The sequence below is a fragment of the Streptomyces sp. BF23-19 genome (genome assembly GCF_041106355.1).
Lineage (GTDB): Bacteria > Actinomycetota > Actinomycetes > Streptomycetales > Streptomycetaceae > Streptomyces > Streptomyces virginiae_A.
Genome location: NZ_JBGBPT010000005.1, coordinates 1 through 56,097 on the forward strand (window position 1 = coordinate 1; position 56,097 = coordinate 56,097).

The 56,097-nt window shown below is 73.0% G+C and carries 47 protein-coding genes and 1 pseudogene (1 of these 48 only partly in view); 18 read left to right on the forward strand and 30 right to left on the reverse strand.

The features are described from left to right. Positions 1-248: 248 nt before the first annotated feature. Positions 249-1,091 carry a MerR family transcriptional regulator gene (locus AB8A24_RS04315; RefSeq protein WP_369474903.1) on the forward strand — a complete coding sequence of 281 codons (843 nt, stop codon included), beginning with the start codon at positions 249-251 and terminating at the stop codon, positions 1,089-1,091. 10 nt (positions 1,092-1,101) lie between these two features. On the opposite strand, the gene AB8A24_RS04320 is transcribed toward AB8A24_RS04315, so the two are convergent. After that, positions 1,102-1,401 carry a hypothetical protein gene (locus AB8A24_RS04320; RefSeq protein ID WP_266387492.1) on the reverse strand — a complete coding sequence of 100 codons (300 nt, stop codon included), beginning with the start codon at positions 1,399-1,401 and terminating at the stop codon, positions 1,102-1,104. Positions 1,402-1,497: 96 nt separating this feature from the next. Here AB8A24_RS04320 and AB8A24_RS04325 point away from each other — a divergent pair, with 96 nt between their 5' ends. Further along, positions 1,498-1,974 carry a hypothetical protein gene (locus AB8A24_RS04325; protein WP_328964684.1) on the forward strand — a complete coding sequence of 159 codons (477 nt, stop codon included), beginning with the start codon at positions 1,498-1,500 and terminating at the stop codon, positions 1,972-1,974. A 34-nt stretch (positions 1,975-2,008) separates the two neighbouring features. Here AB8A24_RS04325 and AB8A24_RS04330 read toward each other — a convergent pair whose 3' ends face one another. Then, positions 2,009-3,010 (reverse strand): transcriptional regulator, encoded by a 1,002-nt coding sequence (locus AB8A24_RS04330; RefSeq protein ID WP_328964683.1) that lies wholly within the window; start codon positions 3,008-3,010, stop codon positions 2,009-2,011. A gap of 107 nt (positions 3,011-3,117) precedes the next feature. On the opposite strand from AB8A24_RS04330, the gene AB8A24_RS04335 reads away from it, so the two are divergent. The 6 genes from AB8A24_RS04335 (at position 3,118) to AB8A24_RS04360 (ending at position 11,304) form a co-directional block, all read left to right on the forward strand. After that, positions 3,118-3,543 carry a DUF3224 domain-containing protein gene (locus AB8A24_RS04335; protein WP_369474771.1) on the forward strand — a complete coding sequence of 142 codons (426 nt, stop codon included), beginning with the start codon at positions 3,118-3,120 and terminating at the stop codon, positions 3,541-3,543. A 316-nt stretch (positions 3,544-3,859) separates the two neighbouring features. Then, positions 3,860-5,143, forward strand: coding sequence for a phenylacetate--CoA ligase family protein (locus tag AB8A24_RS04340; protein WP_328964681.1), 1,284 nt, complete (start codon positions 3,860-3,862; stop codon positions 5,141-5,143). Beyond that, the gene (locus tag AB8A24_RS04345) at positions 5,140-6,504 is read left to right on the forward strand and encodes an MFS transporter (RefSeq protein WP_369474773.1); all 1,365 of its coding nucleotides are present in this window, start codon (positions 5,140-5,142) and stop codon (positions 6,502-6,504) included. The genes AB8A24_RS04340 and AB8A24_RS04345 overlap by 4 nt, the downstream gene beginning before the upstream one ends. After that, on the forward strand, positions 6,501-7,646 hold the full coding sequence (locus tag AB8A24_RS04350; RefSeq protein WP_328964679.1) for a GNAT family N-acetyltransferase: 1,146 nt from the start codon (positions 6,501-6,503) through the stop codon (positions 7,644-7,646). Before AB8A24_RS04345 ends, AB8A24_RS04350 begins: the two co-directional genes overlap by 4 nt. Next, on the forward strand, positions 7,643-8,791 hold the full coding sequence (locus tag AB8A24_RS04355) for an acyl-protein synthase (protein ID WP_369474775.1): 1,149 nt from the start codon (positions 7,643-7,645) through the stop codon (positions 8,789-8,791). Before AB8A24_RS04350 ends, AB8A24_RS04355 begins: the two co-directional genes overlap by 4 nt. Continuing rightward, positions 8,788-11,304: an acyl-CoA reductase gene (locus AB8A24_RS04360; protein ID WP_328964678.1), complete on the forward strand. Its 2,517-nt coding sequence runs from the start codon at positions 8,788-8,790 to the stop codon at positions 11,302-11,304. The genes AB8A24_RS04355 and AB8A24_RS04360 overlap by 4 nt, the downstream gene beginning before the upstream one ends. Positions 11,305-11,372: 68 nt before the next feature. On the opposite strand, the gene AB8A24_RS04365 is transcribed toward AB8A24_RS04360, so the two are convergent. Both AB8A24_RS04365 and AB8A24_RS04370 read right to left on the reverse strand, forming a co-directional pair. Continuing rightward, positions 11,373-14,102 (reverse strand): DNRLRE domain-containing protein, encoded by a 2,730-nt coding sequence (locus AB8A24_RS04365; protein ID WP_369474777.1) that lies wholly within the window; start codon positions 14,100-14,102, stop codon positions 11,373-11,375. 171 nt (positions 14,103-14,273) lie between these two features. Next, positions 14,274-14,861 (reverse strand): helix-turn-helix domain-containing protein, encoded by a 588-nt coding sequence (locus AB8A24_RS04370; protein ID WP_369474779.1) that lies wholly within the window; start codon positions 14,859-14,861, stop codon positions 14,274-14,276. Positions 14,862-14,938: 77 nt separating this feature from the next. On the opposite strand from AB8A24_RS04370, the gene AB8A24_RS04375 reads away from it, so the two are divergent. After that, positions 14,939-16,411, forward strand: a complete 1,473-nt coding sequence (locus AB8A24_RS04375; protein ID WP_369474781.1) for an MFS transporter — start codon at positions 14,939-14,941, stop codon at positions 16,409-16,411. Here the strand turns inward: AB8A24_RS04375 and AB8A24_RS04380 are convergent, their stop codons facing one another. After that, entirely contained in the window at positions 16,412-18,334 is a 1,923-nt protein-coding gene (locus AB8A24_RS04380; protein WP_328964674.1) for a cellulase family glycosylhydrolase, read from the reverse strand. A gap of 235 nt (positions 18,335-18,569) precedes the next feature. On the opposite strand from AB8A24_RS04380, the gene AB8A24_RS04385 reads away from it, so the two are divergent. The 3 genes from AB8A24_RS04385 (at position 18,570) to AB8A24_RS04395 (ending at position 20,504) form a co-directional block, all read left to right on the forward strand. After that, positions 18,570-18,878 carry a hypothetical protein gene (locus AB8A24_RS04385; protein ID WP_030722976.1) on the forward strand — a complete coding sequence of 103 codons (309 nt, stop codon included), beginning with the start codon at positions 18,570-18,572 and terminating at the stop codon, positions 18,876-18,878. A gap of 192 nt (positions 18,879-19,070) precedes the next feature. Beyond that, the gene (locus AB8A24_RS04390; protein ID WP_189742646.1) at positions 19,071-19,532 is read left to right on the forward strand and encodes a Crp/Fnr family transcriptional regulator; all 462 of its coding nucleotides are present in this window, start codon (positions 19,071-19,073) and stop codon (positions 19,530-19,532) included. A gap of 528 nt (positions 19,533-20,060) precedes the next feature. Next, on the forward strand, positions 20,061-20,504 hold the full coding sequence (locus tag AB8A24_RS04395) for an SSI family serine proteinase inhibitor (RefSeq protein WP_328964673.1): 444 nt from the start codon (positions 20,061-20,063) through the stop codon (positions 20,502-20,504). Between the two features lie 87 nt (positions 20,505-20,591). Here AB8A24_RS04395 and AB8A24_RS04400 read toward each other — a convergent pair whose 3' ends face one another. The 3 genes from AB8A24_RS04400 to AB8A24_RS04410 are packed head-to-tail and all read right to left on the reverse strand — an operon-like array spanning position 20,592 to position 22,885. Continuing rightward, complete coding sequence (locus tag AB8A24_RS04400) at positions 20,592-21,434, reverse strand: GNAT family N-acetyltransferase (protein ID WP_328964672.1); 843 nt, start codon at positions 21,432-21,434, stop codon at positions 20,592-20,594. Continuing rightward, complete coding sequence (locus AB8A24_RS04405; RefSeq protein ID WP_328964671.1) at positions 21,431-22,414, reverse strand: ATP-grasp domain-containing protein; 984 nt, start codon at positions 22,412-22,414, stop codon at positions 21,431-21,433. Before AB8A24_RS04405 ends, AB8A24_RS04400 begins: the two co-directional genes overlap by 4 nt. A 42-nt stretch (positions 22,415-22,456) precedes the next feature. Continuing rightward, on the reverse strand, positions 22,457-22,885 hold the full coding sequence (locus AB8A24_RS04410; RefSeq protein WP_328964670.1) for a hypothetical protein: 429 nt from the start codon (positions 22,883-22,885) through the stop codon (positions 22,457-22,459). A 152-nt stretch (positions 22,886-23,037) separates the two neighbouring features. On the opposite strand from AB8A24_RS04410, the gene AB8A24_RS04415 reads away from it, so the two are divergent. Beyond that, positions 23,038-23,766 carry a Sir2 family NAD-dependent protein deacetylase gene (locus AB8A24_RS04415; protein WP_328964669.1) on the forward strand — a complete coding sequence of 243 codons (729 nt, stop codon included), beginning with the start codon at positions 23,038-23,040 and terminating at the stop codon, positions 23,764-23,766. 73 nt (positions 23,767-23,839) lie between these two features. Here the strand turns inward: AB8A24_RS04415 and AB8A24_RS04420 are convergent, their stop codons facing one another. From AB8A24_RS04420 to AB8A24_RS04460, 9 genes and pseudogenes are all read right to left on the reverse strand, one after another. Next, complete coding sequence (locus AB8A24_RS04420) at positions 23,840-24,322, reverse strand: VOC family protein (RefSeq protein ID WP_328964668.1); 483 nt, start codon at positions 24,320-24,322, stop codon at positions 23,840-23,842. Positions 24,323-24,447: 125 nt separating this feature from the next. Beyond that, on the reverse strand, positions 24,448-28,026 hold the full coding sequence (locus AB8A24_RS04425; RefSeq protein WP_328964667.1) for a bifunctional glycosyltransferase family 2 protein/CDP-glycerol:glycerophosphate glycerophosphotransferase: 3,579 nt from the start codon (positions 28,024-28,026) through the stop codon (positions 24,448-24,450). A 194-nt stretch (positions 28,027-28,220) separates the two neighbouring features. Then, entirely contained in the window at positions 28,221-28,595 is a 375-nt protein-coding gene (locus tag AB8A24_RS04430) for a hypothetical protein (protein WP_266387645.1), read from the reverse strand. A 125-nt stretch (positions 28,596-28,720) separates the two neighbouring features. Next, positions 28,721-29,140, reverse strand: coding sequence for a roadblock/LC7 domain-containing protein (locus AB8A24_RS04435; protein ID WP_033213885.1), 420 nt, complete (start codon positions 29,138-29,140; stop codon positions 28,721-28,723). A 71-nt stretch (positions 29,141-29,211) separates the two neighbouring features. After that, a complete protein-coding gene (locus AB8A24_RS04440; protein WP_328964666.1) occupies positions 29,212-30,009 on the reverse strand; it encodes a transcriptional regulator in 798 nt (265 codons plus the stop codon). Further along, positions 30,006-30,446, reverse strand: coding sequence for a hypothetical protein (locus AB8A24_RS04445; protein ID WP_266387649.1), 441 nt, complete (start codon positions 30,444-30,446; stop codon positions 30,006-30,008). Before AB8A24_RS04445 ends, AB8A24_RS04440 begins: the two co-directional genes overlap by 4 nt. Positions 30,447-30,634: 188 nt before the next feature. Beyond that, positions 30,635-30,850 (reverse strand): annotated as a pseudogene (locus AB8A24_RS04450) (helix-turn-helix domain-containing protein); the annotation flags it as partial. 123 nt (positions 30,851-30,973) lie between these two features. Further along, positions 30,974-31,594, reverse strand: a complete 621-nt coding sequence (locus AB8A24_RS04455) for a DUF6461 domain-containing protein (RefSeq protein ID WP_328964665.1) — start codon at positions 31,592-31,594, stop codon at positions 30,974-30,976. A gap of 56 nt (positions 31,595-31,650) precedes the next feature. Continuing rightward, entirely contained in the window at positions 31,651-32,214 is a 564-nt protein-coding gene (locus AB8A24_RS04460) for a TetR family transcriptional regulator (protein ID WP_328964664.1), read from the reverse strand. Between the two features lie 129 nt (positions 32,215-32,343). Between AB8A24_RS04460 and AB8A24_RS04465 the strand changes: the two genes are divergently transcribed. Next, positions 32,344-33,633: a helix-turn-helix domain-containing protein gene (locus AB8A24_RS04465; protein ID WP_328964663.1), complete on the forward strand. Its 1,290-nt coding sequence runs from the start codon at positions 32,344-32,346 to the stop codon at positions 33,631-33,633. Here the strand turns inward: AB8A24_RS04465 and AB8A24_RS04470 are convergent. From AB8A24_RS04470 to AB8A24_RS04485, 4 genes are all read right to left on the reverse strand, one after another. Next, a complete protein-coding gene (locus AB8A24_RS04470) occupies positions 33,551-35,491 on the reverse strand; it encodes an APC family permease (RefSeq protein WP_328964662.1) in 1,941 nt (646 codons plus the stop codon). The genes AB8A24_RS04465 and AB8A24_RS04470 overlap by 83 nt on opposite strands. A gap of 51 nt (positions 35,492-35,542) precedes the next feature. Beyond that, on the reverse strand, positions 35,543-36,979 hold the full coding sequence (locus AB8A24_RS04475) for a helix-turn-helix domain-containing protein (protein ID WP_328964661.1): 1,437 nt from the start codon (positions 36,977-36,979) through the stop codon (positions 35,543-35,545). 177 nt (positions 36,980-37,156) lie between these two features. After that, positions 37,157-37,612 carry a (2Fe-2S)-binding protein gene (locus AB8A24_RS04480; protein WP_266387660.1) on the reverse strand — a complete coding sequence of 152 codons (456 nt, stop codon included), beginning with the start codon at positions 37,610-37,612 and terminating at the stop codon, positions 37,157-37,159. Positions 37,613-37,633: 21 nt separating this feature from the next. Continuing rightward, complete coding sequence (locus tag AB8A24_RS04485) at positions 37,634-39,862, reverse strand: molybdopterin cofactor-binding domain-containing protein (protein WP_328964660.1); 2,229 nt, start codon at positions 39,860-39,862, stop codon at positions 37,634-37,636. A gap of 488 nt (positions 39,863-40,350) precedes the next feature. Here AB8A24_RS04485 and AB8A24_RS04490 point away from each other — a divergent pair, with 488 nt between their 5' ends. After that, complete coding sequence (locus AB8A24_RS04490; RefSeq protein ID WP_328964659.1) at positions 40,351-41,772, forward strand: SpoIIE family protein phosphatase; 1,422 nt, start codon at positions 40,351-40,353, stop codon at positions 41,770-41,772. Between the two features lie 98 nt (positions 41,773-41,870). On the opposite strand, the gene AB8A24_RS04495 is transcribed toward AB8A24_RS04490, so the two are convergent. Then, entirely contained in the window at positions 41,871-43,358 is a 1,488-nt protein-coding gene (locus AB8A24_RS04495; RefSeq protein ID WP_328964658.1) for a hypothetical protein, read from the reverse strand. Positions 43,359-43,589: 231 nt separating this feature from the next. On the opposite strand from AB8A24_RS04495, the gene AB8A24_RS04500 reads away from it, so the two are divergent. Continuing rightward, positions 43,590-44,714, forward strand: coding sequence for an aminoglycoside phosphotransferase family protein (locus AB8A24_RS04500; protein ID WP_369474787.1), 1,125 nt, complete (start codon positions 43,590-43,592; stop codon positions 44,712-44,714). Positions 44,715-44,849: 135 nt separating this feature from the next. Here AB8A24_RS04500 and AB8A24_RS04505 read toward each other — a convergent pair whose 3' ends face one another. Continuing rightward, the gene (locus tag AB8A24_RS04505) at positions 44,850-46,070 is read right to left on the reverse strand and encodes a beta-ketoacyl-[acyl-carrier-protein] synthase family protein (protein ID WP_328964656.1); all 1,221 of its coding nucleotides are present in this window, start codon (positions 46,068-46,070) and stop codon (positions 44,850-44,852) included. 183 nt (positions 46,071-46,253) lie between these two features. Between AB8A24_RS04505 and AB8A24_RS04510 the strand changes: the two genes are divergently transcribed. Next, positions 46,254-46,898 carry an ATP-binding protein gene (locus AB8A24_RS04510; protein ID WP_328964655.1) on the forward strand — a complete coding sequence of 215 codons (645 nt, stop codon included), beginning with the start codon at positions 46,254-46,256 and terminating at the stop codon, positions 46,896-46,898. 167 nt (positions 46,899-47,065) lie between these two features. Further along, entirely contained in the window at positions 47,066-48,862 is a 1,797-nt protein-coding gene (gene kstD, locus AB8A24_RS04515) for a 3-oxosteroid 1-dehydrogenase (protein ID WP_369474790.1), read from the forward strand. A gap of 28 nt (positions 48,863-48,890) precedes the next feature. On the opposite strand, the gene AB8A24_RS04520 is transcribed toward kstD, so the two are convergent. From AB8A24_RS04520 to AB8A24_RS04550, 7 genes are all read right to left on the reverse strand, one after another. Continuing rightward, positions 48,891-49,391, reverse strand: coding sequence for a hypothetical protein (locus AB8A24_RS04520; protein WP_033213927.1), 501 nt, complete (start codon positions 49,389-49,391; stop codon positions 48,891-48,893). A gap of 88 nt (positions 49,392-49,479) precedes the next feature. After that, positions 49,480-50,241 carry a maleylpyruvate isomerase family mycothiol-dependent enzyme gene (locus AB8A24_RS04525; RefSeq protein ID WP_369474792.1) on the reverse strand — a complete coding sequence of 254 codons (762 nt, stop codon included), beginning with the start codon at positions 50,239-50,241 and terminating at the stop codon, positions 49,480-49,482. 34 nt (positions 50,242-50,275) lie between these two features. Beyond that, a complete protein-coding gene (locus tag AB8A24_RS04530; RefSeq protein ID WP_369474794.1) occupies positions 50,276-53,137 on the reverse strand; it encodes an AAA family ATPase in 2,862 nt (953 codons plus the stop codon). 103 nt (positions 53,138-53,240) lie between these two features. Continuing rightward, positions 53,241-53,648 carry an ACT domain-containing protein gene (locus AB8A24_RS04535; RefSeq protein WP_328964651.1) on the reverse strand — a complete coding sequence of 136 codons (408 nt, stop codon included), beginning with the start codon at positions 53,646-53,648 and terminating at the stop codon, positions 53,241-53,243. A 410-nt stretch (positions 53,649-54,058) separates the two neighbouring features. After that, positions 54,059-54,298: a DUF397 domain-containing protein gene (locus tag AB8A24_RS04540; protein ID WP_030723085.1), complete on the reverse strand. Its 240-nt coding sequence runs from the start codon at positions 54,296-54,298 to the stop codon at positions 54,059-54,061. 133 nt (positions 54,299-54,431) lie between these two features. After that, positions 54,432-55,598, reverse strand: a complete 1,167-nt coding sequence (locus AB8A24_RS04545) for a thiolase domain-containing protein (RefSeq protein ID WP_328964650.1) — start codon at positions 55,596-55,598, stop codon at positions 54,432-54,434. Continuing rightward, a protein-coding gene (locus AB8A24_RS04550; RefSeq protein WP_328964649.1) for a thiolase domain-containing protein crosses the window boundary here: on the reverse strand, positions 55,595-56,097 show its 3' portion. 556 nt of this gene lie beyond the right edge of the window; only the last 503 of its 1,059 coding nucleotides appear in the window; the start codon falls outside the window, past its right edge; its stop codon occupies positions 55,595-55,597. The genes AB8A24_RS04545 and AB8A24_RS04550 overlap by 4 nt, the downstream gene beginning before the upstream one ends.

The following is a 56,097-nucleotide window of genomic DNA, read 5'->3' on the forward strand; positions in this document are numbered from 1 at the left end:
CGCTGACGGAGGCGAACCGCGGGACCGCCGCCCCGGCGGGGGCGGGCACCCGGAGCGGCGACGACCCATCCGCGGCGGGGGCCGGCCCCGCCGCCGCGCCTGGACCAGCTGTGCGCGGCCGCGGACGGCACGGTGCCGCCGTCCATCGTCGACCTGTGTCTGCGGCAGTACGGCCGCTGACCACCGCGTCCTTCCCCGGTGCGACGCTTGACCCTCCCCCTGTGTCAGACCTTGTAGTGGAGAGCGTCATGTTCACCATCGGAGACTTCGCCAAGCACGGCCGGGTGTCGGTCCGCATGTTGCGTCACTACGACGCCCTCGGACTGCTGCGCCCGGCACGTGTCGACCCCTTCACCGGCTACCGCTTCTACGAGGCCGGGCAACTCGCCCGCCTCAACCGGGTCATCGCGCTCAAGGAACTCGGCTTCTCCCTGGACCAGGTGGGATCGATCCTCGCCGAGCGGGTGGGCGCGGAGGAGCTGCGCGGCATGCTGCGACTGCGGCAGGCCGAGCTGGAGAGCGCCATGGCCGCCGCGGCGGCCCGGCTGGTGCAGGTCGAGGCGAGGCTCCGGACCATCGAGGAAGAGGGAACCATGCCCGCCGACGACATCGTCGTGAAGAGCCTTCCGCCCGTCCGGCTCGCCGAGCTGACCGGCACGGCCGGGAGTTACGAACCGCAGGACATCGGCCCGGTCATCGGGCCGCTCTACGACGAGCTGTGCCGCCGGATCGAGGCGGCCGGGGTCGTCCCGACCGGCCCGGGGACCGCCTACTACGAGGACGTGCCCGGCACGGGAGCCGCGTCGGCCGTCCTCGTCCACGCCGGACTGCCGGTGGCGGCGTCGGTCCGCGCCGAGGACCTCGGGGGCGAGGTCCGGATCGTCACGCTGCCGGCGGTGGAGCGGGCCGCGACCGTGGTGCACCGCGGCTCGATGGACGGGGTCCTGCCGACGTCGCAGGCACTCGCCCGGTGGATCGACGCGCACGGGCACCGCTCGGCCGGGTACGCCCGCGAACTGACCCTGGCCTGCCCGGAGGATCCCGATCAGTGGGTCACCGAACTCCAGGAGCCGCTGGCCGCCACCTCCTGACCCCGGCCGCTCAGGGGCGGCGGCCGCAGGCGCGGGCACACCGCCGGGCCGTGTCGCGCCGGGCCGTGCGCAGCCTGCGCACGGTGGTGTGGCCGCGCCGCTTCCACTCGCCCCGGGGCAGTGCGGCCCGCTGGCCGCCGCCCGCGATCAGGGCGTTGACCGGGGTCATCGGATCGGTGGCCATCGCCTTGGCGAACAGGACGCCGACCACGAGCGGGACCAGGGCCACGGCCAGGGCCGAGCCGGCGGTGGTCACGTGCTGCATGCGCGGGCGGGCGGTCGTCGCGCCGCTCGGGGCCTGTGAAGTCATGTCCCCATTCCAGCAGCGGAGCGGCGCCCGGGAATCGGGGTGGATACTCAGGCCGTCGGGCGTGAGGTACTCAGACGGGCGGGACGGGGGTGGGTGATGGCGGTACCCGGGCAGGGGTTCGAGCCCGCGACGGGCGACGGTCCGGCGGCCGCGCCGGGCGGGCGTCAGGCGGAGCTGCGCACCGCGTACGAGGGGCTGCTGCAGATCCGCCGTCTGGTGAACGGCCCGGCGGGCGCGGCGGTTCCCGCGCCCTGGGAGGTACGCCAGCTGCCGCGCGCGGTGGCCCTCGCCCTGGAGGCGGCGGGCATCGCGGCCTCGGCGGTGGACGAGGAGGGGCGGCGTACGCGGACGGGCTACCGCGTGGCGGCCGGAGCGGAGGCCGGGCGGGTGGAGGTGACCTGGGTGGGCCCGGCGGGCGGCGGAGCGGCCGGTGAGGAGCAGGAGCGGCTGACGGCCTGCGCCGCCGTGCTGGAGGGGCTGGGCTGGGTGTGCCTGCTGTACCGGGGCCCGCGACGACGCCGCTTCCTGGAGGTGGAGCCCCCGGGCGGACCGGGCGGACCGGGCGGACCCTGAGTGCCCGGAGCGACCCGGCGGGTGCCCGACCGGCTCAAGGTGAGACGCGCGGGGCGGGCCCGGACACCTCGTCAGGTGCGTAGCGTCCGGCCAGCGCGGTCACCGTCTCGGCGAGGGCGCGGCGCAGTTCGGGCGGGCCGAGCACCTCCGCCTCCGTGCCCAGGCGCAGCAGGTCGCCGACGGCGACGGCCGGGGACTCCACGGCGATGCGCAGCCGGACCCAGCCGTCCGCGTCGGCCGGGTCGGCTTCGGCGAGTGCCCGGGTGCCCGCAGCCCCGAACTGCATCGGCAGCAGCAGCTGGCCGCGCGGGGACAGGCGGAGTTCGGCGGTCTGTTGGTGGAGTGCGGCGTCCAGGCGGCTGGTGGACTCCTGCCAGTACGCGGCCAGTTCGAATCCGGCGGGCCGTTCGAAGCGTTCCGGCGCGGTGTCCACGGTCAGGAACCGGGAGACGCGGTAGGTGCGTACGACGCCGTCGACATCGGCGACGAGGTACCAGATGCCGCCCTTGAGGACGAGACCGAGCGGACGCAGCTCGCGCCGCACCTCACCGCGCCACCGGCGGTAGTGGGTGCGCAGGACGTGCTGGTCCCAGACGGCCTGGGCGATCTGCGCGAGGTGCGGGACGGGGTCGGCCTCCCGGAACCAGGCGGGCGCGTCGAGGTGGAACCGGTCCTGGATCCGGCGGGCCCGTCCGGCGAGCGCGGCCGGCAGCGCCGCCTGGAGTTTGAGCTGGGCGGTGGCCAGATCGGCGCCGAGGCCGAGCTCCCGCGCGGGTCCGGGGGCGCCGGCCAGGAAGAGGGAGCCGGCCTGGGCGTCGGTGAGGCCGGTGAGGCGTGTGCGGTAGCCGTCGGCCAGCCGGTAGCCCCCGGCCGGGCCGCGGTCGGCGAGGACGGGTACGCCCGAGGCGCCGAGGGCCTCGATGTCGCGGTGGATGGTGCGCACCGACACCTCGAGCTCGGCGGCGAGTTCGGGCGCGGTCATCCGGCCGCGGTTCTGCAGCAGCAGGAGCAGGGAGAGAAGCCGGTCGGCGCGCATGGCGTCATTGTCTCCCGTACCTGACAGAAGGTGTCAGGTACGGCTGCCAGCCTGGAGCACACCGGGCGGAGAGGCCGTCCGGCAGGCCGAGAGGACCATCGCCCATCATGCCCACGCCCGTAGAGACCGGTGGCCGCTTCACCTTCGCCAACTGGCAGGAGAGCCCGGTCGGCGCCGCGGACGCCGTCCCGCGGCTCGCCCACGCCCATGTCAACAACGCCTTCCCGGGCGGGACCGCGCCCCCCGAGCCCGCCGGCGACTACACGATCGCCTACATCGGGGAGAACCTCGGTTCCTACAGCGGGATGGAGTTGGTATCCGGCGGTCTCGACGGCCGCAAGGGCAGCTTCGTACTGGAGGAGCGCGGCACCTTCGACGCCGGCGGCACGGTCTGCCGTTTCGAGGTGGTGCCCGGATCCGGCACCGGGGACCTCGTGGGACTGACGGGCTCCGGCGGTTTCACCTACCGCCACGGTGACACCTCCGTCGCGTACACCTTCGTCTACGACCTGGGCGAGGAACCGTCCCGTTGAGGGACGGAGACGAGCCGTCGACCGAGCGGCTGGTTCGGCGGGTTGCGGGACCCGCCGGAGGCCGTTACCGGAACCAGCCGTACCGAAAGAATTGTTGAATATGGTCCCACTGTCCGGAAATACTCGGCCAATTTGGCGATGAGCGGACTGATGTTTCATCATCATGACTGCACGTCAGCTTTCGGCGTGCGTCAGAGGGAGGCGGGGGCGCCGGGGGGTCCCCCGTTCACACCGGATCGATGCCGCGGGCGGGTCACAGCTCTCGCCGCGGCCGCCGTGGCTCCCGTCCCCGTTCCCGTCACCCAGGCAAAGGCTCATGTCCGCCCTGCAGCTCTCGGACCTCATACGTTTCGCCCGCCACAACTCGCCCTACTATCGGGACCTCTACGCGTCCCTGCCACCGCACGTCGACCGCCTCACGGACCTTCCGGTGGTCGACCAGCAGGACTTCTGGGCGGCCAACACCCTGCACGACAGCCGTGTGCTGACCGGCCCGCTCAGCGAGGCCACGGTCTACAAGACCGGCGGCACCACCGGGTCCCCCAAGTTCTCCGTCTACACCCGCGACGAGTGGCGCACGTTCGTCACCGCCTTCGGCCAGGGGCTCGTGGACACCGGTCTGCGCCCGGGGCACCGCGTCGCCGACCTCTTCTACGCCGGGGAGCTGTACGCCAGCTTCCTCTTCGTCCTCGACTCGCTCGCCCACGCGCCCGTGGACAACGTCCGCCTGCCCATCGGCGGCGGCGCGCCGCTGGAGTCGACGATCCCCACGCTGCGCGATCTCGCCGCCCAGGTGCTGACCGGCACGCCCACCACTCTGTGCCGGCTCGCCGAGCAGGTCGTCTCCTCCGGTGTCCGGCTCGACGCGGTGGAGTTGCTCCTCTTCGGCGGAGAGGCCCTCTTCGACGACCAACGACGTCTGCTGACCGCCGCGTTCCCCGGAGCCGAGGTCCGTTCCGTCGGCTACGCCAGCGTCGACGCGGGCCTGCTCGGCCGCCCGGTGTCCGGCCCCGACGCCCGGGTGCACCGGGCCTTCTCCCCGTACGCGGTCGTCGAGATCCTCGACGACTCCACCGACGAGCCCATCACGGAACCTGGGCGGCCCGGCCGCGTCGTCGTCACCAGCCTCTTCCGCCGCCTGATGCCGATCATCCGCTACCCCGCCGGCGACCGGGCCGAGTGGACCGGCACCGGGCCCGGCCACTTCAGGATCCTCGGGCGCGCCGAGGAGGGCGTGCGGGTGGGTCCCGTCTCCCTCTACACGCAGGACGCCCAGGACGCCGTGGCCGCGGCGGACACCGCGGGCCACGTGGTCGGCATGCAACTCGTCGTCCGCCGCTGGGACGGCCGTGACGGGCTCGTCCTGCGACTGGCGACGACCCCCGGTGACGAGGCCCGCGGCCCGGTCGCGGGCGACCGTGCGGCACTGGCCGAGGCCGTCGTCACGGAGCTGGAGACCGTACGGCCGCTCTATCCGGACAGCGTGCGTGCCGGGTTCGTGCACCCGCTGTCCGTGGAGTGGGCGCGCCACCGCGACCTCGCCGTCAACCCGCGCACGGGCAAGCTCGTCCGCGTCCTCGACGAGAGGCCGACCGCATGACCGCCGCACCCCTGGCCGACGAGGCCGACCGGGCCGACACCGTCGGCACCGCCGAGACGCAGGCGCGTCCGGAGCCGCGGACCGGGACCGAGCGCCGCCGCGCTCCGCTGGTGCTGCGCAACCGCGCCTTCGGCGCCGTATGGCTCGGCCAGGTCCTCACCCAGGCCGCCGTGCGCATGTTCCAGGTCGGCGTGTCCTGGTGGATCGTCGCCTACGCCGTGCCCGAAGCCCGTGGGCTGGCCTCGGGGCTGTTCATGGCCGTCTGCACGCTGCCCGCCGTGGCGCTGGCGCCCGTCGTGGCCGGGGCCGTCGCCCGGTGCGCGCACCGCTCGGTGCTGCGGACCCCCGCCGCCGTTGCCGGGGTCGCCTCGGCCGCCCTCGCGCTGTGGGCGTACGGCGGCGGCCTGCCGCTGACCACGGTGTACGCCGCCGGTCTCGCCCTGGCCACCTGCCAGGCGTTCTTCGATCCGTGTCTGACCACCTCGGTCCCCGAACTCGTCGACGACGCCGACATCGAGACGGCCACCGGCTTCGAGCTGTCCACCCAGTCCTTGGCGGGCCTCGTGGGCGCGCTGCTCGGCGCCCTGACCGTCGACCGGGCGGGCGTGGCCGGACTGTCCGCCGGTTGCGCGGCCGCCTACCTCGGCGCCGCCGTGCTCGTCGCGTGCGCCCGGTTCCGTACCGTCGCGCCGGACGGGGTGGACGGGACGGACGGCGCGGACGGCGCGGACGGTGCGGCGGCCCCGCCCCGGCGGCGCCCGCTCCGCCGCATCCTGGCCGAACTGCCCTCCGTACGGCGGATCCTGATCTGCTTCACCGCGGCCAACCTGTTCACCGCCGCCGTGTTCGTCGTCATCCCCCTCTACACCCGGTCGGTGCTCCTCGGCGGAGGCGGCACCGTGGCCCTGCTGGAGGCATCCCTGGGCACCGGCGCGCTCGTCGGCGCGTTCACCGGCACCCGCGTGCCGGGCCGGCCCACCGTCGCCGGCGCCTGGTGCCTGGGCCTGATGGCCCTCGCCCTGGCGCTGCCCGGGCTGTTCGCGCAGCGCCCGGTCGTCGCGGGCTGCCTGGCCGTGGCCGGCTGGTGTGCCGGGGCCGTCAGCGTCCGCTTCGTCGCCCTGTTCCAGCGGATGGTGCCGACGGCGGACAAGCCCGGCTTCTTCGCCGTGATGCAGGCCGTCCTGGGCGCCTCGCTGCCGGTGGCGTCCCTGGTGTTCGGCTCCGCCGGCGACCACCTCTCCCCGCAGACGCTCTGCCTCGCGCAGGGCATCGGACTGCTCCCCGCGGCCTGCGCGTTGGCCCTGCTCGGGGCCCGTACGCCCGAGGCGGCCGCGGCGCAATCCACGGGAGGCGAGCGATGAGCCTTGTGATCGCCCCGGCCGTCCGCGCGGACATCGCCGAACTGCGCCAGCTCTACTACGCCGTCTACGGGCCGCACTACCCGGTGGCACTGGGCACCGACCCGGCCGAGATGGCCCGGCTCATCGCGGACCCGCACTCCCTGTGGCTCGTCACCCGCTGCGCCGACACCGGGGCCCTGACCGCGTCCGCCGCCATCCACGGCGAGGCCGGCAGCCGCACCGGCCGGTTGGAGGGCATCGCCGTGCACCCCGAGCACCGCTCGGCGGGCCTGGCCGCCGCCCTGACCGAGGCCCTGTGCGCCGGAATGCTGGATACGGGCCGCCTGGACTCGGTGTACGCGACCGTGCGCACCGTCAGCGCCGGTCCGCAGCGCGTCGTCGCCCGCAACGGTTTCCGCCCGCTGGGCATCCTGCCCAACGCGGTCGACCTCAGCACCCGCGAAAGCCTCGCGCTCTACGCGCGTCACGCCGGCGGAGTGCTCGACCGTCGGATCCCCGTCGCCGAAGTACCGGCCCCGCTGCTGCCGTTGCTGCGCACCTCCGAGTCCGCGCTCGGCATCGAGTACCCCGGCGTCAGGGCCACCGCCCGCCCGCTCCCGGCGCCGGCGCCGCACACGGCCGTCGAACGGCTGGAAGTGATCGAGGCACCGGCCTTTGTCCGCCGCCGCTTCCGCGAGCGGTTCCCCCGCGCCGAGGGCTGGTTCTACCCGCTGCACACCCCGAACGTGCTGCTCACCCCCGAGGACGGCCGGTTCGAGGTCTACGCCTACCTCAACCGCGCCGGCGGCTACGGCTCCCTGCTGACCGCCCATCCCGATCCGGCCGCCGCCGCGGCCCACCTCGAACCCGTCACCCGAGCCCTGGCCCGCGCGGGCGCCAGCTACGTCGAAGCCCTGGTACCGCTGGCGCACCACGAGGCCCTCTCGGCCTTCCTCGCCCAGGGGTTCGTCGCCGGAGCCCTCTACCCGGCCATGCGCGCGGACGGGGACGGCTTCCACGACTACGTCGTCCTGTCGCGTTCCGGCGAGCGCATCGACTTCCGCGGCGTCGCCGTCGAACCGCCCCTCCAGCCGTACCTGGACTGCTACGTGTCGGCCTGGGCGTCGACCCACCTGCCCACATCATCCGAGGTTGCCTCATGAACCCCCATCTCGCGCCGGTCGCCGTACCCGACCCGGCCCTGCTGCCGCACGTACAAGAGCTGTGCGACCTGACCGACCCGTACGCCTTCGGCCCCGAGCAGGACGCACTGTTCGCCGCGGCCATGGCGGAGACCAACGCCTGGCACACCGAGCGCTCCGCGTTCTTCCGTTCCCTGTACGAGGCCACTCCCCCGGCCGAGCCGTACCGTACGCCGCTCGTCCACGCGAACTTCTTCAAGCGGCACGAGGTGCTCTCCATCCCCCGCGAGGATGTCGACCTGCACCTGACCTCCTCCGGCACCACCGGCCAGAAGTCGCAGATGTTCTTCGACCGGTGGACCATCCGCTCCGCCCAGCGCATGGTCGCCCGGATCTTCGACCGCAACGGGTGGATCACCCCCGACCAGGAGGTCAACTACCTCCTCTACAGCTACGAGCCGGCCCCCTCGCTGAACCTCGGGACCGCCTTCACCGACAACTACCTGTGCGATTTCGCCCCCGCGCGCAGCGTCGCGTACGCGCTGCGCAACACCGGCGGCGAGCACGAGTTCGACCCCTTCGGCTGCATCGCCGCACTGCGCCGCTTCGAGCGGGAGGACGCCCCGGTCCGCATCCTCGGCTTCCCGGCGTTCCTCTTCTTCACCCTGGAGCGGATGCGGGCCATGGGGCTGCCTCCGCTGCGCCTGCCCGAAGGGTCCCTCGTCGTCCTCGGCGGCGGCTGGAAGGGCCACTCCGACCGGCGCATCGGCAAGGAGGAGCTGTACTCCCGGGTCACCGAGCAGCTCGGCATTCCCGGTGAGCGGATCCGGGACACCTTCGGCTCGGTCGAGCACTGCATCCCGTACATCGAGTGCGACCACCACCGGCTGCACGCGCCCGTCTGGTCGCGGGTGACGATCCGCTCCACCCGCACGCTCGAACCCCTGCCGTACGGGGAGCGGGGCTACCTGCACCTCGTGTCGCCGTACATCACCTCGGAGCCGGCGCAGAGCGTGGTCATGGGCGACCTCGCCTCCCTCCAGCCGGGCGACGCCTGCGGGTGCGAGCTCCCGACCCCCTGGTTCACCGTCCACGGCCGTGCCGGGGTGAGCCGCAACCGCAGCTGCGCGGTGGCCGCAGCGGAACTGATGAAGGGAATGGCGTGACCTTGAACGTGCACCACCACTACTGGCAGGGCTCCTTCATCGACGACGAGGAGGCCGTCCGCCACCTCGCCGAGCTGCCGGTGGCCGTCGAAGCCGCACTGGCCGAGGGGCTGGAGACCGAGACCGTCCTGGCCGCGTGCGACGCCCTCGGCGCCGCCCTGGGCGACCCGGACCACCCGGTGCGTGCCCGGCTCGCCGCGCACCTGCCCGAGGGCGAGGACCCGGCCGTCCTGGCCGAGTTGGGCGCTCTCCTCGGCCGGCGGGAGCTGACGCGCAAGCTGCGCCGGGAACTCGGGAGCGCGACGCCCGGCCGGCTGAACCGGGCGGATCCGCGCGAGACGGTCTACGAAGCGTGGGCGCCCGTCGGGATGGTCGCCCACATCGCGCCGGGCAACGCCGCGACGGTCGCGCCCCTGAGCATCGTCGAGGGCCTGCTCGCCGGCAACGTCAACGTGCTCAAGACCAGCAGCGACGACACCCTGCTGACCCAGCACCTGATGGCCGAGCTCGCGGCCCTGGACCCCAGCGGCGCACTCGCCGCGCGGATCGTCGTCCTGCGCTTCCCCTCCTCCCGGCAGGAGTGGCTGCGTCTGATGTGCGCGCCGGCGGACGCCGTCGCCGTCTGGGGCGGGGAGGCCGCCGTCGAAGGGGTGGCCGCCCATGTGCCGGCCGGCTGTCGGCTGGTGGAGTGGGGGCACCGGATCTCCTTCGCCTACCTGACGGCCGACGCGTGGTCGGACGCCGGGACGCTCGACGCCCTGGCGGACGACGTCTGCCTGTACGAGCAGGAGGCGTGCTCCAGCCCCCAGGTGGTCTACCTCGACACCGAGGACGAGGACGAGGTCTTCGGTTTCGCCGAGCGGTTCGCCGCGGTCCTCGCCACCCGGCCGCCGGCCGCGACCGGTGCTCCGGCGGAAGAGTCGGACCCGGCGGAGGCGGCCGAGCTGACCACCACCGAGCTGATGGCCCGGCTGGAGGAGCACCTGGGCCTGACCCGGGTGTTCGCCGCTCCCGACGGCTCGTGGCGGGTCATGGCCGACACCCGGTCCCCGCTGACCGCCTCGCCGCTGCACCGCAGCGTGTGGGTCAAGCCGCTGCCCCGCAAGCGGTTGATCGCCACCCTGCGGCCGATGCGCCGCTACCTCCAGACGGCGGGCATCGCGGGCAGCGCCACGGACATCGCCGAGCTGTCCCGTACCGCCCTCGCCGCGGGCGTCACCCGGGTCACGCCGGTCGGCGCCATGCTGCGGAGCTACGCGGGTGAGCCGCACGACGGCGTCTACGCCCTGCAGCGCTACAGCCGCCGCGTCGCGGTCCAGGCCGATCCGGCCGGCTTCGCCACGACCGCTTGCCTGGACGACCTGGTCCGGCCCGTGCTGCTGCCGCGTCCCGCGGGCCCGCTGCTGGGCAAGGAGGACGTGCAGGAGCCGGCCCGCCGGCTGACGCGGGCCGATGCCGAGCTGTACTTCCGTAGCGGTGGCAGCACCGGCGCGCCGGCGCTGTCGGTCTTCAGCTACGACGACTACGACACGCAGATGCACGCCGCGGCCCGGGGCCTGGTGGCCGCCGGCTACGACCCGGCCGTGGACCGGACCGCCAACCTGTTCTACTGCGGCTCCATGTACGGCAGCTTCATCAGCTTCTTCTCCGTGCTGGAACGGCTCGGAGGGGTGCAGTTGCCGCTGTCGGCGGGACCCGACCACCGGGCCACGGCGCAGGCGCTGATCGACCACGGGGCCGACACCCTCTTCGGCATGCCCTCCTACCTGTGGCAGCTGCTGCACGCCGAGGAGGACGCGTTGCGCGCGTACGGCGGCCTGCGCAAGGTGTTCTACGGGGGCGAGCACTTCACCGAGGAGCAGCGGCGCACCTTGAAGGACACCTTCGGCATCGAGGTGGTCCACTCGATCACCTACGGCAGCACCGACCTCGGCCCGCTGGGCTACCAGTGCACCGAGAGCTCCGGCGGCGTCCACCACCTGCACGCCGACCTGCACACGATGGAGATCCTGGACCTGGCCGAGGACCGCCCGGTGGTCCCGGGTGAGACGGGCCGGCTGGTCTTCACCACGCATGCCCGGCGCGGCCAGCAGCTGGGCCGGTACGTGATCGGTGACCTGGGCCGGGAGGTCCCGGGCCGCTGCCCGTGCGGACGGCACGCTCCGCGCTTCGAGCTGCGGGGCCGCACCGGCGACGTGATGCGCGTGGCGACGTACTTCCTGAACCTCCGGCGCTTCCTGGTCCTGGCCGAGGAACAGGGCGGCCACCGGGGCGAGTTGCAGGTCCGGCTCGACTCCGCCGACGCGCGCGAGCGGCTGACCGTACGGGTGGAACGGACCGCGGCGACGGACCCGGAGCGGCTGCGGGACGTCTTCCTGGCCGGCTACCCGGAGCTGCGCTCGGCGGTCGCGGAGCGGCTGCTGGACCTGGTGGTCGAGGCGGTGGACGGCGCGTCGCTGGACCGCAGTGCGACCAGCGGCAAGCTCCTCGCCGTGGTGGACGCGCGCCGTTAGACGGCCGGGGGCGCGGGCCGGCCCTCAGGCCGACCCGCGCCCCCTCCTGTCCCCTGAGGGGTGTCAGGTCACGGTGCGCCGAAGGTGAGCGTCAGCTGCGGCGTCCCTTCGTTCGCCTGCGCCTCGGAGGACCACAGCCACAGGGCGTCCGTACCGGTGCTGGTGAGCGCCAGGCCGTAGCTGCCGCCGAGGGCCGTCGCGACGCTCGCGGTGGTCAGCCCGGTGGTGTGCACCGCCGAACCGTCCGCGATCCCGGCGAAGGTACCGAGCGCCGGACCACCCAGCGCGGGGCGGTTGTTGTACGTGGTGCCGCCCTCGCTCCACGAGCCGGTGACCGGGACCACCGAGACGGTGTCCGTGGTGCCGGCGCCGCTCTGCGTGCTCGTCTTCACGCTGAGCGCGGCCGCCTTCAGTACCGTGCCCGCGGGCGCGGCGGGCAGGTCGAAGCGCAGGTAGCTCCCGTAGAACGAGGTGCCCCGCACGGCGAGCGATCCCGAGGTGCCGTAGTTGGTGGCGGGCGCTCCCGCGTTGGCGTAGGTGTCCTCCGCGGCGGGGACCTGGACCACCGAGTCGGCCGGGGCGGTGGCGAGGGCGTAGTGGTTCTGCACCTGTGCCGCGCTGAGCACCGTCGGGTACACGGCGGTCTCGTCGAGCCGGCCCGCCCAGTAGTCGCTGGTCGGGCGGTTCGGCCAGCCGTTGAGGTTGTCGCCGCCGGTGCGCCAGTAGCCGGCGTAGTTCTCGTGCGTGGTGACGTTCAGGGTGCCCTTCGGCGCGCCGTCCACGTAGAGGGTCATCCCGCCCGGCCCCTGGGTGGCGACGACATGGTGCCACTGGTTGTCGTTGTAGGCGGCCGGGGTGGTGATCGTGCGGGTGGCTCCGGTGTAGACGCCGAAGACCAGCCGTCCGTCGTTGGTCATGTAGACGTGCTTGTCGTACTGGTTGCTTGCGCCGGTCTGGCGGCTCCCGAAGCCGACGAGCTTGCCGCCTCGGGTGGTGTCGGTCCGGAACCAGGTCTCGACGCTGTAGGTGCTGCCGATCGTCTGCCGCTCGTCCCCGTACACGTGGGTGTTCGAGCCGTTGAAGCCGATCGCCGTGCTCGCGCCGGAGACCGCGCCGGGCGTCTGCCGCAGGGCGGGGGCGTTGTTGTGGACGCCGCTCCGGTTGCCCGCCGAGGAGTCGGCGACGAAGGGCAGGGTCGATTCGTCGTAGCGCCAGTACAGCTCGGCGCCGTCGGTGCGGACCTTGTTCGGGTAGCCCTCCGCCGTGGTCGGGACGGTCACGCTCGCCGTCGCGGACAGGGCGCTGGTGTTGCCGGCCCCGTCGGTGGCCGTCACGCGGTAGGTGTACGACTGGCCCGCCGCCACGGTGGTGTCGGTCCAGGAGGCCTGCGGTCGCCGGAAGAACAGCGAGTCGGCGGTGACCGTGGCGATCGGCGCGGCCGCGCCGTTCCGGTAGATCCGGTAGGTCAGCGCGCTGTCGTCGAGGTCGAGGCTGGTACGCCAGCGCACCTGGGCCTCGTCCGGCTCGAAGCTGACCGCGCTCGCCACGGGCACGGTGGGCGCGCCGGTGTCCCCGGTGGAGGCGAAGCGCGTCAGGCTCTGCTGCGCGGCGCCGTTGACGGTGGTGAACTCCCCGCCGACCCACAGGTACTGGACGCCGGCCTTGGAGCCGACCGTCATCACGCGCGGTCCGATGCCCTCGCCGATGCCGTCGTTGGTGTCGGGGGCCCAGCCGAGCTTGCCGGTGCCGGTGGTGGGCTGGGCGAGCAGGTGGTGGCGCTGGCCGTCGGGGAACTCGCCGACGCTGGAGCAGTCGTGCGCGTGCGAGGCGCTGTAGAGCACGTTCTGGTAGGGCAGCACGGCCTGGGTGGCGCCGAGGCAGGTGTCGCGCCAGCGCTGGCCGAAGTCGCTGAGGTTCAGGGCGATCCGGCCGTCGAAGACCCCGCCGCCCGTACCCTCGTTGCCGGTGTAGAAGCCGGTGCCGTCGGTCGCGATGTCCTTGACGACGGAGTTGGTCTCGATGAAGCCGGCGTACGACTTGGTGAGCGCGCCGCTCGTCGCGTCGACGACGGCCAGGGCGTGCGTGTTCGTGCCGTTGACGGTGAAGAAGTCACCGCCGAGGATCACGTGGTCGCCGTCCGGGGTGACCTCGACGGCGCGCCCGGGTTCGTCGGCGTCGGCGGTGAAGGGCTTCAGGGCGCCGTCGGTCGCACCGACGGCGGCGAAGCGCCCACGCGGTTGGCCGGCGACGGTGAGGAAGTCGCCGCCCGCGTAGACGGTGTCGCCGGTGACGGCGAGGGCGCGCACGGTGGCCGCGAAGGCTGGGCGGAAGCCCTGCTTCACGGTGCAGCTCGCCACGTCGACGGCGGCGAGACTGGAGACGGCGGTGCCGTTGACGGCGCCGAAGTAGCCGCCGACGTACAGGGTCTCCTTGTCCGGTGAGAGGGCGAGCGCGCGGACCGTGGCGGTGCCGGAGCCCACGGTGAAGGACAGCTCGCAGGAGGTCGGGGCGCCGGTCGCGGCGTCGAGGGCCACGAAGTTCACGGCCGACCGCTCGCTTCCGGAGCCTCCGGCCGGCGGGCGCACCGTGGAGAAGGTGCCGCCGACGAAGACCTGGCCGCCCGCCTCGGCGAGGGCCCAGACGACGCCGTCGGGCTGCCAGGTGGACAGCTCGTCGGCGGTGAACGCGACGGGCGGGGTGAGCGCCGCCGCCTGCGGGACCAGGCCGAGGCCCACCCCCGCTCCGGTTCCGGCCAGGGACAGGGCGAGAGCGGCCACCAGCCCTCGGGATCTACGCATGAATCCCCCAGTTCGATGTGCGGTACGGCCGTGGGTGCGACCGTGCGGGAGATGGCCGAAAATCGCCGAACAGCAGTCCACAGCCATGCCCACGGGCGCACCCTAGAGCGATTCGAGGCCTGATTCATCCCACTTGACACATCGGATGCAAAATCGCGCCGGGCCCCGCGCTCACGCGCGGGGCTTCGCCCGGACGTGCATGCGCTCGCCCTGCCGCCCGAAGAGGCTGAGGATCTCCACCGGCCGCCCGTCCGCGCTGGTGAACCAGTGGGGCAGTCGGGTGTCGAACTCGGCCGCCTCGCCGGGGCCGAGGACCAGGTCGTGCTCGGCGAGGACCAGGCGCAGCCTGCCCTCCAGCACGTACAACCACTCGTAGCCCTCGTGCGTCCGCGGCTCCGGCTCGCCGCCCCGATCGGGGATGAGCATCTTGTACGCCTGCAGGGGGCCCGGGCCGCGGGTCACCGGCACGGCCGTGCCGCCGTTCGGGAGGGTGCGGGGGGTCAGCCGTACCCGGGGGTCCCCCACTTCGGGGGCGCCCACCAGGTCGTCCAGGGGTACCCGGTACGCGGACGCCAGCGGCAGCAGCAGTTCCAGGCTGGGGCGGCGCTGCCCGGACTCCAGCCGGGACAGGGTGCTCTTCGAGATGCCGGTCGTCTCGGAGAGCGCGGCCAGGGTGAGTCCGCGTCCGGCGCGCAGCCGTCTGAGCCGGGGCGCGACCTCGTCGAGGACCGCCTGGTGGGGGGATGGCTTGTCGTCCATACGGCCATTGCACCCGGCCGTCCCGGAATCGGCAACAAGGTTTGCCGTCGGCCACCGGGCGACCGCACCCTCCCGGCATGAGCCCACACAGTGATTCCGCGACCGGACACCCACGGCAGCGCACCGGCGGCGAGGACGGGACGGCGTCCGCCGGCGCGCACCGGCCCGCGGTCCGGTGGACGCTCGCCGGTCTGTCCCTCTCCGTTCTGCTCTCCTCGCTGGGCACCGGCATCGCCCACGTCGGCCTGCCGACCCTGGCGCAGGTGTTCTCGGCCTCCTTCCCGGAGGTCCAGTGGATCGTCCTCGCGTATCTCCTCGCCGTCACCACCCTGGTCGTGGGAGCCGGACGCCTCGGTGACCTCGTCGGCCGCCGACGGCTGCTCCTGGCGGGGATCTCCTTGTTCACCGCGGCCTCGGTGCTGTGCGCCGCCGCGCCCACGCTGTGGCTGCTGGTCGGCGCGCGGGCGGCCCAGGGGGTGGGCGCCGCGGTGATGATGGCCCTCACCCTGGCGTTCGTCGGTGAGACGGTCCCCAAGGAGCGGACGGGCAGCGCCATGGGGCTGCTCGGCACGATGTCCGCGGTGGGGACGGCTCTCGGTCCGTCGCTGGGCGGGGCCCTGCTCGCCGGGTTCGGCTGGCGGGCGCTCTTCCTCGTCAACGTACCGCTGGGGATCGCGGCGTTCCTGCTCTCGCACCGCCATCTGCCCGCCGACCGGCGCGAACCGGGGGTCGACCGGGCCCGCTTCGACCACCTGGGCACGCTGCTGCTCGCGCTGACGCTTGCGACGTACGCGCTCGCGATGACCCTCGGTGGCGGCCGCTTCGGGGCGCTCGACACGACGCTGCTCCTGGCCGCCGCCTGCGGGATCGCCCTCTTCGTGCGCGTCGAATCGAGGGCCGCCTCACCCTTGGTCGAAGGGGCGCTCGTCCGTGATCCGGTGATCGGTCCGGGCCTCGCCTCGAGCGCCCTCGTGTCGACGGTGATGATGGCGACGCTGGTGGTCGGGCCGTTCTACCTCTCCCGGACGCTCGGGCTCGGCGCGGCCCCGGTCGGACTCGTCCTGTCCGTCGGTCCGCTGGTCGCCGCGGTGACCGGGGTGCCCGCCGGCCGTCTCACGGACCGGTTCGGAGCGCGGCGCATGACCCTGCTCGGGCTGCTGACGATGACGGCCGGCGCCGTCGCCCTGTCCCTGATACCGGAGTCGCTCGGTGTCCTCGGTTACGTGGCCCCGCTCGCGCTGGTGACCGCCGGCTACGCGGTGTTCCAGACGGCCGACAACACCGCCGTCATGGCGGAGGTCGGCCCGGACCGGCGGGGCGTCGTCTCCGGCATGCTGGGTCTCTCGCGCAACCTCGGCCTGTTCACCGGCGCCTCCGTCATGGGCGCCGTGTTCACGCACGCCTCGGCGTCGGCCGACATCGCCTCGGCGCCCCCCGGGGCCGTGGCCACCGGGATGCGGTTCACCTTCCTGGTCGCGTCGGCCCTGATCCTCGTCGCCCTCGCCGCCGTCGCCGCGGTGGGCCGAGCGGCGCCCCGGTCCGACACCTGATCATGTGGCGGGCAGGGGGCGGCACAGCAGGGCGGCCGGGGACGGGCGGGTGGCGGCGCGGGTGGTGAAGGCGATGCCCGCCGCGTACTCGGTGGGCAGGCACTGGCCCTTGTGGTTCCCGTAGGCGAAGTCGCCGCCGGGCCCGCCCGCCGGACGGTTGTCGCCCCGGTCGAACCACACCGTCCGGCCGGCTCCGGGAAGCGCCGTACGGGCCGGGGCGCACAGCGCCGCCGAGACCCGCTCGCCGCGCAGGCTGTAGCCGATCAGGAACTGGCCGGCCGGGCACTGGAACTTGGTGTACCCGGTGGCCCAGTCTCCGCCCGGCGGGACGTACGTCTCGTCGCGGACCACGGTGTGCCCGCCCGTCGGGGTGCGCAGGTCGGAGCTGGTGCACAGGCCGCGGCCGCCGGTGTGGGCGAGCCCGGTGAGGCGGGCGCCGTCGGGGCAGACCGCCTTGCGGGCCCCGCTGTCCCAGTCCCCGGCGGCCCGGGTGCGCAGCGAGGCGTTGTGGTCGCGGTGGTCCGTGGTCAGTTGGTACCAGGCGGTGGTGGCGGGGACCGGTCCGGTACGGCCGGGGGTGGTGGTGAGCGGGGACCAGCGGGCGGTGCGCCAGTCGCCCGCGTCCAGGACGCCGGAGCGGTGGCCGGTCGCGTCGTAGCGCAGCAGGGCCCAGCTGTCGCCGCCCGGGGCGCCCTGGGCGTCGGTGCTCCAGCCGACGAGGGGCCAGTACGCGAAGTCGGCGTCGGCGCGCGTCAGATAGGCGGTGATGCGGTCGAACCAGGTGCGCGGGGCGGCGCCGTTCTCGTCGGCCCCGATGCCGAACTCACTGATCCAGACGGGGGCGGTGAAGTGCGTACCGGTCTCCGCGGACACGAAGAAGGCCTGGTCGTACAGGGTCTGTTCGAGCTCCGCGGCGGTCATGTCCTGGTAGCGGAGGTCATGGGTCTCGCCCATACCGGTCGCGCCGCTGTGCCGGGGGCCGGTGTACCCGTAGAAGTGGGCCGAGTAGACCAACTTGTTCGAGGTGACCAGGGTGTGGGACAGGGTGCGTACCGGGGTGAGGGTGGGGCGGCCGTGCGGGAAGCCGTCCACGGGCAGGCCGAACCAGTTGATGCCCTCGACGACGATCAGCAGGTTCGGGTTGGCCTCGGTGAGGATGCGGTCGGCGGCCTCCTGGGCGGCCGCGTGCCAGTCGTGGTTGTCGCCGAGGCCCCAGTTGGGGTCGTCGAAGAAGTCGCGGCGGACCTCGTTGTAGAGATCGGCGCCGACCACCCGCGGGTTGTCGCGGTAGCGGCGGGCGAGGAAGACCCAGTCGTCGGCCCACCGGGTGGTGGAACGGCCGCTGTTCCAGCGTTCGTTGCCGTCCAGGCCGCAGCACCAACGGGTGGTGACGGTGTGGTTGTTCAGGATGACGGCGAAGCCGGCGTCGGTGAGGGCCGTGACCACGGCGTCGTAGACCTGGAGGGGCGTACGGCCGCGCAGGGCCGGATTGGCGGCGACGGCGGAGTCCGGGACGGGAGTGGTGTCGCGCAGCATCTCGTTGGAGAAGGGCAGCCGGATGCTGTTGAGCCCCAGGGACCGGAAGTCGGCGAGCAGGGCGGGCAGGGGCGCCCGGTCCAGGCCGATCGGGATGCCGTGGGCGTTCTGCCCGCTGTGGTGCGTGGCGGGATCGTCGCGGTCGCCCGAGCCGTTCCAGGAGCCCTGGGCTCCGTCCCAGTTCCCGGAGCGCAGGCGGAAGCGGTCGCCCCGCGCGTCGACGATGTACCGGCCGCGGGTGGACAGCGGCGGTGTCCAGGCCTCGGCGGTGCCCGGGGCGGCCGCGGGCGGTGGGGCGGCGGCGTGGGCGGGCTGCGCGGAGGGCGTCGCCAGGGCGCCGGCCACCAGCAGGAGGGCGCACAGGACCGCGCGTAAGAGGCTCTTCATCTCGCTCCTGCCGGAATCGGCCGTCCCGGCGGGCGGCTGCCGCGGGCAGGTTACCGGCGGGTCGCTTGCGGGGGAAGTCGAACGCGGGGACGGTTTCGGCCACGGGCGGCACCCACCGGATCCGGCCGGTCGAGGCCCGGTCACGCACCGTCACCCTGGAGAAACGGCCCCGCGCGGCGCCGCGCCCCTCTACCGTGCCCTGAGGTGAACGGCACGGCACCGGAGGGCGGGGCGGATGGACGACGAGGAAGACATGCGGCTGGCGGGTATGACGCCGGAGATCTCCCGCCGCACCCTCACCCTGCTACGCGGTCTGGCGGGCCTCGAACCGCCCGAGCAGGTCCCCGAGGAGGCCATGGTCGTCGCCGACGCGGTGCTCGCCGAGCACGGCACCGACGGGCTCAGGGTGCTGGTGATGACCCTGGCGGCCTGGGCGACGGCCCAGATCGAGAACGTCGCCGAGCTGAGCGGGCGCAGCCACGAGGCCGTCCTCGACGCGATGGAGCTGGCCTGCCTGGAGGCGAACGCCGAGGACACCCCCTAGGACGTGTCCTGTCGATCAGGCCGGTCTCGATCGGCACGACCCCCTGGAGGATCCCCAGGCGCACAAGGCCTCAGGAGCCCCGTTCCCGCACCGGGCGTGGAAGAAACCGGGTCCGGTCCGGCCGCGATATGGCGGCTGTCGGCGACACTGGGAGAGCAGGAGCGTCGTGGGGGGTCGTGATCGGAGGCCGTCGTGAGCACACCTTCCCCCATCCGGATCGCCGCCGTCCTGTCCACCGAGCACCGTGGACGGCTGATGTCCCAGGCCCGTGAGGTCAATTTCCCGGAGAGCGCGCGCATCTTCGACGAGGGCACCCGGGCGGATTCCTTCTGGATCGTGCGGTCCGGCACCGTGACCCTGGAGATCCCCGTCGCCGGCCGTCGGCCCGCGCCCGTGGAGAGCCTCGGCCCCGGCGAGCTGGTGGGCTGGTCCTGGCTGTTCCCGCCGTACGTGTGGCAGCTGGGCGCGGAGGCGATGACGCCGGTACGGGCGTACGAGTTCGATGCCGCGACCGTCCGGATGCTGATGGACGCCGATCCCACCTTCGGTTCCGCGATCGGGCACTGGGTCGGACGCGTCCTCGCGATGCGCCTGCAGCAGACGCGCACCCGCCTGCTGGAGCTGTACGCGCCCCGCCTCAGCAGCACCGCCTGACCACGCCCTCCCGCCCTCTCGGCCGCCCCGCGCCGCAGGCACGGCGCGGCCGGGACGACCGCGGCGGCCTGCATCACGGCCGCGGAGGCGCCGAACGTCGCCGCGAGGGCGTCCCACGGGATCACCGAGGGCGGAGACGGCCCGGTCGCCGGTGCCGAAGACCCGGGTGACGTCCTTGAGTTGGATCGCGTCGTTCTCCATGCCCCCGGCCAACCGTCGCGGACGGCGCGGCACAGGGGGCCCAGGCCGTGTCCCGGGGGTGGGGCCGGCCCTACCACCGGAGGGGGTCCGGACCCCGTCCCGGCAGATCACAGCCGTGGTGCGACAGGTTTCGGGGAGGTGTCCCGGTCGGTGTTCGGCCGATTCGGCGGCTCGCTCCCGTACAGGTCAGCCCGTTCGCATGGCTGCGGTCTGCAGTCATTCGTACACGATCGGTGACGAAAAATGGGGGTGCGAACGAGCGTTCACCGCTCGCGTCGGCAAGACTGCGTCCGCTATCCGAAACAGCAACCCAAGGGAGTGTTCGAAATGCGGTCCATCGCAAAGGGTCTCGGGCTCGGTTCCGCCGCCATGGCGCTCACCGCGCTCACCGCGCTGGCCTGGCCGGGTACGGCCGGAGCCGCACCGACCGGTACGGAGAGCCTGTACGCCCCGTCCGCGCTGGTGCTCAGTGTGACGGCCGGGCCCGATGCCGAAACGGGCACGGTCATGCGCGCCGTGACCCTCGTCTGTTCACCGACGCCCGGCGGGACGCACCCCAACCCGGTAGCGGCGTGCGCCGAGTTACGTGCGAACGGCTCTCAGCTCGACCCGCTCGCCGCGCCGGCTGCCGACGCCGTCTGTACCAGGGAGTGGAACCCGATGACGGTGGCGGCCGTCGGGGTGTGGCAGGGCCGCCGGCTCAGCTACACGTACACCTTCGCCAACCCGTGCGGCCTGCGGAACACCTCCGGCACGCTGTTCGGCTTCTGACCCCCCGTGGAGCGCTGGGCCGGGCGGCGCCGTGCGACCGCCGTCCGGCCCGGCCCGCGGCGGGTTGCCGCCGACACGGCCGCATCCTCAGCCCAGTTCGAGGCTGGTCACCCCGAACAGTTCCGTCAGGGCGAGGTCCGGTGTCGGGCCGGTGTACATCCGGGCGGTCTCGAAGGCGGGGGCCAGACCGAGGCGTTCGAAGAGCGCGCCAGCCGTCGGGTTCGCGTCCGGTACGTCCACGGACACCAGGCCGTCGGGGGCGTGCCGGGCCAGCCGCCGCAGCAGGGCCGCCGCCACCGCCGGGGTGGCCGCGTAGAGGGGGCCGATCCGGTGGGCGGCGCTGGAGGGGCGGATCACGCCGAGGCCCTCGATCCGGCCGTCCCGGACGGCGGCCAGGGCGGTGCGACCGGGCAGCCCGGTCCAGGCGGACAGGAAGGCGTCCCGCGCCGCGGGGAAGAACCGCCGGTCGTAGGCGGCGAGCCGGCCGAAGGGCAGGGTGGCCGCGTCCACGATCTCGACGGCGCGGTCGTCCTCCCCTTGCGGGACGCCTTCGTAGCGGAAGTTGTTCCAAGCCGAACGGAACCCGGATTTACGGTAGTTGTCCTGCTGGTCGACGACCCCGTCCAGGCCCACGAGCCGCCCGTCGAGCCGTTCCATCCCGGCGTGCCACAGCCGGATGCCGTACCCCTGGCCACGGACGGCGGGCCGGGCGATGTAGAAGCCGATGAAGCCGAAGCCTCCGCCGTACCGCACGGCGGAGATGCAGGCCACCGGCTCGCCGTCCAGCCGCCCGACGAGAAACCCCTCCGGGTCGGCGACCGCGAAGGCGAACCGGTCCGAGTCCCCCGGGTTCCAGCCCTCCTCGTCGGCCCAGTCGCGGATCAGCTTCATGTCGGCGGCGCTCGCGCCGGCGATCTCGAATCCCGTCATGCCGGTGTTGTACCAGATGGGGCCGGTGTGCGCAGGAGTGCCTGATCAGCCGTCAGGAGGCTGCTGAACGCGGCCTGATCGGCCTCCCGATGGAGGTCGCTGACCTGCCCGTCCCCTACTTCGACGACCCGCCAGACCCCGTCCGCGCGCAGGGCGAGGTCGGTGGTCACGAAGGGGCAGCCCAGCGCCTCGACGGCCGCCCGGACGGGTTCGAGGGCCGGGTCGAGTGCCGGCTCGGGGGCCGGCTCGGGGGCCGGCTCGAACGGGTGCGCGACCTCGGCGACCGGACTGTCGGGGTGGGCCGTGACCAGCCGCGGCACCCCGTCCCGCCACCACACCCGTACCTCGGCGGCCGCCCCCTCCGGCGTGACGAAGTGCTCGAAGGCCCTCAGCACCACCCCGCCCGTCAGGAACTCGCCCTGCAGTTCGACGAAGCGGGCGACGACACGGTGCAGGGCGGCCGCGTCGGCGAGGTCCGGCACGTAACATGCCTCGTCCCACTCGTGCTTGCGGGACTTCACATAGTCCTTGACGACGGCGGCTCCCGGCGGCAGGCCGGCCGCGAGGGCCCCGAGCCCCTCCGGGTCCGGGACCGCGCCCGGCCCCGCCGGCAACCAGCCGCTGACCGGTGTCAGTCCGGCGAAGGTCTCGTACCAGCCGGGTAGTTCGTGCGCGCGGCGGTACGCCTCCGGGGTGACGACGAGCTCGCCACCGCGCCTGCGCAGGGCCGCGTGCAGTGCGGCGTACCGGCCCACGGGGATCATCCAGCCCCGGTACCAGACCGATCCGGTCCCCTCCGGAACGCGCGCGACGGCCCGCTCCGCGTCCCCGGCGAGCAGCGCGTCGTGGTCGATGAGCCCGACGGTGCCCCCGGCGGCATGCAACTGCCGGGCCTCCGCCGCGAAGTGGGCGTCGACCCGGCGCTCGTTCAACGGGTCGCGGCAGTAGAGGACGGTGGTGGTCGCGGTTGTCGTAGCCATGCGCCCACCCTATGAACAGCCCCGTCGATCACCGTACGGATTTCAGCCCGCGCAGATCACGTCGTCGAGCCGGATGGGGTTGGAGTCGAGACGCACGTACGCGGTGAACGTGTCCGTGCCGCCGGAGGCCCAGTGGGTGGTCACGGTGGCCCAGCCCACCGAGGCGGTCTTGGCGACGGTGACCGGGCCGATGCTGATCTCCTGCGGCTCCTCGTGGGAGCAGAGCAGGACGTCGACCTCCTCATTGACCTGCTGTCTCTCCTTGAGGATCTGCGAGATCCGGGTCTCCCGGTCCTGCGCGGAGGGACCGTGGTCACCGTAGAAGCCGCTGAGGAAGTCGCTGATCTGGGCAGCGGTGTGCCCCTTCCCCGCGACGGCGGCGGGTGCGGCGAGGGCGGGAACGGACGGCATGACCGGCAGCACGAGCAGGGTCAGCAGCAGGGCACCGAGACGGTACGGCTTGAGCATCATGTCCGGTCTTGTACCCGCCGAGCCGGTGAATCGGGAGGGCTGGGCCCGGATCTCACTCCTGCGGGGGTCGGGATTCACCGCAGAAACGACCCTCCGGCCCGTGCGCGGAAATCGGCTCGCGGGCGGCCCGCACCCCTACGTAGGGTCGATGCATGGGGAAGCCACTTGTCGCAGTGTTCAGCGGGGCCGGAATGTCCACCGACTCCGGAATTCCGGATTACCGGGGCCCCCAGGGCCTGTGGCGGCGGGAACCCGACGCCGAGAAGCTCGTGACCTACGAGTACTACATGGCCGATCCGGAGATCCGGCGCCGCTCCTGGCTGATGCGCTCCGAGCTCGGCGCGCTCGGAGCACGCCCGAACGCCGCGCACCTGGCCGTGGCGGAGCTGGAGCGCGGTGGCACCCCGGTACGGGTGATCACCCAGAACGTGGACGGGCTGCACCAGCTCGCCGGGGTGCCCGACCGCAAGGTGTTCGAGCTGCACGGCAGCGCCCGGTCGGTGGTGTGCACGACCTGCCACGCCCGGTCGGGGATGGACGAGGCGCTGGCCAGGGTGGCCGCCGGAGAACCGGATCCCGCCTGCCTGGTGTGCGGCGGGATCCTCAAGTCGGCGACCGTGATGTTCGGCCAGCGGCTCGACCCCGAGGTGCTGGGGCAGGCCATCGCCGTGGCCAAGGGCTGCCAGGTCTTCATCGCCGTCGGGTCGACCCTGCAGGTGCAGCCCGCCGCGTCGCTCGCCGGGATGGCCGCGGAGGCCGGGGCCCGGCTGATCATCGTGAACGCGGAGGAGACCCCGTACGACCCGCTCGCCGACGAGATCGTCCGCGAGCCGATCGGCACCGCCCTGCCGGCTCTGCTGGCCCGGTTCGCCACGTCCTGACCCACGCCCCGACGCGCCCGACCGCGCCCGGGCCCGAGACCTGGCCCGCCCCGGCCCTGGCCCGGCCGGCGGTCTAGGCAGCGTCCGCCGCCCGGCGCATCTCCTCCACGTCCAACTTCTTCATCCGCATCATGGCGGCGGTGGCCCGGGCGGCGCGCCCGGGGTCCGGGTCGGCGATCAGGTCGATGGCGCCCGGCGGGATGACCTGCCAGGACACACCGAACCTGTCCTTGACCCAGCCGCAGACCCCCTCCTCGCCGCCGCCACCGGTCAGCGCGTCCCAGTAGTGGTCCGCCTCCGCCTCGTCGGCGCAGCGGATCTGGAAGGAGATCGCCTCGGTGAAGGGGAACTGAGGTCCGCCGTTGAGGCCGATGAACCGCTGGCCGTTGATCTCGAACTCGACGACCATCACCGAGTCGGCCTCGCCGGGGCCCGCCTCCGTGTACCGGCCGATCCGGCCGATCTTGCCGTCCTTGAAGACGGACAGGTAGTAGTCGGCGGCCGCTTCCGCGTTGCCGTCGAACCACAGACACGTGGTGAATCCGTTGCCGCTCATCTCTGCCTCCGGGCCGGTGACGGGACGGTGGACACCGTCCCTCACATACAGACCGGCCCCGGACCCGAAATTCATCGGTGGGTCCGGGGCCGGTCCGCATGCAGCCGGTAATTCGCCCGTTCGGCCTACTTGGCGGGCTCCGCGCCCTGGGCGAGCATCCGCTCGACGACGCGCTCGGCGGCGTCGCCCTTGTCCAGGTCGCAGAACTCGGCGCGGAACGCCGCCCGCGCCTCGGCGTACTCCGCCCCGACCGTGTCCGCGTTGCGCACGGCCTCGATCAGGCTCGCCGAGTCCGCCAGCAGCGGTCCCGGCGCCTTCGCCTCCAGGTCGAAGTTGAAGCCGCGCAGCGTGTCGCGGTAGTGCGCCAGGTCGTACGTGAAGAGCAGGATCGGCCGGTCGGTGTGTGCGAAGTCGAACATCGCGGAGGAGTAGTCCGAGATCAGCACGTCGGCGACCAGCAGCAGGTCGGTCGCGTCGGGCCAGCGCGACACGTCGACGACGAACCCGTCGCGGACGCCGTCACGGACCTGCTCCGTCACGTGGTGGTGGCCACGGATCAGCAGGACGTGGTCCTCGCCCAGCTCGCGACGGGCCTGCTCCAGGTCGATCCGCAGGTCGAGCTTGTAGCCGCCCGTGAAGGACTCGTTGTTCTCTCGCCACGTGGGCATGTAGAGGACGACCTTCTTGCCCTCGGGCAGGCCGAGACGGCGACGGACCTCGGCGATCCGCTGCGCGTCGGGCCGTACCAGGGCGTCCGTACGCGGGCTGCCGGCCTCGATGACCTCGCCGTCGTAGCCGAGGGCGCGCTTGAGGAGGGGCGTGGCGTAGGAGCTCGGGGAGGCGAGCAGGGTCCACTGGGCGCTGTCGTGCGCCAGCCCCTCCAGGATCTCCGGGCTCGTGTAGTAGTCGTGCACGAAGTCGTGGCCGATCTGCTTGATCGGCGTACCGTGCCAGGTCTGGACGACGACCTGGCCGGCGCGGCGGTGGAAGCGGTGCGGCACGTTGTCGTTGGTCACGAAGTAGCGGGCGCGGGCGAGCACCTCCCACGACTCCACGCTGCCGTACTGCACGGCGCGGGCGGTCGCGGGGATCTCCGCCTGGCCGTCGCGGACCAGCCAGACGTGGTCGAGCTTCTCGCCGCGGCGCACCAGTTCCTCGTGGATGGCGCGGGGGGAGTCGCCGGCCCGCTGCCCGTGGAAGGTTTCGTAGACGACCATGTCCTTGACCGGCAGGGCGCGCTGCGCCGGGTAGGTCTCGAAGCGGGCGACGCGCTGCGCGTAGTTGGAGCGGTCGTGCGGGCTGAGCAGCGGGTCGACGACCAGCGCCATGCGGTCGTAGAAGCGGGTCTCGACCCGCATCCGGCGGCCCTGCACGGTGATCGGGTGCGGCCCGGCGAACAGCAGGCCGGGGCTCATCTGGACGGGGGCGCCGCGGTCGACACCGAGCAGTCCGGCGGTGGTTCCGCCCTGCGCGGCCGGGCGCAGCGTCGGCCACCAACGGCCCTCGGGGATCGTGGTGCGGCCGGCGTACGCCTCGGGGAGCACGGGCTCGAAGACGGCCTCGAAGGCGGCGCCGTCGCGGGTGACGGGGTAGCTGAACTCCACGCCCTGCGCGTTGTGCAGGACGAGCTCGTAGGCCTCGTCGGTCGGCGCGACGAAGCGGCCCCGCAGGGTGAGGGTGCCGTCCTCGGCGGTGACCTCGTCGAGCAGCGGCGGGGAGGGCTGTACCGAGAGGGTCAGGTGGCCGGTGTTTCCGCGCTTGGCGAAGAGGGCGCGGTCCGTCTCCTCGCCGGGCAGGGGCAGGATCAGGCCTTCGAAGCCGCCGCGCTCGTCGTGGACCATGCGGTGCTTGGTGCCGTCGGGGCCGACGACCGAGAGGCTCCAGGGCTCGGGGGTCCACTCGCCGGGCTCGCACGCGGCGTCCGGTACGGCGGCCAGGTCGGCCAGCGGTACGCGGGCGGTGAAGGTGGCCCGGTCGGCGCCGGACGCGGCGGTCTCCAGCGGGTAGGACAGGACGGTGCCGGTGGTGACGTGGACGGCCTGCAGCGCGGTGGATCCGATGGCCTCGGCGGTGAGTTCGCCGGTGATCTCGACGGCGTCGTCACCCACGGCGTGGACGTCCAGGGCGCGGGCGCGGGCGATCTCGACCTGGATGGTAAGGGCGCCGGCGACGGCCGGGACGATCCGGACGTCGGGGGCCACCCAGTGCGGGGGCGGGTTCTGACCGGTATCGTGCTCGCCGCCCCGCAGGCGGGCGCGGTGCAGCCCGCCGGCTCCGGTGACGGCGATCGACGTGGTCCATATGCCCTGGTTCCACTTGCCGCCCGACTGGAACATCGAGGGGTCGACGACGGCCGTGAAGCCGGCCCAGTCGGCGTGCCGCAGGGCGAGGTGCGGGGACATCACCGTGGCCATCGGGGAGGCGACGGTACGGGCGCCGACGACGGAGCGGCGGCGCTTGCCCCCCTCGCGGAAGACCAGCATCTTGCGGGTACCGAGGCGGCTCTCCGCACCGAGGTGGCCGGGGAGGGCGTAGCCGCGCAGCAGCAGCTTGCCGTCGACCCAGACCGCCTGTTCCAGGCGGCTGACGACGCGGCGCTCGCGCGGGCCGAGGGTGAGGATCTTGGCCGGGACCGGCGGACGGCCGTGCAGGAAGGGGTAGTCCGCCTGCGGGCGGGCGAGACCCTTGACCGGCACGCTGTAGTGGTAGTCGCGCTGGTGGTGCTGGAGCGCGATGAAGTCCTCGACGCGGCCTTCGCCGGCCAGGTACGCCTTGAGTCGGTCGGCGACGGTCAGGTCGGACCAGGGACCGGTGCCGATCTCGCGGACGAGACCGCCGACCTCCTTGACGAAGGCGGCGCGGAAGTCGGGGCCACCCTCGTCGACGTACTTGTAGATGAGCGGGAGTTCTTCGCTCAGGACGTTGTAGTCGTAGTCCCGCAGGTATCGGACGTACTTGGCGCCCTGCTTGGCCTTGAGGGACTCGCGCACCAGGCGCACGGACTTCACGCGGTCGATGAGGGAGATCGGGTCGGTGGAGCGCTGGGTGATGGAGCGCTCGCCGGTCTCGCGCACGCGCCAGTGGTAGACGCAGTCGCTGATGATGTCGACGCTGGAGGCGAAGTAGTGCGCGGGGATGCTGACCGGGGCGTCCTCGTAGAGGATGCCCTCGGGGTACTGGAAGCCGTGCCGGTCCCAGAAGCTGCGCCGGTACACCTTGTTCCACGCGGTGCGGTCGGTGACCAGCGCCGGGAACTTCGAGATGTGGGTCTTCAGCTGGGTGCGGGCGAAAGCGGCCCGGTGCCCCCAGGACTGCTGCATGCCGACGGAGCGGAAACGCTTCACGTTGCCGCCCGCGAAGTCCGAACCCGTCTCGTCGAGCGCGTCGATGAGGCGCTGGTAGGCGTAGTCCGGCATCGTGTCGTCACTGTCGACGAAGGCCAGGTACTCACTGTCCTTGTCGGCGTGACGGGCGCCCACGTTACGGGCCGCACCGAGGCCTGCGTTGTCCTGCATCACGACGCGGAAGCGCTTGTCCTTGGCGGCGAAGGCCTTGGCTATGACGGCGCTGGTGTCCGTGGACCCGTCGTCCACGAGGATGGCCTCGAAGTCTTCGAAGGTCTGGGATGCGATGGATTCCAGGCACTCGTCGAGATAAAGCTCGACGTTGTAGACGGGGACGACGATACTCAGGCGCGGCGGCATGGGTGGCGGTTTCTCCAGCGTTTTATGCTTTGTCGATGATCAGATGCTCACAGCATCCTACTCTGTAACAGAGTCATAAACTCCACCCATATGGGGCATACGAAGCCAACCGCCAGGGCGGACGGCAAAGAATTCAGCCGTCCGCCACTTCGGCGATGCGGGGGGAGACGGCCCGACCGGCCCGGTAAGGCCGGTCAGACCTCCAGGTCGGACTCGATCTTCTTCAGTTGATGGCGGGCCATCGCGAGGTTCGCCCGCTTCTTGTCGAGGGCCAGGTAGAGGAAGAAGCCCGTGGAGCCACGGCTCTTCATCAGTCGGATCAGGTGGTACTGACCGCCGAGCGTGATGAGGATGTCCTCGATCTCGTCCTTGAGGCCGAGCATCTCCATCGTGCGGACCTTGGCGCGCACCACGTCCGTGTTGCCCGCCGCCGCGACCGCCAGGTCGAGGTCCTTGCCGCCCCCGATGGTGCCGAGGGCCATGCCACTGCCGTAGTCGACGAGCGCGGCACCGATCGCGCCTTCGATGGTGGTGGTGGCTTCCTTGAGCGCGGTCTCCACATTGACCATGAGAGTGTCCTCTTTCTCGTTTCACTGTTACTGGGATGTGAGGGGAGTGTGACTGGCTGTAGCGGGGGGTGGCTGTGACGGAACGCACCGGACATCTCGGGCTGGACCGCCGGCCGGAACGCGGATCAACCGGGTGGGGCTCCGGGGCCCCGTCGCCCGAGGGTGTGGTCGATCAGTTCGGCTATCCGGAGACTGGAGCGCCGGGCCTCCAGGTGGAGGCGCCCGACGTTGACGCGCGGCTCGGCGGTCAGGGTGAGGACCGCCGCCAGGCCGGCCGCGTAGGTGGCGACGTATCCGTCCTCACCCCGCACGAGCAGTTCGCGGAAGGCGCCCTGGCCGGTGCAGTCGCTGAGCCGCTGGGCCACCCCGAGGGCGGCCGCGGTCAGCGCGGCGACGGACTCGGCCTCGGTGGCCGCGCTGTCCTGCGCGAGCACGAAACCGTCGGCGCTCGCGGCGAGGGCGCCGGTGAGCTGAGGTACCCGGGCCCGCAGCCTGCGAAGCTCGGCGAGTATCTCGGCCTCCGTCTCGGGGGGCACCGTACTCATGTCGGCCTTACTCCTTTCGGGCTGCCTACGCTCGGAGCGGTCGGCGCGCAGGGCCGGTCGCAGCGGGAGCCTCACAGACTTGCCTCCAGTGCGTCGCGTAACCGGCGGAGCAGCGCCACGTCCGGGGATTGGGCCTCGGTCATCCAGTCGGGCATGGGTGCCACGGCCGGTGGCGGGGCCGGGGTGTGCGGGGTCTCGACCAGTCCGGCCGCCGCGAGGCGCCGTACGTCGAGCAGGGTGTGGAAGGCGGGCCGGCCCAGGACCCACGCGAGGTCGGCCGGGGTGCGCAGGCCGTCGGCCTGGCCGAGCAGGGCCCGTTGTCGGGCGGTGATCGTCTGGCCGGGCGCGGCCGCCCGGGGGACGACCGGGGAGGTGTCCAGCAGAGGGTACGGCCAGACCGCGTCGAGCAGGTCCCGGCGGCGCCGGGTCTCCCGTTCGACGGCGGCCGCGGGAACGGAACGGACGGAGCCGATCCAGTGGGTGGCCCCGCGGCGGAAGCGGGAGGGCCCGCTGCCCGGGGAGAGGGCGAAGAAGGCGGCGTCGAATATGGCGGCGAGGTGGCATATCTCCAGCTCTCCGCCGGAGAGCCCGCCGCTGTCCACGAGGAAACGCGCGACCTGGCGGCGGGCACCGGCCCGGTCCACGGCCTCGCGCCAGCGTTCGGGGGCGAGGCCGCCGCCGGTGGTGAGCAGTACGTCGAGACCGGGGGTGGCCGGGCTCTCCGCGTGCACGACGCGGCCGTCCTCCAGGAAGAGGGTGCCGCGGTCGCGGAGCAGTGCGCCGGTGGCGCGCTCCGCGGCGAGTCGGGTGAGAAGGGGGGAGACAGCGGCGAAGGCATTCGGGGCCGTGGCGGTGGCCGGGGAGGTCATCTCAGTACCAGCCCCTCGGCCAGGGCACGGAGCCTGTGGCGCGCGAGGGCGAGATTGCCGTCCGCGCGGTCGAGCCACAGGTGCAGGAATACGCTGCTGTCGAAGCTCGTCTCGACGAAGCGCAGGACGTGGTATCCAGTGCGGGTGGTGACGATCAGATCCTCGACGGGCGGGCCGGCCGGTAAGCCGACGGACGAACCGGCGGAGGGAACGGCTCCGCCACCGTGTGCCGGGTCGGTCCCCGCCGGGGCGAAGGACTCGTACTCGGCGGCCGCCCGGGCCAGTTCGGCGGTCTCGGCGGCGGTGGTCTCGTGGTCGCCCACGGGCGACTCCCCCGCGGTGCCGAGGGCCAGTCCGCTGCTCCAGTCGACCAGCGCGGCCCCCCGCGCACCAGGCAGGGCCATGGCTTCGAGCAGGCATTCGTCGATCCCGGGCACGCGGGCTCCCCTCCCGGCCGGACGTGCGGGGTGCACGGTTCGTACGGCGCGACAGGAGGGAACTTACTCAAGTTCCACTGTACGAAAGGGCGTTCTGGCATTTTCCGCTGGAACATGCCAGGAAGGGTGCGAGAGCTTGGCCGGAACGCGTCGGAATTTGATCACGAAGCGAGCGGAAGATCGTCCGCGAGGCGAAAAGACCCTCCCTCGCGCTGCACATAGCCCTCGTGGCTGAGGGTGCGCAGCAGGTGGTAAACCGTGGGCAAAGGGATCCCGGTGAGCCGGGCGAGCCGTTTCGCCGTCACCCCGCCTTCCGCGGACATCGCCTCCAGGAGGCGCAGCGCGCGCTGCACGGAGCCGATCAGGGTGGGTGTGCTGTCCTTCTGACTGTGGTCGGTGCCCATGACTAGTCCCCCTGCTCCGGTACGAGGCCTGGCAAACCCATCAAAGTGGCTCACCGGGCGCAAAACCAGCGGACTCGCGTAAACCTGAGCATAAGATCACCGCATCCCGGCCCTGGGGGACCGCTACCGCGTGCAGGTCACGTACGCCGGGAGCGGGGTGTCGGCGATCAGGTGGCGGGGCAGGGACAGGCCGAAGCGGCGTTCCACGACGGCGAGGGTACGGCGGTCGCGGTCCGCGTCCGGTTCGCCTGGCGGGCGGGCGCACGCGCCGTCCGGGGTGAGGATCCCGGCCGCGATCAACTCCGGGAGCAGGAAGTCCGGCCGGTGGCCGCCGCGCCAGCATTCCTCGCCGAGGCCGAAGCAACACACCAGTTCGCCGTCCCGGGCGTACGCGAACTGCTTGGGCGGATGGTCGGGCTGGGGGTCGAGGTGGACGGCCTCGACGCCGCCCCGGGAGACCTCGGCGAGCCGTTCGGCTCCGGCCGGCAGACCGTGTTCGACGGCGAAGGACCAGCCGCCCCACCTGCCGACCCGGGCCACGCCGTCACCGTCCACGGTCTCGGTGACCATGCTCCAGGCGTCGAGCGCGCCCAGCGGCCCGGGCCGCACGCCCGGCAGCGCGCCGAGCCGTGCGGCGAGTTCGTCGGGGCCTATGCCCCGGGCGAAGGTCAGACCGGCGAACCACTGGTCCCAGTCGGCCAGCCACCTGATTCCGTCCGCCACGTCCTCTGCGATGTCCGCCATGTCCGCACTCCCCACGGTTTCCCCACCCCGCCGGTGCTTGTTCCCCGGCACGATAGTCAGTCCGCGGGCTTCTCCGGGAGGAGGCGCTCGACCATCGTCCGAATGAGCCCCTGCACCGAGTGCGCCTCCAGCATCGCGGGCGCGGTCAGGTCGTCCACGATCAGGCCGAGCATCGCCAGGTACATCAGGACCACACCCTGCCGGTCCCCGGGCAGGCCCGCGTCCAGGTGCCACCTGATGTTGGCCTCCAGCTCCAGGCCCTGGAAGGACGCGAGCTCCGCCTGGAGCTCGGGGCGCCGGGTGCCCTCCAGCCGCAGCTCCAGCATGGCGATGTGCACACTGCGCTCGCGCCGCATCCGGTCCAGGAGCCGGGTGAGCAGGACCTCGGTGTCCAGCGGGCCGGCCAGGTCCGCCGGGTCCGGGACCAGCCGCTCCCGGGTGCGGTGCAGGATCTGTACGAGCAGCTGGGAACGGTTGGCGAAGTAGTTCGAGGCCGTGCCCGTGGGGACACCCGCCGCGGCGTCCACCGCGCGCAGGGTCAGGCCGCGCGAGCCCTCGCGCGCCAGGACTTCGATGGCGGCGTCGAGCAGTGCGGCGCGGCGCTGCGGGTTCTGGCGCATGGGCGGGTCCCTGGGTGTGGGTGGGGCACATCGGGTGAGCACTGCAGGTGCAGTGATTCGCACACGGTAGCGGACGTGCCCGGTCCGAGCCCTCCCCACCGCCCCCTCACCCGTGTCAGGCTGCGCGTCATGGAGCGGATCATCGAGGAGATACGCGAGGACCTGTCCCGCCGGATCGCTGTCGCGGCGGACCGGCTCGCCGATCGGACGCTGGCCGAAGACCCCGCCTACGCCGCCCTGCTGGGCCGGGCCGAGCTGCGCGAGCGGATCCACCACACCCTCCGCCAGGCCGTCGAGGGGCTGCTCCGCAGTTCCCGGGGCCTGCCGGTGGAGCTCGCCGAGGCCCGGGCCGTCGGCGCGCTCCGGGCCGAGCAGGGCCTGCCGCTCGCCTCCCTGCTGCGCACCCACCGCCGTGGCGGCCGACTGCTCTGGCAGAGCCTCACCGAGGCCGTGACCGCGCACGACCGGGCGGCGCTGCCCCGGCTGCTGCCGGCCGCGTCCGTGATGTGGGACGTGGTGGACCAGATGACGGACGCCATGACCGAGTCGTACCGCCTGACGGAGGCCGCGCACGGCGACCGGGACCGGGAGCGCCGGGCGGCTCTGCTGGACGTGCTGCTCGACGGCGCGGACGGACCGTCGGCGGCGGCCGAGGCGGCCGCCGCGCAGCTCGGGCTGCCGGATCGGGGCCGCTTCACGGTGGTCGTGCTGGCCGCCGAGGTGTCCGGCGCCCCGTCCGCCGCGCCGGCCGCTGCCGTCCCGCCCGCCCCGGCGGGTGGACCCGGGGCCGCCTCCGCTCCGCGGGTGCTGTGGCGCTTCCGCGCCGACGGGGAGGTCGGCCTGGTGGAGCTGGGCCACCATCCGCTGGAGTCCGTACGGGACCTGCTCGCGCCGCTCGGGGTGCGCGCCGGGGTCGGCCCGGTCGTCGCGGCGCCGGCCGAAGTGGCCCGGGCGCACCGGCTGGCCGCCCTGGCGCTGCGCACCGCTCCCGAGTCGGAGGGCCCGCGTACCGCGCTGCTGGACGAACGGCTGCCGGCGGCGTTGGTCGCCGCCCAGGCCGAGCTCGCCGGCAGGCTGCGCCAGGTGGTGCTGGGTCCGGTGCTCGCGCTGCCCTCGGAGGACCGGCGGACGCTGCTGACCACCCTGGGCACCTGGCTTGCCTGTCAGGGCTCGACCACGGACGCCGCGCAGCGGCTGTACTGCCACCGCAACACGGTCTCCAACCGGCTGCGGCGCGTGGAGCAGCTCACCGGCCGCTCCCTGTCCGATCCCCGGCACGTGGTGGAGCTGGCGCTGGCGCACTCGGCGGTGCTGCAGCGCGTCGAGGCGGAACCGGTCACCCGTCCCGCCGCGCCGGGTCGGCGGACCTCGCGGACTCCAGGAGGTACGGCACGTCGATCACCGCGACGCCCGGCGTGAAGAGCAGTCGCGCCTTCAGCCGCAGGGCGTTCTGGTTGTGCAGGGGCTGCTCCCACCAGTGGCCCACCACGTACTCCGGGATCACCACCGACAGCATGTCCGTCCCGGGCTCGGCGGCCAGTTCCTCGACGTGAGCCATGATCGGGCCCACCACCTCCCGGTACGGCGAGTGCAGGATCCTCAGCGGCAGGCCGGTGTCGTGCCTGGCCCAGGCCTCGCGCAGGCGGGTCGCCTCCTGCTCGTCGGCGGCGACGGTGACCGCGGTCAAGGTGTCGGGGCGCAGCCCCTGCGCGTAGCCGATGGCCTTGAGCGTCGGGGCCTGCACGGCGGCGACCAGGACCAGGACGTGGTGGCGGGCGGGCCTGCGCGGGGTGGCGCCGGGGGCGATGGCGACCTGCCGGGCGACCTGGTCGTAGTGGCGGCGGACGCCCTTCATGCCGAGGAAGAGCAGGGGCATGGCGATGACGACCAGCCAGGCTCCGTGGGTGAACTTGGTGAGCAGGACGATGACCAGGACCAGAGCGGTCAGGGCGGCGCCGACCGCGTTGATGGCGAGCCTGCGGTGGATGTGGATCCGCTCCTCGCGCGGGGTGGCGGGCGAAGCGAGCACCTTCTTCCAGTGCCGGACCATGCCCGACTGGGAGAGGGTGAAGGAGACGAAGACGCCGATGATGTAGAGCTGGATGAGGCGGGTCAGTTCGGCGTCGAAGGCCACGATGAGGGCGATGGCGGCGAGCGCGAGCAGGACGACGCCGTTGGAGTAGACGAGCCGGTCGCCGCGGTTGAAGAGCTGGCGGGGCGCGTACAGGTCCTTGGCCAGGATCGAGGCGAGCATCGGGAAGCCGTTGAAGGCGGTGTTGGCGGCGAGGATCAGGACGCCCGCGGTGACGGCCTGGAGCAGGTAGAAGAGGAAGTGCCAACTGCCGAAGGTGGCGCGGCCGATCTGGGCGAGGGCGGTGGACATCGGGGTGCCCGGCGGCAGGCCCAGTTCGGTGGGGTCGGCGGCGACGTGCACCTGGTACGACATGGCCAGGGCGGTGATGCCGACGAACATCGTCACGGAGAGCACGCCCATCGCGGCGAGCGTGGTCGCGGCGTTCGTCGCCTTGGGCTTGCGGAAGGCGGGGACGCCGTTGCTGATGGCCTCGACGCCCGTGAGGGCGGTGCACCCGGAGGCGAAGGCGCGCATCGTGAGGAACACCAGGGCGAGTCCGGTGTAGGTGTCGACCGGGGTGATCGGGAGGTCGGCGGACTCGGCGCGGATGGTGTCGCCGGTCCCGAGCCGTACGGCGGCGACGGCGAACATGAGGTAGATGACGAGGACGAAGCCGTAGGTGGGGATGGCGAAGACCCGGCCCGACTCCCGGACGCCGCGCAGGTTCATGAGGGTCAGCAGCACCACGAAGGCGACGGACAGGACCACTTCGTGGTCGCTCAGCGAGGGGATGGCCGAGGTGATGGCGGAGACGCCGGAGACGACGGAGACGGCGACGGTCATCACGTAGTCGACGAGCAGGGCGCTCGCGGCGGTGAGCGCGGCGGTCTGCCCGAGGTTCTCCGAGCTGACGACGTAGGCGCCGCCCCCGCCCGGGTAGGCGTGGCAGGTCTGCCGGTACGAGGCGACGACCACGATGAGCAGGAAGACGATGGCGGCGGCCGCGTACCAGGTGAGGTGCAGCAGTGCGACGCCGCCGAGGGCGAGGATCAGCAGGATCTCCTCGGTGGCGTAGGCCACGGAGGAGAGCGGGTCACTGCAGAAGATCGGCAGGGCGAGTCTTTTGGGCAGCAGGGTCTCGCCCAGGCGGGCGGTGTCGAGGGGTTCGCCGACCAGCATGCGTTTCGCATTGATACGCCTCATTCGGGCATGATCGTGCATGTGGTTGGCGTATCACCCCTTCCGGTGCTTGTGTCACCTGGTGAGGTCCTCGGCGAGATCCTCGGCCCGGTGCGCGAGCCACAGGTCGTACCGCACGCTCGGGGACTGCAGCAGGGAACGCTCCAGGAGCGCCTCGATCCGGGTCAGCCGCTTGCGGGCGCCGGGGACGGAGACCCCCATGGCGGCCGCCGCCGGTCCGAGTTGGGCGTCGTGCGCCAGCCATACGCGCACGGTGTCGCGGGCCCCGGGCGGGGCGTCCGGGCCGGTCAGCCCGTTCAGATGGCCACGGGCCCAGTCGGTCAGGCGGGGATCGCGCAACACCTCGTCGAGGCCGGGGGCGGGGTCCGGGTCCGGGCCGCTCCCCCGCCCCGCGCCCGGAGTCAGCCGCAGGGCCAGGGAGAGCGCCGCCTGGTCGGGCAGGCGGGCCAGGTCCAGGCCGAGCAGCGCCTCGATCAGGCGGAGCCGGGCGGCCAGGGTGTTGCGGTGGATCTTCAGCAGCCGGGTGGCGTGCGAGGCGAAGTTCAGCCAGGCGTCGGCCGTGGCACGCAGCTCCTGCCCACCGGGGTCCTGGGGGCGCCTGGGCTCGTACGTGTGCAGGGGCGCGAGCAGGGCTCCGGCCCAGCCGGCCCCCGCCTCGTGCGCGGCGAGCGCCAGCTCGGGGCCGGGGCCGAACCGGGCGTGCCGCTCGTCCCTACCCCGGGCGACGGCCAGCGCGTGGAAGGCCTGGGTGTAGGCGGCCGGGGCCTCGCTCAGGCGCGTCTCCCCGCTGACCCCGACCGCGCAGTCCGGGGCCACCTCGACCAGCGCCCCGGCCAGGGGGTCGCCCGCGGCGGAGCCCGGGACGGGGACGGCCGGGGCGAGCACGATGAGGTGGCGTACATAGACCGGGCAGCGCACGATCCAGGCCCGGCCGCCCGTCAGTTCCCGGCACACCCCGCTCACTTCGCCGCGCCGGCCGGTCGGACACTCCACGACGTACATGCGCATCGGGTCGGGCAGCGCGGGGCCCAGCGTCCCGGCGATCTGGTGGGCGGTGGAGAGCAGGCCGTTCATCAGCAGGTGGAGGACCGCCTCGCGGGTGCGCACCTCGGCGCGACGGACCCGCTCCTCGCGTCGTAGGGCCTCCTCGGCGCGCAGGACCAGGGCCAACGGTACGGCGGCGTCCGCGAGCAGTGCGGGCGCGCCCGGGTGGTGCGGCTGGTCCAGCACGGCGGCCAGCGCGCGCGGACCGTCCAGCGCGAACAGCAGCGTCGCGCGGTCGCCGTCGTGCAGGAGCGCCGACCGCACCCCGCGGGCGTTCAGTTCGGCGGCGCCGCGTACGGCGGCCTCCGGCGCCTGCCCGTGCTCCGCTTCGGCGTCCACCACCCCGACCCATCCGCCGAGGTGGGCGGCGAGCCATTCCAGGAGCGCGACCGATCCGCCGGCGTGGGCGAGCCGGTGCACCTTGAGGACGTCGTCGGACCGGGACACGGCGGCATTCAACCACCCGCCGCACACTGTGCACAGTGATACCCGTCCCGCGTGGTCACCGGGCGGAGCGAACCCTGCGAACGGCGCGGCGGGCGCCTACATTTGGGGACGAGCGGCAGGATCCCGGTGACTTCGACGCGATCGGACACGGGGGAGGTCCCGGGATCCCGCCGCCCTTCACATCTTGCGCGCCGCGCTGCGGATGGCCTCCCGGATGCGGAAGTAGGTGCCGCAGCGGCAGATGTTGGCGATGGCGTCGATGTCCTCGTCCGTGGGCTCGCTCGTGCGCTTCAGCAGGGCGACGGCGGCCATGATCTGACCGGGCTGGCAGAAACCGCACTGGGCGACGTCCTGTTCGAGCCAGGCCTCCTGCACGGGGTGCAGGTCCTCCCCGTTCGCCAGGCCCTCGATGGTGGTCACCGTTCTGCCGGCGCACGCGGAGACGGGCACGACGCAGGGGCGGATGTCGGCGCCGTCGAGGTGGCTGGTGCAGGCCTTGCAGACGTCCACCCCGCAGCCGTACTTGGGGCCTCGGACCCCCAGCATGTCGCGGAGCACCCACAGCAGGGGCAGGTCGTCGGGCGCGTCCACGGTGACGCTCCGCCCGTTGACGGTGAAGGTGTGCGAGGGCACTGCGTACTCCTGGATCCGGTGCTATCGGGGGTAGGGGGTGAAGTCGACGTCGAAGTCGAGGGGGAAGCTGCGCGGCTTGGAACCGGTGGCCCTGGCCCAGGCGTTGGCGATCGCGCCGACGGCGGCGGGCACGCCGAGCTCGCCCGCGCCTCCCGGCTCCTCGCCGGTGGCCGGCAGCACGAAGACCCGTACGTCCCGCGGGGTGTCGCGCTGCTGGGCCCAGTGGAACTGGCTGTAGCTGCCCTCCAGCGGAAGCCCCTTGTCGAGGTGCAGCCCGGCACGCAGGGTGGTGGAGATCGCGTCGGTGAGGCCGCCGATCATCTGTGCCTCCAGGCCGCGCGGGTTGACCGGCAGGCCCACGTCGACGGCGATGACGGCCTTGGTGACGCGGACGTGGTCGGGGTTGCGGGTGTCGATCTCGACGAGGCACGCGGTCCGGGACTTGTACTCCTCGTGGAAGGCGATGCCCTGCGCGCACCCGGCCTCCATCGGTCGTCCCCAGTTCCCTTCCTTCGCGACCTTGTCGAGTACGGCGCGCTGGGCGTCGGTCTTCAGGAAGGTACGCCGGAAGGCGTACGGGTCCCGGCCCGTCCGGGCGGCGAGTTCGTCGACCACGATCTCCTCGGCTCCGCGGGTGTTGGCGGAGTAGACCGAGCGCCAGGAGGCGGTGGGGATGCCGGTGGGCACCTCGGTGAGGGCCTGGGTGGTGAGTCCGAAGTGGTACGGGGACTTCACCGTGGTCAGGAAGAGGGTCTGGGCGAGGGTGGCGTTGCCGATGCCGAGCGGGAGGCGGGCCGCCGTGGCGGTGATGATCTCGCCGAGCCCGTGCCGGAAGTCGGTCTCGGCGGCGGCCACGCGGTGCTCGAAGCTGAGGACCTCGCCCAGCAGATGGGTGGCCCGGATCTTGTGATGGGTCGCGGGGCGCATCCGGCCGTGCCGGGTGTCGTCCACGCGCGTCCACATGAGCCGGACCGGGCGGCGACAGGCCTTGGAGATTCGGGCGGCCTCCAGGGCCGCGTCGAAGAAGAGCCGCCGGCCGAAGGATCCGCCGGCCTGGACCACGTGCACCGTGACCTTGGACAGCGGTAGGCCCAGTTCGGCGGCGATGGCCTCGCGGGCCACGATCGGGGACTTGAGACCGGACCAGATCTCGGCCCGGTCGTCGCGCACGTCGGCGATGGCGGAGTTGGTCTCCATCGGGGCGTGGCTGACGAAGGCGAAGTCGAACTCGGCGTCGACGTACGGGGTCAGCAGGGGCGGGACCAGCAACGGCGCGGTGGCGGCCCGCAACTTGGCGCGGATCCCGTCGTCGGACAGCTGGTCGGCGGGGCCGGGACCCCAGGTGACCTGGAGGGCGGACTTGGCGTCGATGGCCTGGCCGAAGGTCTCGGCGACGACGGCGACGCCGGTCGGGACGGTCACCACGTGCAGGACACCGGGCATGGCCCGGACGGCGGCCAGGTTGTCGACGGTGCGGACCGTGCCGCCGAGGGTGGGCGGGCGGCGCACGACGCAGGGCTTGGAACCGGGCACGTCGAGGTCGAGGGTGTACCGCAGGGCGCCGGTGACCATGGCGCGGGCGTCGACACGGCCGGTCGGCCGGCCCACGAGGGTGTGCCCGGCCCGCTTCTTGGGGGTGGCGCCGAGGACGATCAGGCCGGGGTCGGCGGCGGCCGCGGCGAGGTCGCCGTAGTCGGCGGTACGGCCGTCGGGGGCGCGAACGGTGCCGCCCGACGTGGTCAGCGAGGCCGGGGCCAGGCTCCAGCGGCGGGCGGCGGCCGCCACGAGGCGGGCCCGTGCGGTGGCGGCGCACTGGCGGACGGGCCCGTAGAGGGAGCGGATGGAGTTGGAGGATCCGGTGAGCTGGTTGAAGACCAGCTCGGGCCGGGCGTCGTCCAGCTCCACGCGGACGTCGGCCAGCGGCGCGTCGAGTTCCTCGGCCACCAGCATGGCCACGGCGGTGGTGAGGCCTTGGCCGACCTCCTCGCGCGGCAGCCGGAAGCGGACGGTGCCGTCCGCCTCGACGGCGAGCGCCAGCAGGGCGGAGGTGGGGGCGCCGGCCAGGATGAACAGGTCGCCGAGGTCGATCACGTCGGCGATGGCCGGCAAGGAGGGCACCACGGCGTGGGCGGGCTGCGGGGCGAGCGCGTCGGCTCCGGCCCGGGTGACCAGGGCCAGGGTGGGCGCGGCCACGAGGTAGGTCAGGAAGGAACGGCGGCTCTGCCCCGTGGCGTGGTTCTGCCCGGTCATGTCGTTGTGTGTCCCCACGCTGCGCGGGTCCGCCCGCGCAGACCTCCCCGGTTCATTACCGGCACGTAGGGTAGCGACCCGGCCAGGTGTTGGGAAGCCCCGATCACGCCGCGTCACCTACGTCGACGTCACTCTTTCGGGGGTATCCCGAGGGCCCGTCTTGATCCGTTCCTTACGCGATTCCGGTGGCGTGCGGGACTCGCACAGCTCGGCCGTATGATCGAGCGGCGGCCACCGGATGGCCTGATTCCGGCCGCTGTTCCCGGGGCGGAACCACCCGGACCGGCCGATGACCGGGCGCCGCCCGGGAGTTCGCCTGACCGGATTCGTTCGCACGCTCCGAGCGGGCCGACAGGCCTACGGCATATACCAGAAGCAAGAACGTAGCGGATGTTGCCAAACGCCTTACACACCGTCGCGCCCTGTGCAACAGTCGTTACCGGTCCTTCCTTCAGACTTGGCCGTGCCGCGCCTGTATCGGAGTTCTCATGCCGTCCCACCTGTTCGCGGACCGTCCCGCGCAACCGCCCGAGCCGGGGTCGGTGGACGCGCTGATCTCGCAGACCCGGCGGCTGCGGGGGGAAGTGGACGCGGTCCGCCGCGACACCGTCGTCGACGACGACGACGCCCAGGGCCGCTGGCAGCGCGCACTGTGCGATCTCGCCGTCCACCACCTCGACGACCTCCGCGAGCACCTCGGCCAGCTCAAGGAGGGCCTGCCGCCGGCGCCCGAGACCGTCGAACACCCGCAGGCGGCGCCCGAGACCGTGCCCGAGGCCCAGACCCGCGTCGGCAGCGCCGAGTGGAACCTGCTGACGGACGAGGTCAGTTGGTCCGACGAGCTGTTCCAGATCTTCGGCCGCTCGCCCGAGTCCGGCGCGCTCCCCCTCGACGAACTGGGCTCGACCCTCTTCTCCGAGGACCAGCCGCTGCTCACCGCATGGGTCACCGCCTGTCTGGTGGACGGCAAGCCGATCGACGGCGAGTTCCGCATCGTCCGGGCCGACGGCCGGGTCCGGACCTTGCACATGAGGGGCGAGCCGGTACTCGACTCCGACGGCTGTACGGCCTCGATGTGGGCCGTGCTGCGGGACGTGAGTGAACTGCGCCGGAGCCAGCGCGCGGTGCGCGAGTCGCGTGACTCGCTGCAGCGCCGGCGGGAGATCGCGCAGACCGAGCGCCGGCTGGCGGTCGAGCTGCAGGAAGCCGTGCTCCCCCCGTGGCGCGGCTCCCTGCGGTTCCCGTACGGCCGCGCGAGCACGCTGGACGTGGCCGCGCACTACCTGCCCTCCGCGACCAGCGCGCTGATCGGCGGCGACTGGTACGACGCTCTCGAACTCCCCGACGGCAGCTCGATGTTGACGGTCGGTGACCTGACGGGGCACGGGGTGACCGCCACCTCCGGGATGGCGATGATGTTGGGCGCCCTGCGCGGCATGGCCATGGCGGGCATCGAGCCCGGCCCCCTGATGGGCTGGCTCAACCAGCTCCTGGAGACCTCCGTACAGCCCGCGCTCGGCTCGGCCGTGTGCTGCCGCTACGATCCCGCGCGCCAGGTTCTGTCCTGGGCGCAGGCGGGCCACCCCGCACCCCTGTTGTTCCGCCGCGGGTCGGGGCGTTCCCTGCTGCCGCCGGAGGGCGTCCTGCTGGGCGCGACCTCGGGGGCCTCGTACGGTCAGGTGGAGGAGCGCCTCGAGGTGGGCGACCTGCTGGTCCTACACACGGACGGACTGACGCCGCGCAGCATCGAGTTCAGCCGGGCGGACGGCACCGAGCGGCTGTTGGCGCTGGCGCCGCGGTTCTCGGCGGCGCGGTCGGCGCAGGAGTGCGTGCGGATCGTGACCGAGGAGTTCGGCGAGAGCGAGCGCGAGGACGACGCCTGCGTGCTCGTCGCCCGGGTCGGCGGGTAACGAGCTCCGTCGTTCCGCACGGAGGACTTCAGGGCCGCGCCGGCAGGCGCGGCCTTTCTCGTCTCCGTACGAGGGCCTCGCGCAAGGACCTGACCGTCCTACGCCCCCGTGGTGCGCGGCGCCGGGGTGTCCGGGAGGGCCAGCTTGATCTCCTGACGCAGGTCCTCGATGCGCGCGTACCCGGAGTACTGGGCGGTGAGTCGGTACATCTCGCGCAGCCGGTCCCAGGTCCGGTGCGAGGAGGTCTCGTTCATCGAGACCAGGGCGAGGCGCGCGTACCGGTCGGCCTGCTCCGGCTCGTCGGCGATGAAGCAGGCCGAGGCCAGGGAGATGTAGTCGAAGATCTGCGAGCGCTGGTAGCCCTCGCCGCGCAGCCGCAGGGCCTCCTTGGCATGGCGGGCGGCGACCGGCGCCGCGGCGGCGTCGTGGTCCGCGAGGGTCCGGTAGGCGAGGGCCTGCATGCCGTGCAGGTCGGCCTCGTCGAAGTGCTGCATCCAACTCGGCGGGGGCACATCGCCCTTGTCGGAGACGAACAGCTCCTCCGCCTCGCCGAGGGTGCGGCGCATGGCCTGGCCCTTGCCCATGGCGGCCTGCGCCCAGGCCTCGATGGTGTGCAGCATGGCGCGCGTGCGCGGGAGGGTCTGCTCGCCCGAGCCGGACTGGGCGAGCTTCATCAGGTCCAGGGCCTCGTTCGGCTTGCCCAGGTGGACCATCTGACGGGCGGCGCGGGACAGCGCCTCGCCCGCGCGCGGCCGGTCGCCACCCTCGCGGGCCGCGTGCGCGGCGATGACGAAGTACTTCTGCGCGGTGGGTTCGAGGCCCACGTCGTGGGACATCCAGCCGGCGAGGACCGCCAGGTTGGCCGCCACCCCCCACAGGCGTCGCTGCAGGTGGTCGGGGTGGTGGTAGGCGAGCATGCCGCCCACCTCGTTGAGCTGGCCGACGACGGCCTTGCGCTGGAGTCCGCCACCTCTGGAGGCGTCCCAGGCACGGAACACCTCCACGGAGCGCTCCAGCGCCTCGATCTCCTGGGAGCCGATGGGCGCTGCCTCGTAGCGGTCGTAGCCCGCTGGATCGACCTGGAAGGAATCCCCGAAGTTCCGGGCCTCCTTGGCCAGGGCGGGGTCGGTGTGCAGCCAGTCGTACATGGCGTTGCTGAGGGCGGAGCCGGCGGTGAGCACCGCTCCCGCGCCCATCAGACCGCGACGGTTGAGCATGAGGTCCATTCCCGTGAATTCGGTGAGGACCGCGGCTGTGCGTTCGGGCGCCCATGGCATCCCGTCGGGGTTCTCACGAGCCCCGTCCGGCTGCCGTCTGGAGGTGCGCCGCTGCCGTACGAACCCGAGGTCCTCGATGGTCACGACACGACCGAGCCGCTCGGTGAACAGTGCTGCCAGTACCGTGGGCACCGGTTCGCGGGGGGCCTCCCCCATGTCGATCCAGCGCCGCACCCGCGAGGTGTCGGTGGCCAGTTGGGGGTGGCCCATGGCCGCCGCCTGCCTGTTCACCATCCTCGCCAGTTCGCCCTTCGACCAGCCGGCCAGGCCGAACAGGTCGTTCAAGCGGGTGTTTGGACCTTTGCTCACGTCAAGCCCCCAGGTTCTCGGCTGAGTTGACAGTAGCCCGCCGTCAGATGCCCAGCGACTATTCGCCAGGCTTCGCCAGGGCACGCCCGATGGTTCGCCACCTTGCGCCGGGTGTCAGGTAGGAATGCGCCTCCCCGACCCGGTTCACCGGCGGAACTCCCCAGGGTGAAGTACGGGATCCGGCGGGGCGGCGTACGTAACTCGTCGGCGCACGAAGGGATCCGTATCACCATGTACGCAGCAACGTCCTCCGTGTCCGCACCGGTCCGGTCGCACCGCACGCTCCCGGCGGGCGGCGGCCCCTACCTCGAACCCGGCCGTCCGTCGGCTCCGGCACAGGGCGCCGTCCGGGCGCGGCGGATGCCGGGTACCGGATCACTGCCCGTCAGCGGAAGAATCGATCTCTCGGGGCCGCAGGGGGCGCAGCTGCGCACCGCGCTCGCCTCGGTGCAGCGGATCTGTCCGGAGTTCGCCCCGGTGCAGGTGCTACGGCGCAGCGGCCGCTCGGTCCTCCTGGTGGGCACCACCGGACGGATGACCGCCATCGCGAAGGTTTTACTGGATCACTCGCCCGAGTGGCGTGAGCGCTACCGGCACGAAATAGCGGCATACCGGGCCTTCGTCCGGCACCGCCCGCCGGTCCGGGTGCCGCGGCTGATCGCCGCCGACCCCGAGAACTGCACGCTGGTGGTGGAGCGGATGGCGGGCCGGGTCGCGGCACTGCAGCGGCACCCGGTGGAGCCGCCGCCGCGGGTGGACCTCCGGGCGGCCCTCGGCGCGGTGTGCCGGGTCAACCAGTGGCGGCCGCCGGCGGACTTGTTCGGCACCCCGATGAACTACGCGCGGCGGATCGCCCGCGACTACGAGTTGGGCCTGCTGACCGACCGGGACCTGGGTGACCTGCAGAAGCTGCTGCACGGCGTGAAGCTGTCGGGCACGGCGCTGCAGTTCAACCACGGTGACGCCCTGCTGTCGAACCTGCTGCTCTCGCCGGCCGGGCCGGTCCTGCTCGACTGGGAGCACGCGGGCTGGTACCTGCCGGGGTACGACCTGGCGACGCTGTGGACGGTACTGGGCGACGCCCCGGCCGCCCGCGCCCAGATCAGCCGGCTCGCCCAGTCGGCCGGGCCGGCAGCGCGGGACGCCTTCCTGGTGAATCTGATGCTGGTCCTGACCCGGGAGATCCGGATGTCCGAGACGGCGGTGCAGCGCTCGATGCTGGCGACCTCCCCGACCCAGCCGCCGCCGGCGGGCGCCCTGTCCTCCGGCGAGGAGCAGCGGCTGCTGCTGCGCCGCCTGCACGACGATGCGGGAATGGCGCGCCGAGCGGTCCGCGCGGCGGTCGGCACGCGCTGACAGTTCCCCGATACGCGAAGCCCCGTGGCCCCCACCGCCACGGGGCTTCGCCGGTTCCGGAGTGCTCATGAGCACCGCGGCGGCACGGAGCCGTGGCGGGCGGAGCCGCTGGAGGAGCCGCGGCCGGGAGTACGGTCAGGCGGAGGTGAAGAGCAGGGCGGCGTTGTGGCCGCCGAAGCCGAAGGCGTTCGCCAGTGCGGCGGGCACCGGCATCCGGCGGGGGCCGCCCGCGACCACGTCCAGGCCGACCTCCGGGTCCGGGGAGTCCAGGTTGCGGGTCGCCGGGACGACCCCCTCGTACACGGCCCGCACCGCCGCGATGGCCCCCACCGCGCCCGCCGCCCCGAACAGGTGCCCCGTCATGGACTTGGTCGCCGTCACCGCGGCGTGCGTGCCCACCGCCTCGGCGATCGAGCGCGCCTCCACCAGGTCGCCCGCCTGCGTCGACGTCGCGTGCGCGTGCACGAGCGCGACGTCGGCGGGGGCGAGCCCGGCCGCGGCCAGCGCCGTCCGGATCGCGCGCACCTGTCCGGGCGCGTGGGCGGCGGTGATGTGGTGGGCGTCCGAGGTCACCCCCGCCCCCGCCAGCCGCGCGTACACCCGGGCTCCGCGCGAGGCCGCGAACTCCGCCCGCTCCAGGACGACCAGCCCCGCGCCCTCGCCGATGACGAAGCCGTCGCGGCCGGTGTCGAAGGGCCGGGAGGCTGCCGCCGGGTCGTCGTTGCGCGTCGAGTGGGCCTTGGCCTGCGCGAACCCGGCCAGCGGCAGCGGGTGCACACAGGCCTCCGTGCCGCCGGCCACCACCACGTCGGCCCGTCCGAGCCGGATCAGGTCCAGGGCGAGCGACAGGGCTTCCCCGCCGGAGGCACACGCGCTGACCGGGGTGTGCGCGCCGCCGCGCGCGCCGAGCTCGATGGACACCCAGGCCGCCGGGCCGTTGGCCATCAACATCGGAACGGTGTGCGGGGAGACCTTGCGCACGCCGGAGGCCTCCAGGACGTCGTCCTGGCCGAGCAGGGTCAGGGCCCCGCCGGTCCCGGTCCCGATGACCACGGCGAGCCGCTCCGGATCCACCTGCGGCCGTCCCGCGTCCGCCCATGCCTCGCGGGCGGCCACCAGCGCGAGCTGCTCGCAGCGGTCCAGTCGCCGCGCCTGGACGCGGTCCAGCACCTCGGCCGGCTCCCGCCGCACCCGCCCGGCGATGCGCACGGGGAGGGACGCGGCCCAGTCCTCCTCGATGGCGCGGATGCCGTTCTCCCCGCGCAGCATCGCCTGCCAGGTGGCCTCCGCGTCGCCGCCGAGCGGGGTGGTGGCCCCCAGGCCGGTGACGACAACTTCGGTGATGCCCGAACTCATAACGGTTCCCCCTTGTGGTGATCCCACAGTTGGTCGAACTGGCTGTTCCCTCACTGTGTCAAGCGAACACCCGCCTCATGAGCGGGATGATCCATCGATTCATGATCATGAATTTGTAGGGTTCAATCATGGCGATCAGGCCTCCCGGGACCACGACCGCCTGGACCGACGCATACTTGCCGGATGGATGGATCAAGGAATTCTTGGGTCGACACCACGCACGACTGGGCCGGCACGGTGGACGAGGACCATCTCGGTCGGATCCGCCGGAGATCCGCGGAGTTCATGCCGGACGGGCCGGAACACCTCGTTCTCGAGGTCGTCGCTTACGCCGCCGACGAGGCTGCGGGCCGGGGCGGCGGACGGTGTGTGGTGACGCTGCACGCCGACGGCTCGGTGTCGGTGAAGGATGACGGGCGGGGCACCGACACACGGGTCGACGAGCACGGCCGGGCGGTGAAGAAGCCGGTCATGGCCACGAAGGACCTGCGGTTCTTCGACTTCCCGGAGGCGGAGCGGCTTCCGGACGGACATCCGCGTCGTGGCATGTCCGTGGTCTCAGCGCTCAGCGAGTGGCTGATCCACACCAACCGCCGTGTCAACGGATCCTGGAGCCGGCGCTACGAGCGCGGCGTCCCGGTGACCGATCTGCAGCCCGTCGAAGCCGACGGGACCACCGGGACCTGTGTCCGCTTCCTGCCGGACGAAGCCCTGCGTTCGCGGTGGTCGTTGACCGCGGGTGATCTGGCGCTGTGGTCCGAGCACTGGCCCGACCTGACGGCCCGCCTCGACGATCGGCGCCACGGCGAGGACCGGCCGGGGCCCTGACCGCGGGGCGGCGCGACCGGAGTGCGCGGTGTGGACGCCCTCCCCTCAGCACACGCACCCGGCGCCGGATGTCTTGACATCACATGATCCCCCGAACACCTTTTCTGACTCAGCATCAGAAATGCTGGAGGCACTTCCCCTCCTCCCCTCACCGCTGGAGCCTGCCCATGTCCGCAAGCGCTTCACGCACCACCACCCCCGCCGCCCTCCCGTCCAGACGTACGGTCCTCGCCGGTACGGGGGCCGGGGTGCTCGCCGCCACCGTGCTGCCGTCCGCCACCGCCCGGGCCGACGGTGCCCAGGACGGGCCGTCGCTCGGCGAGTACGACGTCGTCGTGGTCGGGTCCGGGGCGGCCGGGATGACCGCCGCGCTCACCGCCGCCAAGCGGGGGCTGAGCGTGCTGGTGGTGGAGAAGGCCCCGACCTTCGGCGGATCGGCCGCCCGGTCGGGCGCCGGTATCTGGCTGCCCAACAACTCGGTGATCCTGGGCGCGGGGGTACCGGACACCCCGCAGAAGGCGGCGACGTACCTGGCCGCCGTCGTCGGGCCCGAGGTGCCGGCCGACCGGCAGGCCGCGTTCCTCGCCGACGGGCCGCGGATGCTGGACTTCGTGATGGCCAACAGCCCGCTGAGGTTCCGCTTCATGGAGGGCTACAGCGACTACTACCCGGATCTCCCGGGCGGTCTGCCGAACGGCCGCTCCATCGAGCCGGACCAGATCGACGGGAACGTCCTGGGCGCCGAACTGGCGCACCTGAACCCGGCGTACATGCCGGTCCCGGCCGGGATGGTGGTCTTCAGCCAGGACTACAAGTGGCTGAACCTGGCGGCGGTGAGCGCCAAGGGTCTCGCCGTATCCACCGAGTGCCTGGCGCGCGGTACGAAGGCGGCGCTGCGCGGCGAGAAACCACTGACGATGGGTCAGGCACTGGCGGCCGGCCTGCGCGCCGGGCTCCAGCGGGCCGGAGTTCCGGTGTGGTTGAACAGCCCGCTGGTGGATCTGGTCCAGGAGGGCGGTGCGGTCACCGGCGTGGTGGTGGAGCAGGGGGGCGTACGAGGAACCGTCCGGGCCCGGCGCGGGGTGGTCATCGGCTCGGGGGGTTTCGAGCACAACGCGGCGATGCGGGCGCAGTACCAGCAGCAACCGATCGGCACCCAGTGGTCGGTGGGGGCGAAGGAGAACACCGGCGACGGGATCCGGGCGGGTCAGCGTGCCGGGGCCTCGCTGGCGCTGATGGAGGACGCGTGGTGGGGGCCGTCGATCCCGCTGCCCGGGGAGCCGTACTTCTGCCTCGCCGAACGGACCCTGCCGGGTGGGCTGATGGTGAACGCGAACGGCACGCGGTTCGTCAACGAGGCGGCGCCGTACAGCGATGTGGTGCACGTGATGTACGAGAAGGACCGGAGCGCGGTCGGCTCGCACATTCCGGCGTGGCTGATCGTGGATCAGCACTACCGCAACAAGTACCTGTTCAAGGACATCCTGCCGACGCTGCCCTTCCCGGACGCGTGGTACCAGGCGGGCGCCGCGAAGAAGGCGTGGACCTGGGACGCGCTGGCCGGCCAGATCGGGGTCCCGGCGGGCGCGCTGCGGGCGACGCTGGGCCGGTTCAACGCGCAGGCGTGGAGCGGCGACGACGCCGACTTCCACCGGGGCGACACGGCGTACGACCACTACTACACGGACCCGAACGTGCACCCGAACTCGTGCCTGGCACCCGTCTGGGTCCCGCCGTTCTACGCGTTCAAGATCGTGCCGGGGGATCTCGGTACGAAGGGCGGCATCGTCACGGACGCCCGGGCCCGGGCGCTGCGCCCGGACGGTTCGGTGATCCCGGGCCTGTACGCGGCCGGCAACGCGAGCGCGGCGGTGATGGGCCACAGCTACGCGGGTGCCGGATCGACGATCGGCCCCGCGATGACGTTCGGCTACGTGGCGGCGAACGCCATCGCGGACGCGTGACGCCCGCGCCCGGGGCTACGGAGGAGGGTCAGCCCTGCTGGAAGAGCTCGGCGGGGAGCGGCTTCAGGAGGGCGTAGAGGTCGTCGGTGATCGGGCGGTCCCAGCTGGCGATGGTGACCAGCACGTTGTCACTGCGGTCGAACTGGACGCAGGAGATGCGGGACTCCGACAGCTTGACCTTGCGGACGATGAGGAGGTTGTCGCCCTGCATGACGGGGCAGTCCTCGACGCCGGTGACCTCGACGTCCTCGTCGTTCTCCAGAGCGTCGAGGAGCTGGGCCACCTCGAAGGGGATCTGGCCGTCGGTGAGGTCCCGGGCCGGGGAGCCCTCCGGGAGGTTCCCGATGATCATCGCGGGGCCGCGTCCGCCGAACAGGTCGTAGCGGAGGAAGACACCCTGGCAGCTGCCGTCGGGCGCGGGCAGCAGCCCGGCCCCGAGATTGCCCGGCCAGTCCCCCGGGTCCATGGCCAGGACATCGAAGTCCGGGCCGGCGGGTGTGGCGGCGCGGTGGCGGCGGAGGAAGGACATGCCGCCATGGTACGTGGCCGCGCGAGTTTTCCGGTCCGGGGGCCCGCATCGGGGGACCTGCCCCGGCCGGGCCCGCCGGCCCGGCCGGTCAGACCGGTGGGACGAGCGTGAACCAGTGCGGGAGCAGGGCGGCGTCGCCCTCGGCGCGCAGGGCGGTGGGCGGGAGGCGGCGCCAGAGGAACAGGGCGAGGTCGCAGGCGGTCCCCGCCGCCTCGACGTCCGCCGGGGCGGTGGAACCGGCCTCCAGCAGGACCTGGTCCCCCGAGAAGAGGACCGTCCAGGAATCCGGGCCGTCGGTACGCCGGAAGCGGTACCTCTCCCCCGCCCCCGGCGGTGCCTGCTGCCAGCCGCGGCGGGCCGGGGCCATCACCTCGATCGTCTGGGTCACGGCGTCCGCGGCGACGGCGGGGTCGAGCGGGCCGGGCGTGCCGGTCGCGGACTCGGCGTCCCAGCGGTGCACGGCCAGCTCGATCAGCTGCATCCGCAGCCAGAAGCCGGAGGTCTGCTCGGCCGACCAGGTCCAGACCGTGGTGTCCGGGCCCAGCTCGTGGAAGAGCTCCGCCAGCTCCCGGGCACCCTGTACGAACCAGTCGGTCAGCGCGTCCGGGCCGTCCGCGGGCTCGGGGAGGGCGAGGCCGGCGGGGTCGGGCGGGACCGTGAGCCGCTCGCGCAGGACATGGCCGAGGTAGCGGTGCACTCCGCCCAGGTGTCGGACGAGGTCGGTGACCGACCAGCCGGGGCAGGAGGGCACCGCGGGCACCGGCTCGCCGAGGTCGAAGGCCCGGCGCACCGCCTTCTCGAACGCCGCCGTCTCGGTCCGGAAGATGACGAGTCTCTCGACGTGATCCATACGGTTCACCCTGCCCGGCGGGGGGCGGATCCGATCAGGTTGAGCTACGGGCGAACGCCTCCAGCGCCTCCCTGAGACCGGGCCGGTCGGTGCCCAGCTTGCGGCAGGCCGACGACAGGTCCCAGTCCGGCGCGGGCAGCACCACGACCTCCGGCACGGGCTCCTTCTCGGCTCGCACCGCGAGGTCCGCCGCCCGCCGCTCCTCCTGCGTGAGTCCGTCCTCCCAGGTCTGCCCGTGCGGCGGTGCGCCGCCCAGTCCCAGCAGGACCTCGGTCGTCTCCGCGGCCAGCCCGTCCGCACCGCACTCCCGCGCGGTCACCACGGCCTGCGTCAGCAGGTCCGCGTCCCGCAGCTCGGTGCCGAGCGCGGCCAGGGCGCAGGCCAGTTCGTAGCCCGCCGGTGACGCCGAGAGCAGGGTGACCGCCTCCTGGAGCAGCCGGGCCCGGTCCTCGGGGGCGGCGACCTGGGCCGCCACCCGCAGGGCCTGGCCGATGCCCGAGGCGGCGCCGAAGGCGCGGGCCCGGCGAACGGCGTCGTCGGCCAGGGCGCGGGCCCGCGGCGGATCGTCCGCGGCCACCGCCCGGGCCAGGTGCAGCTGCCACGGGCACCAGGACGGGTTCTGGATGCCGCGCGGGGTCAGCCGCCGGTCGACCGCCTCCAGTTCGACGATCGCGGCCCGCGTCTCGCCCCGGGACAGGAGCAGTTCGGCGTACACGGTCTGGGAGTCGGGGAAGACGACGGCCGCCGGGAAGGGGCTGCCGTACTCGTGCTCCTGGGCCAGCTCCCAGGCCTCCTCGGGTCGGCCGCGCGCGAGCAGGGTGGTGAGGAGGATGGCTATGGCGTACCAGTGCACGGGGGTACGCCGGCCCACCCGTTCGGCGAGCCGCAGCCCGGCCCGGGCCAGTTCCTCGGCCTCCACGAGCCGCCCGCGCCGGTAGCGGACGTAGGCCCGCAGGCTGTAGGCGAAGGAGAGGTGCGCCCCGCGCCAGCCGTGCCGCTCGAACTCGGCGGTGCCCGCCTCGAACAGCTCCTCGGCCCGTCCGGGCCGGTCGGCGTACATGTGGACCATCGCGGCCAGCACCGGGACCTCGAAGCCGCGGTCCTCGTGGGCCCAGCTGAAGGGCCGCTCCAGCACCCGTCCGGCGTGGTGCAGCACCACGTCGACCGGCTCGCCCCGCAGGCAGGCGTCCCAGGCGCGCAGCCCGATGATGTACCGCTCGGTGAGGTCGCGTCCGGTGAGCCGGTCGGCGAGGCGGGCGAGCCGCCGGGAGCGGGCCGGGGAGTCGGTCTCGGCGGCGTTGAAGGCGTCCCACATGAACTGCTCGGACTGCAGGCGCAGCCGGGCGCGTACGTCCTGGGTGTACGGGATCTCCCGCGCGAGCGATTCCGAGGCCTCGGCGAGGCGGTCGCTGTGGGCGAGGACCTGGGCGAGCCGGATGACGATGCCCTGGCGCAGGGTGGGGTCGTCGGAGGGCTCGGCGAGGGCGGCCCGCAGGTGGTTGACGGTGTTGGCGGGCTCGGTGAGCAGGGAGGCGCAGCCCAGTTCGTAGAGGACGGCGGCGCGTTCGTCGAAGTCCGGGGGTTCGAGCAGGGCGCGGGCGAGCTGGCGGCGGGCTGCCTCGGGGGCGCCGGCCCGGAGGTTCTCGCCGGCGGCCTCGCGCAGGGTGCGTACCACCCAGGGGTCGTTCTCGGGGTGGGTCTCCAGCAGGTGGCGGGCGGCCGCGGAGGAGCCGAGACCGGCGTCGACGACGGCTGCCGCGGCCTTGCCGTGCAGGGCGACTCGGAGCGCGTCTGGGATGGCGCGGTAGATGCCGGTGGCGATCAGCGGGTGGACGAACTCCAGCCCGGCGTCGGGTTCCTCGGCGGTGGCCGCCGAAAGGATGCGGGCGTCACGCAGCCGCCTGGTGGCGTCGACGGCCTCCTCGGCGCCGAGGGCCGCGACCCGGGCGGCGAGGTCCTGCGGGATGGCGGTGCCGAGGACGGCGCAGGCCCAGGCGAAACGGACGGTGGAGGGGCCGAGGCGCTCCAGGCGGGCGACGAGGCCGCTGCCGCGCTGGGCGGCGGCGAGGTCGCGCAGTTGCGGGGCGTTCGCCTCGACGGGGGTCAGGCCCTTGCCGCGGACCTTGGCGGTGAGTTCGACGGCCTCGAAGGGGTTGCCGGTGGTGACGGCCCAGGCCTCCTGGCAGAAGGCGTCGCCGGCGTGCGCGCCGACGGACTCGCGGACCAGGGTGGCGACGGCGGCCGGGGTGAGCGGGGCCAGGGGCAGCGGGCGCTGTCCCGCCCGGCCGGGCAGCGTACGGAAGGCGTCGGCGTGCTCGGGCAGTTCGTCGGGGCGGTAGGCGACGACGAGGAGCAGCGGGAGGTGTTCGGCGCGCGGGGCGAAGGCGGCGAGCCAGCCGAGGGACTCGGGGTCGGCCCAGTGGGCGTCGTCGAGGACGAGGGCGACGGGGGCGCGCTTGACGACGAGGTGGGTGAGGACCCAGTCGAGTCCGTCGCGCAGGCCCTGGGGGTCGGGCGGGACGCCCTGTTCCGGGGCGCAGAGTCCGAGGGCCGGGCCGACGATGGAGTACCAGCCCCCGAGGGCGGCGCGCAGTTCCTGCTCGGAGGTGCCGGCGAGCTGGGGCTGGATGAGTTGGCGGGCGACGTGGAAGGGCTGGCTCTGCTCCTGTTCGCCGCCGCGGGCGGCGAGGACGGTGCAGTGGCGGGCGTGGGCGCGACGGCGCAGTTCGGCGAGCAGGGTGGTCTTGCCGAGGCCGGCGGGGCCGGAGAAGGCGAGCAGCGCGCCGCCCGCGTCCGGCCCGGGACCGGTGAGTTGGTCCAGGGCTTCGTCGACGATCGCGAGTTCGGCATCGCGTTCGACCATGGTGCGCCGTGTGCGGGTCCGGCGGTCCGTCATGGCTGGTACCCCCCAGGCCTGTTCGGGGGTTCAGCGTACGCCCGGCGCACAGCGCGAGGGATGCCACTGCGGAAAAGAATCCGATCTTCTTTTCCGGGGCGGATCAGTGGTGTACGGACCGGGCCGCGAGCCCCTCCAGGACGGCCACGGCCTCCTGGGCCCGGTCGGCGGCCACGAAGAGGTGGTCGTGGTGGTAGCCGGCGATGACGTTGCAGCTCAGACCGTGTGCGCCGAGTTCGGCGGCGAAGGCGGCGGTGAGTCCGACGGCGTCGAGGGCGGAGTGGATGCGCAGGGTGATCCAGCCGGCGGTGTAGTCGTAGGCGAGACCGGCCGCGTCGGCGTCCTCCTGGCGCAGGACCAGGGTGAGTCCCTCGGGTTCCAGGACGGTGGCGACGGGGGTGGTCCCGGCGGGGACGGTGGTGCCGTCGACGGTGCAGAAGACGTACCGCCCCTCGTTCAGCTCGGGTCGCATCCCGCTCAGAAGTTTCCGCAGATCCTGCTCTCCGCTCATACGGCCACCCTACCGATCGCCCGGGCGGGTACCCGGTTCATCGGGAGGCGGGCGACGTGCCGTGCACGGGGCGCGCGTGACGGGTCTCAGCGGTCCTCGTACAGCCGCCGGTGCCACCACGGGCGTGGACTCCCCGACCGGTCGGTGGTGGCCGCGTCCCGGTCGAAGACCGTCCGTCTGCGCAACTCCGCGTCCAAGGGGGGCGGTTCACGCGCCCGGGCGGGTGACCGCCGGCCGGCGTGGGTTCCTCGTGCGGCGCGCAGCGTGCCGGGCCGTCCACGCGGCATCGCCCTTTCGGCGGGTGAACGTCATGCGCCCCGTCCTGCCCGGCGCCCGGCCCGGGGGATTTCGGCGGCCACCGGGCCGGCGGCTCCGCGCCCGGTGGTACGCCGCGTACGTACTGCGCCCGGTCAGGTCAGATCGAACTCACCGCCCCGGGCGTTCAGCACGAACTTGTGCCACTCGTCCGGCGAGAAGATCAGTGAAGGGCTCTCGGGGCGCTCGCTGTTGCGCATCGCGATGAAGCCCTCGACGAAGGCGATCTGGACGTCGCCCACTCCCCGGCTGCTCGACTGCCAGTCCGCCTCGGTGAGATCGAGGTCCGGCTTGCCCCAGCCGGCGAGGGGTTGTGAAGTCATGCTCTCGGCCACGTGCGTGCTCCTCCCGGTACGTCGTCCGGGGGCCAGGTTAACCACCGCGGCGGGTGCCGGACAGGCCACGGTGCGTCACCCGTGGCCGGTCCGGCTCCCCGGCCGGCCCCTCCGTCGTCGGCCGGGCCTGTGTTCAGGAGGTCGGCTCCTGTGCCCCCACCAGCCACATCGCGAAGAACTGCGCGCCGCCGCCGTACGCGTGCCCGAGCGCCCGGCGGGCGTCCGGAACCTGGTGTTCCCCGGCCTGGCCGCGGACCTGGAGGGCCGCCTCCGCGAAGCGGATCATGCCGGAGGCTCCGATCGGGTTGGTGGACAGCACGCCGCCCGAGGGGTTGACGGGGAGGTCCCCGTCGAGTTCGGTGACTCCGGCCTCGGTGAGCTTCCAGCCCTCGCCCTCCGCCGCGAAGCCGAGGTTCTCCAGCCACATCGGCTCGTACCAGGAGAACGGCACGTACATCTCGACCGCGTCGATCTCCCGGCGCGGGTCGGTGACGCCGGCCTGGCGGTAGACGTCGGCCGCGCAGTCCTTGCCGGCCTGCGGCGACACGAAGTCCTTGCCGGCGAAGAGGGTGGGCTCGCTACGCATCGCGCCGCCGTGCACCCAGGCGGCCGGTTTCGGCGAACGGGCCGCGCCCGCCCGGTCGGTGAGGATCATCGCGCACGCGCCGTCGGAGGAGGGGCAGGTCTCCGAGTAGCGGATCGGGTCCCACAGCATCGGCGAGGCCTGGACCTTCTCCAGGGTGATGTCGTGCTCGTGCAGGTGCGCGTACGGGTTCTTGAGCGCGTTGCGCCGGTCCTTGTACGCCACCAGCGAGCCCACCGTGTCCGGCGCGCCGGTGCGCCGCATGTAGGCGCGCACGTGCGGGGCGAAGAAGCCGCCGGCGCCGGCGAGCAGCGGCTGCTGGAAGGGGACGGGGAGCGACAGGCCCCACATGGCGTTGGATTCGGACTGCTTCTCGAAGGCGAGGGTGAGGACGGTGCGGTGGACGCGGGCCGCCACCAGGTTCGAGGCGACCAGGGCGGTGGACCCGCCGACCGATCCGGCCGTGTGCACGCGCAGCATCGGCTTGCCGACGGCGCCGAGGGCGTCCGCCAGGTACAGCTCGGGCATCATCACCCCCTCGAAGAAGTCGGGGGCCTTGCCGATGACGACCGCGTCGATGTCCGCCCAGGTCAGTTCGGCGTCGGCGAGGGCGCGGGCGGCCGCCTCGCGGACCAGGCCGGCGATGGACACGTCGTGGCGGGCCGCCACGTGCTTGGTCTGGCCGATCCCGACGATGGCCACGGGCTCTTTACTCACCTTGCGTCCCCTTCCAGGACGGCGACCAGGTTCTGCTGGAGGCAGGGGCCGGAGGTGGCGTGGGCGACGGCCCGTCGCGATGCGCCGCGGTGGATCCGGGCGGCCGCCTCGCCGATGCGGATCAGGCCGGCGGCCATCATCGGGTTGGCGGCGAGCGCGCCGCCGGAGGGGTTGACGGTCACCTCGTCGGTGAGGCCGAGCGCCTTGCGGAGCACGACCTCCTGGGAGGAGAACGGCGCGTGCAGTTCGGCCGTGTCCACCGGGGCTTCGAAGACACCCGCGTGTTCGGCGGCGAGCCGGGTGGACGGGGAGTCGGTGAGGTCGCGCAGGCCCAGGCTGTGGGCCTCGATGCGGTGGTCGATTCCGGTGATCCAGGCGGGGCGTTCGCAGAGGCGCCGCGCGAGGTCGCCGGCGGCCAGCACGACGGCGGCCGCGCCGTCGCCGACGGGCGGGCAGTCTCCGGTGCGCAGCGGCCTGACCTGGTAGTCGCCCTGGGGGA

Excerpts from the sequence above, each read along its gene's own strand:
- kstD (WP_369474790.1), top strand. The coding sequence starts at position 47,066 with ATGTCCGCAAGCGCTTCACGCACCACCACCCCCGCCGCCCTCCCGTCC.
- AB8A24_RS04465 (WP_328964663.1), top strand. The coding sequence starts at position 32,344 with ATGGAGCGGATCATCGAGGAGATACGCGAGGACCTGTCCCGCCGGATC.
- AB8A24_RS04370 (WP_369474779.1), bottom strand. The coding sequence starts at position 14,861 with ATGGACGACAAGCCATCCCCCCACCAGGCGGTCCTCGACGAGGTCGCG.
- AB8A24_RS04460 (WP_328964664.1), bottom strand. The coding sequence starts at position 32,214 with ATGCGCCAGAACCCGCAGCGCCGCGCCGCACTGCTCGACGCCGCCATC.
- AB8A24_RS04375 (WP_369474781.1), top strand. The coding sequence starts at position 14,939 with ATGAGCCCACACAGTGATTCCGCGACCGGACACCCACGGCAGCGCACC.
- AB8A24_RS04400 (WP_328964672.1), bottom strand. The coding sequence starts at position 21,434 with ATGACGGGATTCGAGATCGCCGGCGCGAGCGCCGCCGACATGAAGCTG.
- AB8A24_RS04415 (WP_328964669.1), top strand. The coding sequence starts at position 23,038 with ATGGGGAAGCCACTTGTCGCAGTGTTCAGCGGGGCCGGAATGTCCACC.
- AB8A24_RS04320 (WP_266387492.1), bottom strand. The coding sequence starts at position 1,401 with ATGACTTCACAGGCCCCGAGCGGCGCGACGACCGCCCGCCCGCGCATG.
- AB8A24_RS04345 (WP_369474773.1), top strand. The coding sequence starts at position 5,140 with ATGACCGCCGCACCCCTGGCCGACGAGGCCGACCGGGCCGACACCGTC.
- AB8A24_RS04435 (WP_033213885.1), bottom strand. The coding sequence starts at position 29,140 with ATGAGTACGGTGCCCCCCGAGACGGAGGCCGAGATACTCGCCGAGCTT.
- AB8A24_RS04335 (WP_369474771.1), top strand. The coding sequence starts at position 3,118 with ATGCCCACGCCCGTAGAGACCGGTGGCCGCTTCACCTTCGCCAACTGG.
- AB8A24_RS04410 (WP_328964670.1), bottom strand. The coding sequence starts at position 22,885 with ATGATGCTCAAGCCGTACCGTCTCGGTGCCCTGCTGCTGACCCTGCTC.
- AB8A24_RS04395 (WP_328964673.1), top strand. The coding sequence starts at position 20,061 with ATGCGGTCCATCGCAAAGGGTCTCGGGCTCGGTTCCGCCGCCATGGCG.
- AB8A24_RS04420 (WP_328964668.1), bottom strand. The coding sequence starts at position 24,322 with ATGAGCGGCAACGGATTCACCACGTGTCTGTGGTTCGACGGCAACGCG.
- AB8A24_RS04425 (WP_328964667.1), bottom strand. The coding sequence starts at position 28,026 with ATGCCGCCGCGCCTGAGTATCGTCGTCCCCGTCTACAACGTCGAGCTT.
- AB8A24_RS04510 (WP_328964655.1), top strand. The coding sequence starts at position 46,254 with ATGGATGGATCAAGGAATTCTTGGGTCGACACCACGCACGACTGGGCC.
- AB8A24_RS04485 (WP_328964660.1), bottom strand. The coding sequence starts at position 39,862 with ATGACCGGGCAGAACCACGCCACGGGGCAGAGCCGCCGTTCCTTCCTG.
- AB8A24_RS04405 (WP_328964671.1), bottom strand. The coding sequence starts at position 22,414 with ATGGCTACGACAACCGCGACCACCACCGTCCTCTACTGCCGCGACCCG.
- AB8A24_RS04350 (WP_328964679.1), top strand. The coding sequence starts at position 6,501 with ATGAGCCTTGTGATCGCCCCGGCCGTCCGCGCGGACATCGCCGAACTG.
- AB8A24_RS04325 (WP_328964684.1), top strand. The coding sequence starts at position 1,498 with ATGGCGGTACCCGGGCAGGGGTTCGAGCCCGCGACGGGCGACGGTCCG.
- AB8A24_RS04315 (WP_369474903.1), top strand. The coding sequence starts at position 249 with ATGTTCACCATCGGAGACTTCGCCAAGCACGGCCGGGTGTCGGTCCGC.
- AB8A24_RS04340 (WP_328964681.1), top strand. The coding sequence starts at position 3,860 with ATGTCCGCCCTGCAGCTCTCGGACCTCATACGTTTCGCCCGCCACAAC.
- AB8A24_RS04470 (WP_328964662.1), bottom strand. The coding sequence starts at position 35,491 with ATGAGGCGTATCAATGCGAAACGCATGCTGGTCGGCGAACCCCTCGAC.
- AB8A24_RS04525 (WP_369474792.1), bottom strand. The coding sequence starts at position 50,241 with ATGGATCACGTCGAGAGACTCGTCATCTTCCGGACCGAGACGGCGGCG.
- AB8A24_RS04530 (WP_369474794.1), bottom strand. The coding sequence starts at position 53,137 with ATGACGGACCGCCGGACCCGCACACGGCGCACCATGGTCGAACGCGAT.
- AB8A24_RS04380 (WP_328964674.1), bottom strand. The coding sequence starts at position 18,334 with ATGAAGAGCCTCTTACGCGCGGTCCTGTGCGCCCTCCTGCTGGTGGCC.
- AB8A24_RS04490 (WP_328964659.1), top strand. The coding sequence starts at position 40,351 with ATGCCGTCCCACCTGTTCGCGGACCGTCCCGCGCAACCGCCCGAGCCG.
- AB8A24_RS04355 (WP_369474775.1), top strand. The coding sequence starts at position 7,643 with ATGAACCCCCATCTCGCGCCGGTCGCCGTACCCGACCCGGCCCTGCTG.
- AB8A24_RS04365 (WP_369474777.1), bottom strand. The coding sequence starts at position 14,102 with ATGCGTAGATCCCGAGGGCTGGTGGCCGCTCTCGCCCTGTCCCTGGCC.
- AB8A24_RS04430 (WP_266387645.1), bottom strand. The coding sequence starts at position 28,595 with ATGGTCAATGTGGAGACCGCGCTCAAGGAAGCCACCACCACCATCGAA.
- AB8A24_RS04385 (WP_030722976.1), top strand. The coding sequence starts at position 18,570 with ATGGACGACGAGGAAGACATGCGGCTGGCGGGTATGACGCCGGAGATC.
- AB8A24_RS04505 (WP_328964656.1), bottom strand. The coding sequence starts at position 46,070 with ATGAGTTCGGGCATCACCGAAGTTGTCGTCACCGGCCTGGGGGCCACC.
- AB8A24_RS04440 (WP_328964666.1), bottom strand. The coding sequence starts at position 30,009 with ATGACCTCCCCGGCCACCGCCACGGCCCCGAATGCCTTCGCCGCTGTC.
- AB8A24_RS04455 (WP_328964665.1), bottom strand. The coding sequence starts at position 31,594 with ATGGCGGACATCGCAGAGGACGTGGCGGACGGAATCAGGTGGCTGGCC.
- AB8A24_RS04330 (WP_328964683.1), bottom strand. The coding sequence starts at position 3,010 with ATGCGCGCCGACCGGCTTCTCTCCCTGCTCCTGCTGCTGCAGAACCGC.
- AB8A24_RS04535 (WP_328964651.1), bottom strand. The coding sequence starts at position 53,648 with ATGAGCGGAGAGCAGGATCTGCGGAAACTTCTGAGCGGGATGCGACCC.
- AB8A24_RS04520 (WP_033213927.1), bottom strand. The coding sequence starts at position 49,391 with ATGTCCTTCCTCCGCCGCCACCGCGCCGCCACACCCGCCGGCCCGGAC.
- AB8A24_RS04500 (WP_369474787.1), top strand. The coding sequence starts at position 43,590 with ATGTACGCAGCAACGTCCTCCGTGTCCGCACCGGTCCGGTCGCACCGC.